54 protein-coding genes and 1 pseudogene (2 of these 55 running past the window's edge) are annotated in these 55,656 nt (G+C 71.0%); 30 read left to right on the forward strand and 25 right to left on the reverse strand.

Going from position 1 to position 55,656, the window contains the following annotated elements; genetic code table 11:
- The 4 genes from EW117_RS18160 to EW117_RS18175 form a co-directional block, all read right to left on the reverse strand.
- A protein-coding gene (locus EW117_RS18160; RefSeq protein ID WP_129788121.1) for a phosphotransferase family protein crosses the window boundary here: on the reverse strand, positions 1-346 show its beginning. Its footprint begins 605 nt before the window's first position; the window shows 346 of its 951 coding nt (coding positions 1-346); the start codon lies at positions 344-346; the stop codon falls past the left edge of the window.
- Positions 347-472: 126 nt separating this feature from the next.
- A complete protein-coding gene (locus EW117_RS18165; RefSeq protein WP_129788122.1) occupies positions 473-1,357 on the reverse strand; it encodes a PhzF family phenazine biosynthesis protein in 885 nt (294 codons plus the stop codon).
- A gap of 51 nt (positions 1,358-1,408) precedes the next feature.
- The gene (locus EW117_RS18170) at positions 1,409-2,074 is read right to left on the reverse strand and encodes a nitroreductase (RefSeq protein WP_129788123.1); all 666 of its coding nucleotides are present in this window, start codon (positions 2,072-2,074) and stop codon (positions 1,409-1,411) included.
- Between the two features lie 119 nt (positions 2,075-2,193).
- Positions 2,194-2,679, reverse strand: a complete 486-nt coding sequence (locus EW117_RS18175) for a MarR family winged helix-turn-helix transcriptional regulator (protein ID WP_129788124.1) — start codon at positions 2,677-2,679, stop codon at positions 2,194-2,196.
- 110 nt (positions 2,680-2,789) lie between these two features.
- On the opposite strand from EW117_RS18175, the gene EW117_RS30250 reads away from it, so the two are divergent.
- The 5 genes from EW117_RS30250 to EW117_RS18200 all read left to right on the forward strand — a co-directional run bounded on the left by EW117_RS30250 (position 2,790) and on the right by EW117_RS18200 (position 7,146).
- Entirely contained in the window at positions 2,790-3,968 is a 1,179-nt protein-coding gene (locus EW117_RS30250; protein ID WP_242504361.1) for an NUDIX hydrolase, read from the forward strand.
- A gap of 148 nt (positions 3,969-4,116) precedes the next feature.
- Positions 4,117-5,667, forward strand: a complete 1,551-nt coding sequence (locus EW117_RS18185; RefSeq protein ID WP_129788125.1) for an alanine/glycine:cation symporter family protein — start codon at positions 4,117-4,119, stop codon at positions 5,665-5,667.
- 175 nt (positions 5,668-5,842) lie between these two features.
- A complete protein-coding gene (locus EW117_RS18190) occupies positions 5,843-6,352 on the forward strand; it encodes a mycothiol transferase (RefSeq protein WP_129788126.1) in 510 nt (169 codons plus the stop codon).
- 69 nt (positions 6,353-6,421) lie between these two features.
- Positions 6,422-6,736: a dihydrofolate reductase family protein gene (locus tag EW117_RS18195; protein ID WP_207211921.1), complete on the forward strand. Its 315-nt coding sequence runs from the start codon at positions 6,422-6,424 to the stop codon at positions 6,734-6,736.
- Positions 6,733-7,146: a VOC family protein gene (locus EW117_RS18200; protein WP_129788127.1), complete on the forward strand. Its 414-nt coding sequence runs from the start codon at positions 6,733-6,735 to the stop codon at positions 7,144-7,146. The genes EW117_RS18195 and EW117_RS18200 overlap by 4 nt, the downstream gene beginning before the upstream one ends.
- Positions 7,147-7,410: 264 nt before the next feature.
- On the opposite strand, the gene EW117_RS18205 is transcribed toward EW117_RS18200, so the two are convergent.
- Complete coding sequence (locus EW117_RS18205; protein WP_165362760.1) at positions 7,411-7,620, reverse strand: tautomerase family protein; 210 nt, start codon at positions 7,618-7,620, stop codon at positions 7,411-7,413.
- A 52-nt stretch (positions 7,621-7,672) separates the two neighbouring features.
- On the reverse strand, positions 7,673-9,073 hold the full coding sequence (locus EW117_RS18210; RefSeq protein WP_129788129.1) for an erythromycin esterase family protein: 1,401 nt from the start codon (positions 9,071-9,073) through the stop codon (positions 7,673-7,675).
- 179 nt (positions 9,074-9,252) lie between these two features.
- On the opposite strand from EW117_RS18210, the gene EW117_RS18215 reads away from it, so the two are divergent.
- A complete protein-coding gene (locus tag EW117_RS18215; protein WP_129788130.1) occupies positions 9,253-9,960 on the forward strand; it encodes a hypothetical protein in 708 nt (235 codons plus the stop codon).
- Positions 9,961-9,971: 11 nt separating this feature from the next.
- Here the strand turns inward: EW117_RS18215 and EW117_RS18220 are convergent, their stop codons facing one another.
- On the reverse strand, positions 9,972-10,556 hold the full coding sequence (locus EW117_RS18220) for a TetR/AcrR family transcriptional regulator (RefSeq protein ID WP_129788131.1): 585 nt from the start codon (positions 10,554-10,556) through the stop codon (positions 9,972-9,974).
- 124 nt (positions 10,557-10,680) lie between these two features.
- Between EW117_RS18220 and EW117_RS18225 the strand changes: the two genes are divergently transcribed.
- Entirely contained in the window at positions 10,681-12,861 is a 2,181-nt protein-coding gene (locus EW117_RS18225) for an MMPL family transporter (RefSeq protein ID WP_129788132.1), read from the forward strand.
- Positions 12,858-13,700, forward strand: coding sequence for an SDR family oxidoreductase (locus EW117_RS18230; RefSeq protein WP_129788133.1), 843 nt, complete (start codon positions 12,858-12,860; stop codon positions 13,698-13,700). The genes EW117_RS18225 and EW117_RS18230 overlap by 4 nt, the downstream gene beginning before the upstream one ends.
- A gap of 6 nt (positions 13,701-13,706) precedes the next feature.
- Here EW117_RS18230 and EW117_RS18235 read toward each other — a convergent pair whose 3' ends face one another.
- The 5 genes from EW117_RS18235 to EW117_RS18255 form a co-directional block, all read right to left on the reverse strand.
- Entirely contained in the window at positions 13,707-14,141 is a 435-nt protein-coding gene (locus tag EW117_RS18235; protein ID WP_129788134.1) for an SRPBCC family protein, read from the reverse strand.
- 80 nt (positions 14,142-14,221) lie between these two features.
- The gene (locus EW117_RS18240; protein ID WP_129788135.1) at positions 14,222-15,085 is read right to left on the reverse strand and encodes a metal ABC transporter permease; all 864 of its coding nucleotides are present in this window, start codon (positions 15,083-15,085) and stop codon (positions 14,222-14,224) included.
- A complete protein-coding gene (locus EW117_RS18245; RefSeq protein ID WP_129788136.1) occupies positions 15,082-15,954 on the reverse strand; it encodes a metal ABC transporter ATP-binding protein in 873 nt (290 codons plus the stop codon). The genes EW117_RS18240 and EW117_RS18245 overlap by 4 nt, the downstream gene beginning before the upstream one ends.
- Positions 15,951-16,877 (reverse strand): metal ABC transporter substrate-binding protein, encoded by a 927-nt coding sequence (locus EW117_RS18250; RefSeq protein ID WP_129788137.1) that lies wholly within the window; start codon positions 16,875-16,877, stop codon positions 15,951-15,953. The genes EW117_RS18245 and EW117_RS18250 overlap by 4 nt, the downstream gene beginning before the upstream one ends.
- 128 nt (positions 16,878-17,005) lie before the next feature.
- Positions 17,006-18,013 (reverse strand): LacI family DNA-binding transcriptional regulator, encoded by a 1,008-nt coding sequence (locus tag EW117_RS18255; protein ID WP_129788138.1) that lies wholly within the window; start codon positions 18,011-18,013, stop codon positions 17,006-17,008.
- Between the two features lie 175 nt (positions 18,014-18,188).
- Here EW117_RS18255 and EW117_RS18260 point away from each other — a divergent pair, with 175 nt between their 5' ends.
- The 8 genes from EW117_RS18260 to EW117_RS18295 all read left to right on the forward strand — a co-directional run bounded on the left by EW117_RS18260 (position 18,189) and on the right by EW117_RS18295 (position 28,825).
- Positions 18,189-18,734 (forward strand): TRAP transporter small permease, encoded by a 546-nt coding sequence (locus EW117_RS18260; RefSeq protein ID WP_165362762.1) that lies wholly within the window; start codon positions 18,189-18,191, stop codon positions 18,732-18,734.
- Positions 18,731-20,005, forward strand: coding sequence for a TRAP transporter large permease (locus EW117_RS18265; RefSeq protein ID WP_129788140.1), 1,275 nt, complete (start codon positions 18,731-18,733; stop codon positions 20,003-20,005). Before EW117_RS18260 ends, EW117_RS18265 begins: the two co-directional genes overlap by 4 nt.
- Positions 20,006-20,050: 45 nt before the next feature.
- Positions 20,051-21,115: a DctP family TRAP transporter solute-binding subunit gene (locus EW117_RS18270; protein WP_129788141.1), complete on the forward strand. Its 1,065-nt coding sequence runs from the start codon at positions 20,051-20,053 to the stop codon at positions 21,113-21,115.
- Positions 21,112-22,200: a phosphotriesterase family protein gene (locus EW117_RS18275; protein ID WP_207211922.1), complete on the forward strand. Its 1,089-nt coding sequence runs from the start codon at positions 21,112-21,114 to the stop codon at positions 22,198-22,200. Before EW117_RS18270 ends, EW117_RS18275 begins: the two co-directional genes overlap by 4 nt.
- Positions 22,197-23,090, forward strand: coding sequence for a shikimate dehydrogenase (locus EW117_RS18280; RefSeq protein ID WP_129788142.1), 894 nt, complete (start codon positions 22,197-22,199; stop codon positions 23,088-23,090). Before EW117_RS18275 ends, EW117_RS18280 begins: the two co-directional genes overlap by 4 nt.
- A gap of 1 nt (position 23,091) precedes the next feature.
- Positions 23,092-24,972, forward strand: a complete 1,881-nt coding sequence (locus tag EW117_RS18285) for a bifunctional sugar phosphate isomerase/epimerase/4-hydroxyphenylpyruvate dioxygenase family protein (protein WP_129788143.1) — start codon at positions 23,092-23,094, stop codon at positions 24,970-24,972.
- A 179-nt stretch (positions 24,973-25,151) separates the two neighbouring features.
- Positions 25,152-27,047, forward strand: a complete 1,896-nt coding sequence (gene ggt, locus EW117_RS18290; RefSeq protein WP_129788144.1) for a gamma-glutamyltransferase — start codon at positions 25,152-25,154, stop codon at positions 27,045-27,047.
- 182 nt (positions 27,048-27,229) lie between these two features.
- Positions 27,230-28,825: an ATP-binding protein gene (locus EW117_RS18295; RefSeq protein ID WP_129788145.1), complete on the forward strand. Its 1,596-nt coding sequence runs from the start codon at positions 27,230-27,232 to the stop codon at positions 28,823-28,825.
- On the opposite strand, the gene EW117_RS18300 is transcribed toward EW117_RS18295, so the two are convergent.
- Both EW117_RS18300 and EW117_RS18305 read right to left on the reverse strand, forming a co-directional pair.
- Positions 28,734-29,936 carry an acyltransferase family protein gene (locus tag EW117_RS18300; protein ID WP_165362763.1) on the reverse strand — a complete coding sequence of 401 codons (1,203 nt, stop codon included), beginning with the start codon at positions 29,934-29,936 and terminating at the stop codon, positions 28,734-28,736. The two genes, EW117_RS18295 and EW117_RS18300, sit on opposite strands and share 92 nt — an antisense overlap.
- Positions 29,933-31,015, reverse strand: a complete 1,083-nt coding sequence (locus EW117_RS18305) for a D-alanine--D-alanine ligase family protein (RefSeq protein ID WP_129788147.1) — start codon at positions 31,013-31,015, stop codon at positions 29,933-29,935. Before EW117_RS18305 ends, EW117_RS18300 begins: the two co-directional genes overlap by 4 nt.
- 340 nt (positions 31,016-31,355) lie before the next feature.
- On the opposite strand from EW117_RS18305, the gene alr reads away from it, so the two are divergent.
- The 4 genes from alr to EW117_RS18325 all read left to right on the forward strand — a co-directional run bounded on the left by alr (position 31,356) and on the right by EW117_RS18325 (position 35,449).
- Complete coding sequence (alr, locus tag EW117_RS18310; RefSeq protein WP_207211923.1) at positions 31,356-32,495, forward strand: alanine racemase; 1,140 nt, start codon at positions 31,356-31,358, stop codon at positions 32,493-32,495.
- Between the two features lie 35 nt (positions 32,496-32,530).
- Positions 32,531-33,562, forward strand: coding sequence for a hypothetical protein (locus EW117_RS18315; RefSeq protein ID WP_129788148.1), 1,032 nt, complete (start codon positions 32,531-32,533; stop codon positions 33,560-33,562).
- Positions 33,559-34,671, forward strand: a complete 1,113-nt coding sequence (locus EW117_RS18320) for a CapA family protein (protein ID WP_129788149.1) — start codon at positions 33,559-33,561, stop codon at positions 34,669-34,671. Before EW117_RS18315 ends, EW117_RS18320 begins: the two co-directional genes overlap by 4 nt.
- Before the next feature lie 73 nt (positions 34,672-34,744).
- Entirely contained in the window at positions 34,745-35,449 is a 705-nt protein-coding gene (locus tag EW117_RS18325) for a M15 family metallopeptidase (RefSeq protein ID WP_129788150.1), read from the forward strand.
- A gap of 162 nt (positions 35,450-35,611) precedes the next feature.
- On the opposite strand, the gene EW117_RS18330 is transcribed toward EW117_RS18325, so the two are convergent.
- Positions 35,612-36,874, reverse strand: coding sequence for a trypsin-like peptidase domain-containing protein (locus EW117_RS18330; protein ID WP_129788151.1), 1,263 nt, complete (start codon positions 36,872-36,874; stop codon positions 35,612-35,614).
- A gap of 290 nt (positions 36,875-37,164) precedes the next feature.
- On the opposite strand from EW117_RS18330, the gene EW117_RS18335 reads away from it, so the two are divergent.
- The 3 genes from EW117_RS18335 to EW117_RS18345 all read left to right on the forward strand — a co-directional run bounded on the left by EW117_RS18335 (position 37,165) and on the right by EW117_RS18345 (position 39,662).
- Entirely contained in the window at positions 37,165-37,980 is an 816-nt protein-coding gene (locus tag EW117_RS18335; protein WP_165362764.1) for an oxidoreductase, read from the forward strand.
- Between the two features lie 64 nt (positions 37,981-38,044).
- On the forward strand, positions 38,045-38,635 hold the full coding sequence (locus EW117_RS18340; RefSeq protein WP_129788153.1) for a TetR/AcrR family transcriptional regulator: 591 nt from the start codon (positions 38,045-38,047) through the stop codon (positions 38,633-38,635).
- Positions 38,636-38,696: 61 nt separating this feature from the next.
- Entirely contained in the window at positions 38,697-39,662 is a 966-nt protein-coding gene (locus tag EW117_RS18345; protein WP_129788154.1) for an alpha/beta hydrolase, read from the forward strand.
- Here the strand turns inward: EW117_RS18345 and EW117_RS30825 are convergent.
- A complete protein-coding gene (locus tag EW117_RS30825; RefSeq protein WP_129788155.1) occupies positions 39,628-40,143 on the reverse strand; it encodes a phosphotransferase in 516 nt (171 codons plus the stop codon). The two genes, EW117_RS18345 and EW117_RS30825, sit on opposite strands and share 35 nt — an antisense overlap.
- An 88-nt stretch (positions 40,144-40,231) precedes the next feature.
- Positions 40,232-40,573: pseudogene (locus EW117_RS30830) on the reverse strand (phosphotransferase); the annotation flags it as partial.
- A 72-nt stretch (positions 40,574-40,645) separates the two neighbouring features.
- Between EW117_RS30830 and EW117_RS30260 the strand changes: the two are divergent.
- The 4 genes from EW117_RS30260 (at position 40,646) to EW117_RS18375 (ending at position 44,138) form a co-directional block, all read left to right on the forward strand.
- Positions 40,646-41,044, forward strand: coding sequence for a VOC family protein (locus EW117_RS30260; protein ID WP_129788156.1), 399 nt, complete (start codon positions 40,646-40,648; stop codon positions 41,042-41,044).
- Between the two features lie 180 nt (positions 41,045-41,224).
- Positions 41,225-42,274 carry an ABC transporter substrate-binding protein gene (locus tag EW117_RS18365; protein ID WP_129788157.1) on the forward strand — a complete coding sequence of 350 codons (1,050 nt, stop codon included), beginning with the start codon at positions 41,225-41,227 and terminating at the stop codon, positions 42,272-42,274.
- Positions 42,247-43,353 carry a FecCD family ABC transporter permease gene (locus EW117_RS18370; protein WP_422891162.1) on the forward strand — a complete coding sequence of 369 codons (1,107 nt, stop codon included), beginning with the start codon at positions 42,247-42,249 and terminating at the stop codon, positions 43,351-43,353. The genes EW117_RS18365 and EW117_RS18370 overlap by 28 nt, the downstream gene beginning before the upstream one ends.
- Positions 43,350-44,138: an ABC transporter ATP-binding protein gene (locus EW117_RS18375; RefSeq protein WP_129788158.1), complete on the forward strand. Its 789-nt coding sequence runs from the start codon at positions 43,350-43,352 to the stop codon at positions 44,136-44,138. The genes EW117_RS18370 and EW117_RS18375 overlap by 4 nt, the downstream gene beginning before the upstream one ends.
- Before the next feature lie 52 nt (positions 44,139-44,190).
- On the opposite strand, the gene EW117_RS18380 is transcribed toward EW117_RS18375, so the two are convergent.
- The 7 genes from EW117_RS18380 to EW117_RS18410 all read right to left on the reverse strand — a co-directional run bounded on the left by EW117_RS18380 (position 44,191) and on the right by EW117_RS18410 (position 51,626).
- Entirely contained in the window at positions 44,191-44,814 is a 624-nt protein-coding gene (locus EW117_RS18380) for an antibiotic biosynthesis monooxygenase (RefSeq protein ID WP_129788159.1), read from the reverse strand.
- Positions 44,815-44,935: 121 nt separating this feature from the next.
- A complete protein-coding gene (locus EW117_RS18385) occupies positions 44,936-46,618 on the reverse strand; it encodes a PHP domain-containing protein (RefSeq protein ID WP_129788160.1) in 1,683 nt (560 codons plus the stop codon).
- 327 nt (positions 46,619-46,945) lie between these two features.
- A complete protein-coding gene (locus EW117_RS18390) occupies positions 46,946-47,371 on the reverse strand; it encodes a hypothetical protein (protein WP_129788161.1) in 426 nt (141 codons plus the stop codon).
- Complete coding sequence (locus EW117_RS18395; RefSeq protein ID WP_165362765.1) at positions 47,368-48,252, reverse strand: carbohydrate ABC transporter permease; 885 nt, start codon at positions 48,250-48,252, stop codon at positions 47,368-47,370. Before EW117_RS18395 ends, EW117_RS18390 begins: the two co-directional genes overlap by 4 nt.
- Positions 48,252-49,205, reverse strand: a complete 954-nt coding sequence (locus EW117_RS18400; protein WP_242504363.1) for a carbohydrate ABC transporter permease — start codon at positions 49,203-49,205, stop codon at positions 48,252-48,254. The genes EW117_RS18395 and EW117_RS18400 overlap by 1 nt, the downstream gene beginning before the upstream one ends.
- A complete protein-coding gene (locus EW117_RS18405; RefSeq protein WP_165362766.1) occupies positions 49,202-50,575 on the reverse strand; it encodes an ABC transporter substrate-binding protein in 1,374 nt (457 codons plus the stop codon). The genes EW117_RS18400 and EW117_RS18405 overlap by 4 nt, the downstream gene beginning before the upstream one ends.
- A gap of 55 nt (positions 50,576-50,630) precedes the next feature.
- The gene (locus EW117_RS18410; protein WP_165362767.1) at positions 50,631-51,626 is read right to left on the reverse strand and encodes a LacI family DNA-binding transcriptional regulator; all 996 of its coding nucleotides are present in this window, start codon (positions 51,624-51,626) and stop codon (positions 50,631-50,633) included.
- Positions 51,627-51,792: 166 nt separating this feature from the next.
- Between EW117_RS18410 and EW117_RS18415 the strand changes: the two genes are divergently transcribed.
- Together EW117_RS18415 and EW117_RS18420 are read left to right on the forward strand one after the other, a co-directional pair.
- Positions 51,793-52,836 carry an ADP-ribosylglycohydrolase family protein gene (locus tag EW117_RS18415; RefSeq protein WP_129788165.1) on the forward strand — a complete coding sequence of 348 codons (1,044 nt, stop codon included), beginning with the start codon at positions 51,793-51,795 and terminating at the stop codon, positions 52,834-52,836.
- Positions 52,833-53,858 carry an ADP-ribosylglycohydrolase family protein gene (locus tag EW117_RS18420; RefSeq protein WP_129788166.1) on the forward strand — a complete coding sequence of 342 codons (1,026 nt, stop codon included), beginning with the start codon at positions 52,833-52,835 and terminating at the stop codon, positions 53,856-53,858. The genes EW117_RS18415 and EW117_RS18420 overlap by 4 nt, the downstream gene beginning before the upstream one ends.
- A gap of 26 nt (positions 53,859-53,884) precedes the next feature.
- Here the strand turns inward: EW117_RS18420 and EW117_RS18425 are convergent, their stop codons facing one another.
- Positions 53,885-54,769, reverse strand: coding sequence for an EamA family transporter (locus tag EW117_RS18425; RefSeq protein WP_129788167.1), 885 nt, complete (start codon positions 54,767-54,769; stop codon positions 53,885-53,887).
- Between the two features lie 90 nt (positions 54,770-54,859).
- On the opposite strand from EW117_RS18425, the gene EW117_RS18430 reads away from it, so the two are divergent.
- On the forward strand, positions 54,860-55,656 hold the 5' portion of the coding sequence (locus EW117_RS18430; RefSeq protein ID WP_129788168.1) for a LysR family transcriptional regulator. The gene runs 103 nt beyond the window's last position; 797 of the gene's 900 nt are visible here — the first part of the coding sequence; it begins with the start codon at positions 54,860-54,862; its stop codon lies beyond the right edge, outside the window.

The following is a 55,656-nucleotide window of genomic DNA, read 5'->3' on the forward strand; positions in this document are numbered from 1 at the left end:
GGGACGGGGTCAGCTCTGGCACGGGAGCCGCGTCCACGAAGTCCATCAGATGCCAAACGTGAGTGGCTGTGGCCCCCACCCCGAGCCAGGCCGGTGTGGGATAGCCGCGCCTACGCATGTGCTCGACCACTCTCTGGGCGCGCAGCGTCTCGTCCAGGTGGTCGGGGTGTGCCAGGGGCACTGCCTTGAGCACCGCATTTGCTCTTCCGGCCAGCTGGACGCGCGTGGCACCTCCATTGACGCCTCCGGACAGGCGACTGAGAAGAGTGACCTCTGCCCCGACCACGCCGGCCACGTCGTCCAGGATCTCGGTCGACAGCTCTTCTGGATGGGTGCTCTCGTTCATCGGCTCTCCCGGTGGGTCGGCTCGTAGGTGTGCCGTGCGCTGGAGCACGTCACTTCGTTGTCGGCAACTGGGGGAGTACAGCGCATGCACTGCACCATACGGCCGCCACGATCATCGGTCCCGCTCTCATAGGTGAAGCACACCCTCGGCGGCAACGACCCCCGTACCGGTGATCGTGACGAGGGCCCCGTCGACGCTCAGCCCGATCCGGCTAGGCCGCCCGAGCCGCCGACCCTGCTCGACAACGATCCGCCCGTGGTCGCGAACGAGCCCGTCGCGAACCAGGAGAGCAGCAAGCGGACCCGCGGCCGTACCCGTAGCAGGGTCCTCGACGATCCCCACGGTCGGATTGAAGAACCGCGCGTAGGCGCTGACGCCCGCCGCGGGATCGACGTCGACCGTGTAGAGATAGCAGCCCTCGGCGCCGGCTCCAGCCAGCAGCTTCCGCAGTGCGGCGGTGTCCGGCTGGGCGGCGTCGACCGCCTCGATGTTCCGCGCGGGCACGAGCAGGTGCTCCGCCCCGGTGGACGCCACCTCGGCCGCGCGATCACCGACGAGGTCCGAGGAGTCGAGACCGAGAACCACGGCCAGCGCCACCCGGTCTTCGACGCGGCCCAGGAACCGCGGAGCGGACTGCTCCATCGACACCTCGACGCCGGTCGAGGACAACCGGGAGACCCGCACCTTCAGCAGGTCCTCCCCGATCTGCTGCACGAACGTGTCCCTGCCCGCATCCAGACGGCCGGCCAGGGCCAGCCAGATCCACGCGCCCATCGCGTTGTGTCCCGCGCCGAAGACCTCGACGCCCGCGGGCGTGAACGAGCGCAGCCGGTGGTCGGCTCCGGGCCGGTCAGGACGGACCAGGAACGTCGTTTCGGACTGGTTGAACTCCCGCGCGATCGCCCCCATCGTCTCGACCGGTAGCGCGTCGGCGTCGGGGACAAGAGCAAGCGGGTTCCCCGCCAGCGCTGCGGTCGCGAAGACGTCGACCCAGTAGAACGGCACGTCCATGACTCGGCTCCTCGCTGTCCGTCGACTCAGTGTTTCATCGACGCTTGCGAACTAACCGTCGATGAACGTGACCGTCTCCTCCAGCGGTGCCCGGCCCGTACGGGCGTGCCCCTCCGTGAGGTCTTCGTACCCGATCGACATGCCGCAGAAGAGGATGAGGTCGTCCGGAGGCGAGACGACCTGCGCCACGGTCTCGTGATACTTCGCCCATGCCATCTGCGGGCAGCTGTGCAGCCCTTCGTCGCGGAGCAGCAGCATGATGGTCTGCAGGTGCATGCCGACGTCGGACCACTGGGGCAGGCCCATGTCGCGGTCGATGTAGCAGAACAGGGCGGCGGGTGCACCGAAGCAGTCCCAGTTCGCGGCCGCGGCCCGGTGGCGGGCTTCGAGGTCCTCGCGCGGAATGCCGAGCGCGCCGTAGCGCTGCTCACCGAAGGCGGATCGACGATCGCTGTACGGAGCCTTCAGTGCGGGTGGGTACTGTTCGTACTCAGGCTCGTCCCAGGGGTCGCCGACGGCGATGCGCGCGCCGGCGAGCTTCTTGAGCTCAGCCAGCGGCGCGCCGGTCAGCACGTAGTCGCACCACGGCTGGACGTTCGATGCCGACGGCGCCCAGGCCGCGGCGCGCAGCACGCGCTCCAGCACCTCCTTCGGCACCGGCCGGTCGGTGAATCCGCGCACCGCCCGCCTGCTGGTTACGGCCTCGTAGACGTCCATGTCCCTACCCCCTGCTCGACACAAGCCAACATTTCACCCTGCTGGTATCAATCGATACCATATCGAATGTGACTAAGTCGAACGTAGGATCGGTCCTGGTCGTCACCGTCGCGCGGGCGCTACGTCCCGCCGTCGCCGGGATAGGCGAGCTTGGTCAGCAGGGCCGTCAGCTGCTCGGGTTCCCCAGGCTCCAGCCCGGCAACCAGGCGTTCGGCCAGCGGCTCGGCCGCGACGTGGGCCGCTTCGAAGAGCTCCATGCCCTGAGGCGTGATCTCCACCGCCCGTGCCCGCCGGTCACCCGGGACGGTGTTGCGCACAGCGAGCCCCTTGCGTTCCAGGTCGTCGACGACCCGCATGATTCCTGCCTTGTCCGACCCTGTCGCCGTCGCCAGGTCCCGCTGCACCGTGGGCCCATGGTTGACCAGCTCGATCAACACGGCCAGGTGTCGCAGCTCGATGCCGTGCGGCCGAACCGCCTCCGACATCACCGAGGCCGCGCGCCAGTGTGCCTGGCGCAGGAGCAGGCCGAGCGCGAAAGGCGAGGCGTCTCCGGGGCGGCCCGTCGCACCCGCAGCGACGGTCTTGTGAGGAACGTCGGCGGTCATGACCGCAGGATACAAGCCGCTATTCAGCTCGATACGGTATCGCGTGAAACCAAGCGCGACTTCACGAAAACGGATGGGTCGGTCGGATGGTTTACGCAAGGATGACGGGCGTGGACCCCATCGCCGACGCCGCCGCCCTGGTCGCCGACCGTTACCCCGAGGCGAGATGGGCACTGCTGGCCGGCAGCGTGCTCGATCCGGGATCCCGGACGGCAGGTTCGGACCTCGACATCGTGGTGTGCGTTCCCGACGACGCCGTCGGGCATCGTGACGCGCTCCGGTGGCGCGGCTGGCCGGTCGAGCTGTTCGTGAACACCGAGGCCGGCCACCGCTGGTTCATCTCCAAGGAGACGGCGCGGAGAAAGCCGACGCTGGCCCGGATGATCGCCACGGGTGTGCCGTTAACGGGGGAGACCCACGTCGTCGGGCTGAAGGCCGAGTGCCAGGCGCTGGTCGACGCGGGCCCGGGACCGGCGTCGGACAGCGCTCTCGAGGATGCCCGGTACGGCGTGACCGATCTGCTGGACGACCTCGCGTACGCGCGCGACGGCGGCGAGGCGGACGTCGTGCGGTCGGTGCTGTGGGAGCGGGTCGGGCACCTCGCCCTGGCGGCGGCCGGGCGGTGGGACGGTGGCGGCAAGTGGCTGCTGCGCGAGCTGCGCGCCTGGGACCGCGGGTACGCCGCCCGCTGGGTGGCTGCCCGGCACGACGACCAGGCCATGGTCGACGTCGCCCGCGCGACGCTCGACGCCGCGGGTGGGCCGCTGTTCGAGGGGTACCTGCGCCAGGCGCCGATCGTCGACGAGATCGTCGAGACCGCGACCACGCCGCCGGTGGTGGTGCGGCGCGCGTCCCGCGCGATCCTGCTGGACGACGACGGCCGCCTCGTCCTGATCAAGCGGACGGTCCCGGGGCGCGCGCCGTACTGGGTGACGCCGGGCGGCGGCATCGAGCCCGAGGACGGCTCGGTCGAGGACGGGCTGCACCGGGAGCTGTCGGAGGAGCTCGGCGGGACGGCGAAGATCGTCCGCCAGGTGTTCCTGGCCTCGCGGCCCAAGGACGCCGGGATCGCGGTGAACCACTACTTCCTCGCGCGGGTCGTCTCGATGGACCTGGCGCTGCGGTCCGGGCCGGAGTTCCAGGAGCCGATCCGCGGGACGTACGACGTCGAGCACGTGGACCTGCGCGACGACGCCGCACTGGCCGCCGTCAATCTGGTGCCCGCCGCCCTGAAGGCGTTCATCCGGACCAACCGGGACGCGCTGCTCGCGGAGGCCGAGGTCGGCTGATCACCGCACGTCGTGCCGCCCAGCGTTCCCGGATGGTTCGGATCGTGTTACAGCACGGTGATCGGCGTGCGGAAATTAGCCCTCATGCAGGGGTAACCCGTTAGTGTGCGCCGGTGCGCGTGTCCGATTATTTCACCCAGGAGTCACTATGAGCTTCGACGATCGCATCGTCGCCACGAACGAGCTGATCTGGTCGATCCCGCTGATCGCCCTCTGTCTTCTCGCCGGTCTGTACTTCTCCCTCCGGACCGGCTTCCTCCAGGTCCGGCACATCCCCGACATGCTCAGCCAACTCAGGCAGGGTAAGGAGTCGGAGGAGGGCACCTCCTCCTTCCAGTCGCTGATGATGTCGCTCGCCGGTCGCGTGGGCATGGGCAACATCGGCGGCGTCGCGACGGCGATCGCCTTCGGCGGCCCCGGTGCCGTGTTCTGGATGTGGACCTCCGCCTTCCTCGGCGCCGCGACCTCGTTCATCGAGTCGACCCTCGGCCAGATCTACAAGGAGAAGGACCCGGACACCGGTGAGTACCGCGGCGGCCCGGCCTACTACTTCGAGAAGGCGTACAAGCACAAGGCGCGTGGCCTGTCGCTGACCTACGGAATCATCTTCGCGGTCGTCACCATCTTCGCGATGAGCTTCTTCCTGCCGGGCGTGCAGGCCAACGGCATGGCCTCGGCGTTCGACAGTGCCTGGGGCGTCCCCACCTGGGTCACCGCCGTCGGCCTCGTGATCCTGCTGGCCTTCATCGTGATCGGTGGCGTCAAGCGCATCGCGCACTTCGCGGTGATCGCGGTACCCACGATGGCCCTGTTCTACATCCTCATCGCGATCGTCGTGTTCTTCGTGAACTTCACGGAGATCCCGCGTGTGTTCGAGCTGATCTTCGGCAGCGCCTTGGGCGTCCAGCCCGTGTTCGGAGCGATCCTCGGCCTCGCCGTGAAGTGGGGCGTGCAGCGTGGCATCTACTCCAACGAGGCCGGCCAGGGCACCGGGCCGCACGCCGCTGCCGCCGCCGAGGTCTCGCACCCGGCCAAGCAGGGCTTCGCGCAGTCCTTCGCGGTGTACGTCGACACACTGTTCGTCTGCTCCGCGACCGCGTTCATCATCATCTCGACCGGCATGTTCAACAGCTTCTCCGGGGAGACCTGGCCGAGTGATGTCATCTACGAGGGTCACGGCGGTCTGAGCACCGACGTCGAGCCCGGCCCCGGCTTCGTGCAGCAGGGCCTGGACTCGGTGTTCCCGGGTGCCGGCCCGACGTTCATCGCCATCGCCCTCGCGTTCTTCGTGTTCACGACGATCGTGGCGTATTACTACATGGCCGAGACCAACCTGACCTACCTCACCCGCAAGATGAAGAACCGTCTCGTGGCGCGGGGCATGCGTCGGGTGCTGCAGGCGCTGGTGCTGGTCTCGGTGGCCTACGGCGCGGTGACCACTGCCGGCGCGGCCTGGGGTCTCGGCGACATCGGTGTGGGCTCGATGGCCTGGCTGAATATCGTCGGCGTCCTGTTCCTCCAGGGCCCCGCTCTGAAGGCGCTCAAGGACTACCGCCAGCAGAAGCGGCAGGGCCTGGACCCGCAGTTCGACCCGCGGCAGCTCGGCATCGAGAACGCGACGTTCTGGGAGAACCGTGTCGACGAGCAGCTCCAGGGCGCGGCCGAGGGCGGGTCCGAGAAGCAGCTCGATCGGGACTGACCCGCACTGCGGACGACGGCGAAGCAGAGCGCCTGTCCGACGATCCCTGGCACACCTCAGGGGAGTCGGACAGGCGCTCTACTTCGCCGTCTCCGCGGTGCCGGTCCTTCGTTCCTGGGCGAGCGGTGGCCTCAGCCCGGAGCCCCATAACCTTGAGGGCGACGGGAGGCACCACATGGCATCCGACACGCTCTCACAGCTCGACTTCGACCGGTGGGACGAACCGCAACCGGAACCTGACCTGCGCGCAAGCCTCGTTGGCTGGCTCGGGTTCCAGAGGCACGAGTTCCAGCGGAAATGGCGTGACCTCACGCCCGAGCAGCTGGCCGAGTGGTCGGTCCCGCCGCTCGAGCTCTCGGTCGTCGGACTCATCCGCCATATGCAGCAGATGGAGCACGCCTATCTGAGCTGGGGCCTTGGCGGTGGTGAACTGGTCGAGGCCTACGGCGACGACGACTACGCGGGTGGGTCGGCCGACACCGTCGAGGACGACCTCCGTCTGTATCTCGACGAGATCGTGAGGGCGGACGCCGCGATCGCCGAGCTTCCGACGCTCGACAGTCCGGGGCTCGGTCATGGCAACCCGCTCGGCCACACGCTGATCAAGATGGTCGACGAGTACGCGCTGCACAGCGGTCAGGCGCACATGCTGCGATTCGCGGCACTCGGGCGTGTGCTGCGCTGAGCGGGCCGATGAGTTCGCGGGTTGCCTGAAGTCTTCCTCGTGACATCCCCGCCCGAGATGGAGACCAGGATGGACGATCCGATTCGGCTGTACATGTCGATGTCGCTCGACGGCTACGTCGCCGGCCCGGACGATCAGCCAGGGCAGGAGCTCGGTCGCGGTGGTGGCCGGCTCTTCAACTGGCTCGACGACCGGAAGTCGGACGGTCCCAGCGGACAGGTCTATCGCGAGGCGCTGGCGACCGGTGCGGTGATATCCGGTCGCCGGACCTTCGAGCTCGCCGGGCGCTGGCAGGGCGACCACCACGACGGCGTTCCGATCTTCGTCCTCACCCACGAGGTGGACGACGGCGACCGGGTGCGCCGACCCGAGGAGGCCGCGTGAGGACACTCTTCGTCGGCTACCGGGTCACCGACCTGGACACCTCGCTCGGTTTCTACACCGCCTTGGGCTACGTGGTGCTGGGCAGGGTCGAACCCGGCGACGGGGCGCGCCTCGCGATCCTCAAGTTCCCCGAGGAATCGGGGGCCTCGCTCGAACTGGTCTACCGGCCCGGCGAAGGGCCGGTGGACGTGGGGAGCGGTTTCGACCATCTCGCGATCCAGGTGGACGAGCTGGCCGCCACACTGGATCGGCTGACCGACGCCGGCCTGGGGCCTGAACCCATCCAGTACCCGGGCGGGACCCACGGCCCGAAAACGTCGTGGCTCACGGACCCGGATGGCTACCGGATCGAGCTGGTGGAGTGGCCGCCCGGACATCCTGACAACCTCACCGAGGCCGACTTCGCCTGATGCTCTTGTGGCCTTCCAGCGCGCAGCGCGCGGGACACAGCGAACACGACGAACAGACCACCGGCGACGATCCGCACCCACGCGGCGGCCCAACCGCCGAGCGGCTCGGTCGAGCACGTGCCCGTGGCGCCACTTCCGCATCCTCCGGCCTGGAAGATCAGCGACAGGCCGACCACGAGCACCAGCAGAACCGCAGCAACTATCCAGCCCCATCGGACTCTCGACCGCTCCATCTGCCGAAGATAGCGGGACACGCGCGGCAGGTCAGCCAGGCAGACTCTCGTCCTGACCGGAGTCAGCGAGGGTCACTCCGCCCACTCCCCAGTTCTCCCGGGGCAGCTCCTGGATGATCACCCGGATCGTGTCCGGCTTCATGTGCATCACGCGGGCATAGGTCTCGGTGAGCTCCGCGATGAGCTGTCGCTTCGTCTCGTCGTCGCGCGGTGACGCGTTCAGGACCTGGATCAAGGGCATGACCCACATCCCACCACGGCCCGTGGCCGAGTTCGGTCCCTTGCGTCAGCCCTCATCCCCCCACCACGTCGGGGTCAGATGCGTTGATCGCGTGTGAGGTCGAACGTGCTGTCGGGGTGAAATGAGGACGGCGGTCGTGGGCGCTGAGCGGCGTAGCCGGCGAGACCACCTGGCGGTGGACGATCACGTCGAACCACTGCCCGGGAGTGCCCCCACTCATGGTCGACTCCGGGCCGGACTCCGGATCGCCCCGGGTGACCAGGGGCCGGCCTAGCCACTCCCGAACTGCCGGTGTCGCGCGCCGGCGCACGTCATACAAGAACTGCTCCTTCCCGACACAGCCCAGCGGATGCTCGAACCACGCCTCTGGCGGGGGCAACAGCTCGACGGACTCGCCGCCGGCGTTCATCGCTCCATGATCGAACGTGAAGCCGACGGACACGTACCGGTCGCCGTACCAGGAGCGGAGGAAGGAACCGGCGCTCGCGAACGTGACCTGCCCCTGCGGGGGAAACGAGATCGTCAGCTCGGGCACGTCCGCGGTATGCGCCGACGCCGCCCAGTAGATCGTCCTGCCGCCCTGGTTCTCCTGCCACCACCGGAGGTTCTCGGCGGCTCGCGCGTCGCGGAAGGCGAAGTAGTTCGCGACCGTGAACGCCGTGTAGAAGGACCGGATCTGTCGCGCTCCGTGCTCGGCGAGGACGTAGGCGTCATCCTTCGGATCGTGCTCGATCGCCTCGACGAGGTCGTACAGCCGCTCGGCGTGCCGCACGTACGGCTCCTTGTCGTCGACGTCGTAGCGGAACCAGTCCACGTACGCACCCATGTCGTCGGTGGTCGGCTTGATCGCCTCCAGGTGCTCGCGGGCCTGCTCCAGCTGGTGCGGGGCGGCCTCGGCGACGTACGCCTCGATGTCGTCGTAGACGAAGGGACGGGTCGCGAAGTACTCCACCCCGAGGAACCGCACCTTCTTGTCGTGGGTCTCGTTGTAGTCGCGGAGCCAGTCGATGACGGCGGCGACCTCCTGCGTGCGCCATGCGGTGCTCATCTGCCCGATGAGCGCGTCCCGGTCGTCCCGGCGGCCCTGGATGTAGTCGTCGATCTGGGTTCCCAGGCTCCAGTCGTCCTCCCACGCGATTGACCGGAATCCGAGCCGCTCGACGAGGTAGCGAACCGTGCGGTGCTTCAACGTCGTGACCTCGGCCAGGCCGTGCGAGGCCTCGCCGAGTCCGACGATCTGCGCTCCGTCGACAGCCCGTGCCAGTGGCTCGAGGTCGGCGTCAGGCGCGGTCGGATCAGTGCTGCCGATCGTCGCGGCGCGCCGCTCTATCCCGCGGGCGACGGCGTTGTCGGACTGCCGGGTTGATCCTGGGGCGGCGCCCACCAGCAGCGATGCCGCCAGGACGGTGACCATTGCTGCGCCTGCCAGGGCCTTGCGTACGTGGGTTCTCATCAGGGTCTCCTCTCCCACGGACACCCTCCCGTCGGGGCGCGGCCCGCGGATCAGACGCCGGACGACACTTCGGGTACGCAGCCTGACGTAGAACGCGCCGCGGAGATCATCCGGGTGAAGTCGAGCATGTCGGCCCGCGCGACGACGGCGCGCGGAGTCAGGGGCTCTACTGTTTGCACGTGCAGCATGTGTGGGTTGCTCCCCATCCGGGCCACTTTCTCGCCTTCGCCTGGTTCATCGAGAACGTGACGTCGCCGGTGTTCATGGCGCTCAGCATGGCGGTTGGCACGGTATCGGCGACCGATCGCTGGGTGTTCGTCGTCGATCCCGCAGCGTCGTCGGAAGTCCTCGCCGGGGCGCAGGAGACCTTCCGCAGTGTCGGACGCCGGGCTCGTCGTCGCTACCTGTTGGCTCGCATATCGATCGGGTTTCTCTACGCCTGGCCTCTGGTGCTCCTCGCTCTTGGTCTCCCGGTCAGCGCCGCTGTGGGCGGAAGCGCCGGAGCAGGGCTCGAGGCCGCAACGCCGGCGACCATCGCCTACATACTTGCGGGCGGTGCTGCCGCATTGGTGACCAGCTGGCTAGCCCGCCGGTCTGCTCGCGAGGTGAGAGAACTGAATATTGAGGGCGTTGTGCGTAGCGGCGTCCTGGGTAGGAACCGCGAAGTGCTGCGCGTCATCTCTCGGACCGACCAACTTGGCCTTGTCGAGCAGCGACGGTTCCTGGACCACCTTTGGCGGGTTGCGATGGCAGACCAAGCGCGCTCTCATTACCTCGAAGTCGGCGCGGAGTTCGACGAGGACGATTTCGCCGCCCTTCGCCGCAACATCGAAACGGCGGAGGCCGCGCTGCAGCACTGGACGACGGCAGTACGGGTTCTGTCCTGAGCGAGTTTGTTTCAGCCCTGATCTTCGGCGGGTGAGACGCCGTCCGCCGACGCCGAGGCCTGCAGGTGCCGCAGGAGGTCGTCGACGAGGCCGTCCGGTGCCGTGTTCCACTTGCCTCCGACGGCCAGGTGCCCGTCCAGGGCGAGCTCGACGGAGCCGTGGACGACCGACTGCAGCAGCACGGTCAGGCGATCGGCGTCCCCCTGGGGCAGCTCGCCCGCACGCTGGGCCGTCTCGACGTGCTGCCTCAGCGTGTCGCGGGCGGCGCCCGCGGCGTCGGACAGCGCGTCGAACGGGGTGGTCCAGGGGCCGAACACGAGCCGGAAGCGGGCGGGGTGGGCCAGCGCCCACGCCACGTACGCCTTCAGCACCTCGCGCAGGTCTCGTAAGCCGGCGGCAGCGTGCGTGAGCTGCGCGAGCTCCCGTGTTGCGACGTCAGCCAGGAGCGCCTCCTTGCTGGCGAAGTGCTTGTACGGGGCGTTGTGCGAGACCCCGGCCAGGCGGCCGACCTCCCGGAGGGTGACGGCTCGAGGGCCGCCCGCGTCGAGCAGGTCGATGGCGGCACTGATCATCAGCTCGCGGGTTCCCGGTGGCACCTCCCGACTATATCCGCACCGTGATCCGCCGTATGCAGGGCCACGACATGGGGTTGACGTTGTCCACCTTGCTGGCTAGGTTGACGTTGACAACCCGAGGTGCCGACAGATCGGACGGGCTCTGATGTTCACGTGGCTGGGTCGCTTCATGTACGTACGGCGGCGCGCCGTCCTGGCTGCCGCCGGACTGTTCGCCGTGCTCGCCGGAGTCTGGGGGAGCGGGCTCTTCGGATCGATGAGCACCGCCGTGCTGAGCGCTCCGGACTCGGAGTCACAACGCGCGATCGACCTGCTCCAGGAGAGTTTCGGGCACCCGCCGGGCGAGGTGGACACGGTGGCGATCTTCACCGACCCCACCGGTGACCTGACCGTCGACGACCGGGGCTTCGAGCAAGCGGTGACGGCGGCGCTCGGCAGGCTGCCGGAGTCCGAGGTCACCTTCTGGAGCAGCTACTGGAGCCCGGGCCTCACCCCGGCAGAGCGTGCTGGGTACGTCTCGCAGGACCGGTCCGCGGTGCTCGCGGTCATCACGCTGCGCGGCGAGGGTCAGGAGGAACGGCTCCAGGCCTACGGCGCGATCGAGGGCCTCGTCCGGGCCGACGACGGACGCCTGGAGACCTACCTCGCCGGCGGCTCCACCAGCCGGTTCCATCTCGAAGCACAGGCTCAGGAGAGCCTGGCCAGGGCGCAGCTGATCTCCCTGCCGATCCTGCTGGTGCTCCTCCTGGTCGCGTTCCGCGGCCTGGTGGCCGCCACGGTTCCCCTCGCCCTGGGGGTGTTCGCGATCGTCGGCTCCCTGGGCCTGCTGCGCGTCCTGACCTACCTCACTGACGTCTCGATCTACGCCGTGGAGATCACTACGTTGCTCGGTCTGGGCCTCGCCATCGACTACGGCCTGTTCCTGGTCACCCGGTTCAGACGAGACCTGGACGCGCACGACGGCGACGTCGCCCAGGCGCTGGTCGGGACCATGCGTACCGCTGGGCGCACCGTCGCCCTCTCCGGCCTCGTGGTCATCATCGGCCTCTGCGGGCTCCTGTTCTTTCCCCAGCCGATCTCGCACTCCCTGGCCTGGGGCGGCATCACCGTCGTGCTGTTCAACCTCATCGCCGCACTCCTGGTCCTGCCCGCCACCCTGGCCGTTCTCGGCCAGCGGATCAACGCGCTCAGCCCGCCGTGGCTGCGGCGGCGCTCCGGTGTCTCCACCCGGGAGGACCGGGCCTGGGCCGCTCTGGCCCGGTCCGTCACCCGGCGCCCCGTGCCGTGGCTGGCGGGCGGGCTGGCGGTGCTGGCTCTGGCTGCCGCTCCGCTGCTCTCGCTGCAACCCGGTGCGACCAACCATCGCTACCTGCCCGAGGACAACGAGGGCCAGGTGGTTCCGCAGATGGTTGCCGAGGACTTTCCCGCCGGCGGACCATCCGAGTCCCGGGTGGACATCGCCGTCGTCGGCCGGGTGGGCGAAGCGGCGATGCGGGACTATCTGAGCGCGATCGACCGGCTCGACGGCGCCTACGAGCCCGTCGTCAACCATGCCGAGGGCGACGTGACCTGGGCGACCGTCGGCATCCGCGGCGAGACTGACGATGCCGTCAACCTTCAGCTGATCCGCGACATCCGGTCGCTCACCGCACCGGAGGGCGCGGACGAGGTTCTGGTCGGCAACGACGGCAGCCCGGCGATGACCTTCGACAACACCGAGGCGACGACCGCCGCGTTGCCCTGGGCGCTCGGCTTCGTCGGGCTGACGACCCTGGCGCTGCTGTTCCTCGCCTTCCGCTCGGTGCTCGTGCCGCTCAAGGCCGTGATCGTCGCCCTCCTCTCGCTCGGCGCGTCCCTCGGTCTGATCGTCTGGGGGTTCCAGCAAGGCAACTTCCAGGGGCTGCTGGACTTCTACCTCGTCGGGACGACGGACGTGTGGACCCTGGCGATCATCATCACCATCGCATTCGGCCTGGTCACCGACTACGAGATGTTCCTGGTGCACCGCGTCTACGAGGAGTTCCGCGCCACCGGCGACAACACCCGGGCCATCCGTACGGGGCTGCAAGAAACCGGATCCGTCATCACGCGGGCGGGCCTGCTCATGGTCGTGGTGCTCGCCTCGATGGGCTTCAGTGCCAGCTCGCTGTTCATCATGACGCTCGGCATCGGGCTGACCCTGTGCGTCGTGATCGACGCCACCGTCGTCCGCTCGATCGTCGTCCCCGCTGCGATGCAGCTTCTCGGCCGCGCGAACTGGTGGCCTGCTCAGCCCGTTCCGGACCGGCACCGGATCCGGCCGTCACTCTCGAAGGAGCCATCATGAAGTCCGTCCTCGTCACCGGGGCATCGACCGGGATCGGCGCGGCCGTCACCGCCGAGCTCGCCCGGTCCGGCTTTCACGTCTGGGCCACCGTCCGCCGAGCAGAAGATGCGGAGCGACTGCGCGCCCAGCACGGCAGCCAGGTCGAGCCCCTGCAGCTCGACATCACCGACGAAGCCGCCGTGTCCGCCGCTGGGGAGCGGGTGCAGGCCGCCGGGCCGCTCCATGGCCTGGTGAACAACGCCGGCGTAGCCCTGCCCGGCCCGCTGGAGCTCGTCCCGCTCGACTCCGCCCGGCGCCAGCTCGAGGTGAACCTGGTCGCTCAGCTCGCGGTCACGCAGGCGATGCTGCCCGCATTACGCAAGGCCCGGGCCGCGAACGAGGATGCCCGCATCGTCATGATCGGATCCGTCGGCGGCCGGATGGCCGGTCCCATGATCGGCACCTACCACGCCTCCAAGTTCGGCCTGGTCGGGCTCGCTGATGCCCTCAGGGCGGAGCTGGCGCCGTCGGGGATCAGGGTGATCATGATCGAGCCGGGCGCAATCGCCACGCCGATCTTCGCCAAGGCCGCCGGCAACGCGAACGAGCTCCTGACGACGCTCCCGCCGTCCGCCGACGAGCACTACGCCGCGCAGTACGAGGTCGCGCTGGCCATGGGTAGGCGCAACGCCGAGCAGGGGCTACCTCCGGAGCATGCGGCTCGGGTCGTCGTCAGAGCACTGACCGCGCGGAACCCGCGCCCTCGTCAAGGGATCGGCAAGGACTCGAAGACGGCGGGCGTGCTCGCTCGGCTACTGCCGCACCGTGTCATCTACCGGCTGGCGGCCGCACGCGCCTGACGCGTCTCAGGAGTCGCGGCTGGGGTCGGAGGGGCGGGCCTCTCCCCTGATCCGGGCCTGGAGCCGGCCGAGCCGGAGCCCGGCGACCCCCTGGTAGGCCCGGCGCAGCATCGCGGCCAGCGGGCCGGTGTGCGTGAAGTCGTGCCGGACGAGCGTGTGCTCGGCCTCCTCCCCGAGCCGCCAGTCGCCGGTCTCCGCAAACCCGGGCACCTGCCACACCATCCGGACGAGGCCCGGATCCATGGCCTGGTACGCGAACGTGCCCTTCAGTCCCGGCCGGACGGTGATCCGGTACTCCGCGTCGAGCGTGGCGGCTGCGGGTCCGGTCAGGCTGAGGAAGGCGGAGTTCCATGCGGGCAGGGCGAGTGCGTCGAGCAAGACCTCGCGCACTCGCTCCCGGGGTGCGTCGATGAGCAGTGTCGCGCTGCCGGTGGCGGTCATGCGGCCATCCTGCACCTCCATCAGCGCCAGCGGAACGCCATGTATGTGATCGAGGCGAGCAGTACCAGCTCGACGCCGCTTCAGACCGCCGCCACCGACCGCCGTCGGACCATCAGGTTCCGGATCAGCCCGTGCCGCGGGCTGAACAGGTAGACCAGCAGGAAGGCCCCGCCCTGCACCACCACGACCAGCCCACCGGAGGCGGCGTCCAGCCAGTAGCTCAGGTAGATCCCCACCACCGAGCACGCCGCCGAAAGCACCGGGGCGATCACCAGCATGCGCCCGAACCGGTCCGTGAGCAGGTATGCCGTCGCGCCCGGGATGATCAGCATCGCCACGACCAGGATCACCCCGACCACCTGGAGGGCGACGACCGAGGTCAGCGCGAGTGTCCCGAGCAGCAGCGCCCCGAGGAACCGCGGCGAGAGCCCGATCGCGTGGGCGTGCAGGGGGTCGAACGCGTACAGGGTCAGGTCGCGGCGCTTGAGCACCAGCACCGCGAAGGCGACGGCGGCCAGCACGGCGATCTGCACGAGGTCGGCCTGGGAGACGCCGAGGATGTTGCCGAAGATGATGTGGTTCAGGTCGGTCTGGCTCGGCGTGACGGAGATGAGCACGAGGCCGAGGGCGAACAGAGTGGTGAACACGATCCCGATCGCGGCGTCCTCCTTGACGCGGCTCGTGCCGCGGATGGCGCCGATCAGGGCGACGGCGAGGAACCCGAACACGAGGGCGCCCAGCGCGAACGGCGCACCGAGGACGTAGGCGATCACGACGCCGGGCAGGACGGCGTGGGAGACGGCGTCGCCCATCAGTGACCAGCCCACCAGGACGAGCCAGCAGGACAGCAGCGCGCACACGACGGCGGCGATGACCGTGGTCGCGAGCGCGCGGACCATGAAGTCGTACTGCAGCGGCTCCAGCAGCAGATCGAGCGGGCTCATGCGGCACCTCCACCCGAACTGGCTCTACCCGAACCGGCTCTACCCGAATTGGCTCTACCCGAATTGGCTCTACCCGAATTGGCTCTACCCGAATTGGCGTGGCCGAGTACGTCGGCGTCGTCCAGCCCGAACGCGCGGGCGAGGTTATCCGGCCGCAGCGCCTCCGACACGTCGCCGTGGAACAGGATCCGGTGCAGCAGGAGCACCGCCTCGTCGGCCAGGTGCGGCAGCGCGTGCAGGTCGTGGGTGGAGACCAGGACGGTCCGGCCGTCGTCGGCGAGCTCCTTCAGCAGGCGGACGATGGTGGCCTCCGAGCGCTTGTCGACGCCGGCGAACGGCTCGTCGAGCAGCAGGATCCGCGCGTCCTGGGCGATGCCGCGGGCGACGAAGGCGCGCTTGCGCTGGCCGCCGGAGAGCTGCCCGATCTGCCGGTCGGCGTAGGGGCTGAGCTCGACGCGGTCCAGGGCCTCGGCGACGGCGGCGTGGTCGGCCGGCCGGGCCCGCCGGGTCAGGCCCTGGCGGCCGTAGCGGCCCATCATGACGACGTCGCGCACCGAGACCGGGAAGGCCCAGTCGACGTCCTCGCTCTGCGGGACGTACCCGAGCAGGCCCCGCCTGCGTGCCGGCACCGGATCGGCGCCGTCGATCCGGACGCTCCCGCGGTCGGGGCGGACGATGCCCATGATCGTCTTGAACAGGGTCGACTTGCCGGACCCGTTCATCCCGATCAGCCCGGTCACCTTTCCCGGTCCGACGCTCAGAGAGACGCCGTCGAGAGCCAGCACCTCGCCGTAGCGGACGACGACGTCGTCCACCTGGATGACGGCGTGCCGGGCCGAGGCGGTGGCGGGCCGGGTCGTGGCGCTCATGAGCTGCTCCCGGAGAGGGCGTCGATGATCGTCGTCGTGTCGTAGCGGATCAGGTCGAGATAGGTCGGCACCGGCCCGTCGGCCTCGGACAGGGAGTCGACGTAGAGCGTGCCGCCGAACTCGGCGCCGGTCGCCTCGACCACCTGCTGCATCGGCTTGTCCGAGACGGTGGACTCGCAGAACACGGCCGGCACGTCGTTGTCCTCGACGAACTCGATGGCCGACGCGATCTGCTGCGGCGTGGCCTGCTGCTCGGCGTTCACCGGCCAGATGTACTGCTCGGCCAGCCCCGCGTCGCGCGCCAGGTAGGAGAACGCGCCCTCGCAGGTCACGAGCGCCCGCTCGTTCTCGGGCAGCGCCGACAGCCCGTCGACGAGCTCGTCCTGCACCTCCTGCAGCTCTGCCTGGTACGCCTTGCCGTTGGCCTCGAAGTCGGCGGCGTGCGCCGGGTCGAGCTCGCTGAACGCGTCGACCATGTTGTCGACGTAGACCTGCACGTTCACGGGGCTCATCCACGCGTGCGGGTTGGGTTTGCCGGCGTAGGCGTCCTCGGTGATGTCGACCACCTCGACGCCGTCCGACACGACCACGTGCGGCACGTCCACGGACTCGACGAACTGGCCGAACCACGCCTCGAGGTTCAGCCCGTTGTCGAGGATCAGGTCCGCCTCGGACGCCGTGGCGACGTCGCGCGGCGTCGGCTCGTACCCGTGGATCTCCGCGCCGGCCTTCGTGATCGACTTCACCCGGAGGTGATCGCCGGCCACGTTCTGCGCGACGTCGGCGAGGACGGTGAACGTCGTCAGCACCACGGGGCGGTCGTCCGTCGCGCGCGCCAGGACCGACGAGGAGCAGGCCGAGAGCCCTCCCGCGATCAGCGCGAGCGGGAGGAGCAGGGGGACGGCGCGGCGGGTGCGGTGCATACCTCGACCCTAAAAGTTCGGACACCCGAACACAAGTACGCGATGGTTCGAACTCGGGCGAATCGCCAACTCGCTGAGTGTTGGATATTTGTCGTCCCCGGGCCGTCTGAAGCGCAAATAGCCAGCACTCAGCGGACGACGGCGGGGGCCGGGGCCGGGGCCGGGCCTGAGGATTCCCTCAGGACCAGTTCTGTCGGGAGCCTGAGCTGTTCGGGCTCCGGCGGCGTGCGGCCCGCGAACTGGTCGATCAGCAGCTCCACCGCGAGGCGGCCGGCGTGCGCGCCCGGTCCGCCGAGCGTCGTCAGGGACGGGTGGACGAAGTCCGCGGCGAAGATGTCGTCGAACCCGACCACGCTGACGTCGTCGGGCACCCGGACACCGCGCCGGGTCAGCCGGCGGATGACGCCGAACGCCAGCAGGTCGTTGTGCGCCACGATCGCCGTCGTGCCGGTGCGCAGCGCGCCGTCGGCAGCGACGCCGCCGTTCGCGACGTTCGGGGTGTACGGGCCGACGCGGTGCGCCGTCAGGCCGTGCTCCTCCGCACCACCGCTCAGCGCCGCCCAGCGCACCGCGCCCATCCACGAGCCCGGCGGGCCGGCGCAGTACGTGAAGCTCCGGTGCCCGAGCGACGCCAGGTGCTCCAGGATCTGCTGGCAGCCCGCCCCGACCGCCAGCGCGACGCTGGTCAGGCCCGGCAGCTCGCGGTTGAGCAGGACCACGCGGTGCCGCTCGGCCAGGGCGAGCAGGTCGTCGTCGGAGAGCCGGCTCGCGGCGAGGACGAACCCGTCGACAGTGGGGGACAGGTCGCGGACCTGGTTCTCCTCGACGCGCTGCGACTCCTCGGCGTTGACGATGACCAGCGTGACGTCGGAGGTGCGAGCGCGCTGCTCCGCGCCGCGGATGAGCTCGAAGAAGTGCGGGTTGGTGATGTCGGACAGGACCATCGCGATGGTGCGGTGCCGTCCGCCGGGCAGCGCCCGGTTCTGCGGGCTGTGCTCGTACCCGAGCTCGGCCGCGGCGGCGAGGACCCGCTGCCGGGTCGCCTCGTTGACCCGGCCGGGCTTGTTGAAGGTGCGCGAGACCGTCGAGGCGGCCACGCCCGCCGCCTTCGCGACGTCGTAGATCGTGGGCTGCACCTGGGCATCTAGCCACACCATTGGCAACTTTGGCAACTGCTTGCGCAAGTTGTCGGGCGGTTTCTACTGTCGCGGCAGTGACGACGCCACACGCCGACGTGTGGTGATGACCGCACGACACACGGAGGTGTCGTGCCGGACGGAAGGGGACCGTCACGATGCACGTGAACCACGCATGACACGCCCAGCCATCAAGCGCCTCGTACGGCTGCTCACGGCCGTGGAGCTCACCATCGCCTGCGTCGCCATGGTGATGATCTTCGTGCTGATCCTGTTCCAGGCGGTGCAGCGCTACCTGCCCGTGCCGCAGATCGTCTGGACCGGCGAGCTGTCGCAGTTCGCGCTGATCTGGCTGACGTTCGCCGCCGCCGGCGTGCTCGTCACCCGCAACGGCCACATCGCCCTCCAGATCGTCGACAACCTGCCCAGCCCCGTCCTGGTGCGGGTGGTGCAGGCGCTCGCGATGGCGCTGGTCACCGTGATCGCCGCACTGTTCACCTGGGCGTGCTGGGAGCTCGTGTACGTGGCGGGCTTCCTGACGTCGCCGGCGCTCGGCCTGCCGATGTCCTGGGTCTACGCGATCGCGCTGGTCGGGCTGGCCAGCACGACGCTCCGGGCCGCGGTCGACGCGGTACAGGTCGCCCGGTTCGGCGCGCCCGCGTCCGAGGGTTCGGCCGCGGGTCCTGCGGAGGGTCCGGCCGAGGGCGAGGCCGCACGATGACGGTGCTGCTCCTGCTGGTCGCGATCCTGGTGCTGCTGGCGATCCGGGTGCCGGTCGCGTTCGCGTTCCTGGGCCCCGGCCTGGCCTACCTGCTCGTCGAGGGCCAGTCGCTCGGCCTGCCGATGCGGCTCGTCGCCGACGCGACCAGCAACTTCGTGCTGCTGGCGGTGCCGCTGTTCGTCCTGCTCGGCGTGGTCGCCAACCACGCCGGCATCGCGGACCGCCTGTTCGACTTCGCGCTCGCGCTGTTCGGCCGGGTCCGCGGCGGGCTCGGCTACGTGAGCGTCGGCGTCAGCCTCGGCTTCTCCTGGATGAGCGGCTCCGCCGTGGCCGACGCCGCGGCGCTCAGCAAGGTCGAGGTCCCGCCGATGCTGCGCGCCGGCTACTCCCGGAGGTTCGGCCTCGGCGTCGTGGGGGCGTCCGCGCTCATCGCGCCGGTCATGCCGCCGAGCATCCCGGCGGTGATCTTCGCCGGGCAGGCGTCGGTGTCGACCGGCGCGCTGTTCGCGGCTTCCGTCGTGCCGGCGCTGCTGATGGTGGTCGGGTTGTGCGTCGTGGTGTTCGTGCTGGTGCGCCGCCAGCCCGACATCCGGCACATCGGCTTCTCCTGGTCGCGCGTCGCCGAGACCGGCAAGCGGGTGGTCCTGCCGCTGGGGGCGCCGGTGGTCATCCTCGGTGGCATCCTCGGCGGGCTCTTCACGCCGACGGAGGCCGCCGCCGTCGGCGCGGCGTACATGCTGGTTCTCGGCTTCGGCTACCGCCGGCTGAACGTCCGGGACCTGCCGAAGATCCTCGTCGAGACCGTGCTGACGACGGCGTCGATCATGCTGATCGTCGCCTCTGCCGCGCTGCTCGGCTACGTGCTCGCCAAGGAGCGGGTGCCGCAGGCGCTGACCCAGCTGGTGCTCGGCATCACCGACGACGGCACGGTCTTCCTGCTGCTGGTCATGCTCCTGATGCTCGTGCTCGGCACGGTGATCGACGCGACGGCGACCCTGGTGCTGGTCGTGCCGATCCTGATGCCGATCGCCATGAGCCTCGGCGTCGACCCGATCCTGCTCGGCGTCGTGATGATCCTGTCCCTGATGATCGGGCTGCTGACGCCGCCGGTCGGCACCGTGCTCTATGTCCTCAGCTCCACGCAGCGGGTCCCGGTCGGCGAGGTGTTCCGGGGCGTGCTCCCGTTCCTCGTGCCGCTGCTCGCGTGCTGCCTGCTGATCATCTTCGTCCCCGGCATCGCCACCTGGCTGCCGGCACTGCTCGGCCTGTAACCGACAGCCGACGACGACGTCGGCGTGAACCGAGAGGACCCCGTCATGAACCGCCAGCTGAACATCCGACCGAACGCCCACCCGAACCGTCGCCGGGCCACCGCCGCGAGCGCCGCCGTGCTCCTGCCCCTGGTGCTGCTGACCGCGTGCGGCGGCGGCTCCGGCGACGGCAACGGGGGCGCCGCCGGGGGCAGCGAGGTCGAGCTGACGCTCGCCCACAGCTACACCGAGGACCAGCCGCAGCACACCTGCGGCGCGCAGGTCATCAAGGAGGAGGCCGAGGCCGCCGACGTCGGGATCACCGTGGAGGTGTTCCCGAACAGCCAGCTCGGCGGGGACGCCGACCGGATCGCGTCGGTGCAGTCGGACGACGTCGACATCGACATCCAGGGCGCGTCCGCGCTGGCCGCCGTCTACGAGCCCGCCGGCGTCGTGGACGCCGCGTACGCCTTCGACGACGCCGCCCACCTCGACCGGTTCTTCGCCGACGGCTCCGCCGACCAGCTCAAGGAGGACTTCAAGGGGGCATCCGGGGGTGTGTCGATCCTCGGTGCGTGGTCGGCCGGCGCCCGGCAGTTCACCGCGAACGAACCCATCCGCGAGCCCGCCGACCTCGAGGGCCTGCGGATGCGCTTCCCGGGCTCGGGGCAGTACCTGCTCAACGCGCAGGCGCTCGGCGCCCAGGCCACCGAGGTCGCCTACGAGGAGCTCTACCTCGCCCTGCAGCAGGGTGTGGTGGACGGCCAGGAGAACCCGCTGACCAACATCGACGCGAGCAACCTGGTCGAGGTGCAGGACTACGTGAGCATGTCCGAGCACCAGCAGAACTCCAACCTGATCGTGGTGGCGCCGTCCTTCGACAGCGAGCTGAGCGACGAGCAGCGGACGGCGCTGGAGGACGCCGTCGCGTCCGCCGTCGAGCAGATGCCCGGCTGCGTCGAGGAGGCCGAGCAGGAGATCCTCGACGCGTGGGAGCAGGAGGGCTCCGTGGAGATCGTCGACGACGTCGACCAGGAGGCCTTCGCGCAGCAGACCGACGCGTGGTTCCGCGAGAACCTGAGCGGGGACTCGCTGGCGGTCTACGAGGCGATCCGGGACTCCGCAGAGTGACGCCCGCACCGCCCGTCTCGGCCACGGGTCCGGCGCCCGGTCCGGCGCCCGGTCCGGCGCCCGGTTCGGCCGGCCCGCCCGACGGTGTCGTGCCGACCTACCGGGGGCCGGTTCGCGGCGCCGACCTGGGCTGGACGCTGACGCACGAGCACCTCTTCGTGCTCGCCCCGGAGCTCGATCGCGACTACCCGCACCCCGAGTGGGACGAGGACGCGGCGGTGGAGACCGCCGTCCGCGGGCTGGAGGAGCTGTACGGGCTGGGCGTGCGGACCGTCGTCGACCTGACCGTGCCGGGCCTGGGGCGGGACGTGGCCCTGGTGCGGCGGGTCGCCGAGCGGACGCCGGTCAACCTGGTGGCCGCCACCGGCTGGTACACCGACGACGTCCTGCCGCCGTACTTCCGCACCCACGGTCCCGGGCGGCTCGTGGGCGGCCCGGATCCGCTGGTCGAGATGTTCCGCGGGGACGTGACGGAGGGCATCGGCGGCACGGGCATCGGCGGCAGCGGGGTCAGGGCAGGGGTGCTCAAGGTGGTCACGGGCGCGCCCGGCCTGGCCCCCGACGTCACGCGGGTCATGGCGGCGGCCGCCCAGGTGCACCACGAGACCGGCGTGCCGATCAGCACGCACAGCGACCCCGCCCGTCGCACCGGCCTCGACCAGGCGCGATTCTTCGCGGAGCGCGGAGTGGACCCGGCGCGTGTCGTCATCGGGCACAGCGGGGACGGCGAGGACGTCGACCACCTCCTCGCCCTGCTCGACACCGGGGTCACACTCGGGATGGACCGGTTCGGGATGGCCCACACGGGCGACGACGAGAAGCGGATGGGCGTGGTCCTCGCGCTCCTCGCCCGGGGATACGCGGACCAGCTCGTGCTGTCCCAGGACTGCGCGTACTTCAGCCGGGTCACGCCGCCGTCGTGGCGCCGCGAGCACACGCCGTCCTGGACGCACGACCACCTCAGCAGGAGGATCGTCCCGCGGCTCGTCGAGGCGGGCGCCGACCCGCGCGACATCGAGCGGATGATGGTGGACAACCCGCGCCGCCTCCTGGCCGGCCCTTCAGCGGGCGGGGTCGGCACATGAGCGACCGGTACCGGGTGGCCCTGCTCGGCAACGGCATCGGGCAGTCGCTGTCGCCCGCGCTGCACATGCGGGAGGCGCGGCACCTCGGCCTGGACTACGAGTACCGGACGGTCGACCTCATCGACCGCCCGGACGTGGACCTGGGCGCGGAGCTGCGCCGCCTGGAGGACGCCGGCTTCGACGCCGCCAACGTGACCTACCCCTTCAAGCAGTCGGTTCTGGAGCACGTGGACGGCCTGAGCCCGACCGTCCGCCGGCTCGGCTCCGCCAACCTGGTGCTGCTCAGGGACGGCCACCGCACCGCGCACAACACCGACTGCACGGGGTTCCGTGCCGCGCTGGAGGACTTCCTCGCCGGGCGACTACCTCGCCAGGCGACTACCTCGCCGGGTGACCACCTCGGCAGCGTGCTGCAGATCGGGGCCGGCGGGGCCGGGCTCGCCACGGCGTCGGCGTTGATCGACATGGGATTCGACCCGATCATCGTGCACGACGTCGTTCCCGAGGCGGTCGAGGCGCTGCTGCGGCGCTTCTCGAGCCCGGACCGCCTGCGGAGCAGCGGCGGCTCCCTCGACGCCTGGCTGCCGCAGGTCGACGGCGTCGTCCACGTCACCCCCGTCGGCATGGCCGAGCACCCGGGCGTCGCGTTCGACGTCGGCCGCCTCGGCCCGGACGCCTGGGTCGCCGAGGTCGTCTACCGGCCGCTGGAGACCGAGCTGGTGCGCCGCGCCCGCGCGCGCGGCCTGGCCACGCTCGACGGCGGCGGGATGGCCGTGGGCCAGGCCGTCGAGAGCTTGCGCCTGATCACCGGCCTCGAACCCGACGTCGCCCGGATGCACGCGCACTTCAACCAGCTCGTCACCGGCGGGCCCACCACAGGAGAGGGCTGAGATGCGCAAGTCGATAGCGACCGTCTGCCTCAGCGGCAGCCTGGAGGACAAGCTCTACGCCTGCGCCGACGCCGGGTTCGACGGCGTCGAGATCTTCGAGCCCGACCTCGTCGTCAACGACCGCAGCCCCGAGGAGATCCGGGCGCTCGCGGACCGGATCGGCCTGCGCCTCGACCTCTACCAGCCGTTCCGCGACTTCGAGGGGGTCACCCCCGACCTGCTCGAGGAGAACCTACGGCGGGCGCGGGCGCGGTTCGAGACCATGCGCCGCCTCGGCATCGACACGGTTCTGGTCTGCAGCAACGTGGCCACCGCGACGGTCGGCTCCGATCAGGTCGCGGCCGAGCAGCTGCGGCGCCTGGGCGACCTCGCGGCGACCTACGGGGTGCGGGTGGCGTACGAGGCGCTGGCCTGGGGCCGGTTCGTGGACGACTACCGGCGCTCCTGGCGCATCGCGCAGCTGGCCGACCACGAGGCGGTCGGCGTCTGCCTCGACAGCTTCCACATCCTCTCGCGCGGCCACGACCCGGCGGCGATCGAGGACATCCCGGGCGAGAAGATCTTCTTCGTCCAGCTCGCCGACGCGCCCGACCTCACCATGGACGTGCTCTCGTGGAGCCGGCACCACCGCCTCTTCCCCGGCGAGGGCGTGTGGGACCTCGGCCGCTTCGTGACCCACCTGACCGCAGCGGGCTACCCGGGCCCGCTGTCTCTGGAGGTGTTCAACGACGTCTTCCGGCAGACCGACACCCGGCGGACCGCCGAGCACGCCCTGCGCTCCCTGGTCTGGCTGGAGGACCGGGCGGGCCGCCTGCTGGACGACGCAGGCGGCGCGGGGGAGGACGACGCCGGCCGGGCGAGCCTCGACCGGATCGCCGACGTCGACGTGCCGACCGGCTACGACTACGTGGAGATCAAGGCCGAGGACACGAGCGAGGTCGAAGTGCTGCTCGACCAGCTCGGCCTGAGCCTCCGGGGCCAGCACCGCACCAAGCCGGTGCGCCTCTGGGCGTCGGGCGAGGCGCGGATAGTCCTCAACGAGCAGCACGCGCGCGACCTGGAACCGCACCTGGCCGGCATCGGCCTGGCGGTGGCGGACGCCGCGACGGCGAGCGAGCGGGCCCGCGCCCTGGCGGTGCGGCCGGCTCCCCGCAGGACCCAGGCGGGCGAGCTCGACCTGGCCGGGTTCGTAGCACCCAGCGGGCTCGAAGTGTTCCTCAACGACCAACGCGTCAGGAGCAGCGACGGGACCGCGGCCGGCGACGAGCCCGCCTGGGCCGCGGAGTTCGACCGCGGCCGGCCCGGCAGCGCCCGGGAGATCATCGGCATCGACCACGTCAACGTGTCCCACGGCTGGGACGCCCACGACGAGGCGGTGCTCTTCTACACCAGCGTGCTGGGCCTGGAGAAGCCGACCGTGACCGAGGCCGCCGGGCCGCAGGGCCTGGTCCGCAGCCAGGTGATGCGCACGGCCAGCGGCGCGGTCCGCATCTCGCTGAACGTCGCGCCCGTCGGGGTGTCGCATCCTGAGCACATCGCCCTGGCCTGCACCGACGTCGTCGCGGTCGCCCGCCGGGCGCGGGAGCGAGGGCTGGCGCCGGTACCCGTGCCGGACAACTACTACGACGACCTGCGCGCCCGGTTCGGGCTGGACGACGCGACGCTGAAGGTGCTGCGGGAGTACCAGCTCATGTACGACCGCTCCGAGACCGGCGAGTTCTGGCACTTCTACACTCCGCGTATCGGCCGCGTCTGCTTCGAGGTGGTCCAGCGGATCGGCGGGTACGACGTCTACGCGACCGACAACACCCCCGTCCTCCTGGCGGCCCAGGACCGGCTCGACCGAAGGACGACGTCGAACGGGAGGCCCGGAACACGATGACCACGCCTGGCGCTCGTTGAGTGCTGGATATTTGCCCTTCTGAACGGCCGGAAGGAGCGAATATCCAGCACTCAGCGGACTGGCGGCGCCACGCGGGGCCGATATGCACCTTCTTGGTGGTTTCGCGCGGCATACTTCCTGGCATCGCACAGCGGACGCACAGCCGGGGGGACGTGCCCATGTACAGCAGACTCGTCGTTCGTTCAGCAGCGGTCACCGGTGCGCTCGCCCTGGCGCTGACCGGCGCCATCGCATCGAGCCCGGCGATCGCGTCCAGCCCGGCGATCGCGTCCAGCCCGGCAATAGCGTCCAGCCCTGCCAACGCGTCCAGCCCCGCCGACGCAGCGCGCCCCGCTCCCGCGCAGGAGCCGCCCCGGGTGCCGACGTCGGTCGGGTACGGGGGCGCCGTCAGCTCCCTCGATCCCGTCGTCTCCGAGGTGGGCCTGACCGTGCTGCGACGTGGCGGCAACGCAACAGACGCCGCGGTCGCCATGGCGGCGGCGATCGGCGTGACCGACCCGTACAGCGCCGGGATCGGCGGCGGCGGGTTCTTCGTGCACTACGACGCCGCGACAGGCCGTGTCGAGACGATCGACGGCCGCGAGACGGCGCCGTCGGCGATGGAGCACGACGCGTTCGTCGACCCAGCGACCGGCGAGCCGTACCCGTTCTACCCGGACCTGGTCACGAGTGGTGTGAGCGTCGGCGTCCCGGGAACGCCCGCCACGTGGGAGCGTGCGCTGGAGCGGTGGGGTACGACGTCGCTGCGCCAGGCCCTGCGCCCGGCGACCGCCGTGGCGGAGGAGGGCTTCGTCGTCGACCAGCTGTTCCACGACCAGACCGTGGCGAACCAGGCGCGGTTCGAGGCGCTCACCCCCACGACCGAGCTGTTCCTGCCGGACGGCGCGGCGCCCGAGGTCGGGTCGGTGTTCCGCAACCCTGACCTCGCGGCGACGTACCGGATGCTCGCCCGCGGGGGAGTGGACGCGTTCTACGAGGGGCCGCTCGCGCAGGAGATCGCGGACGCCGTGCAGGCGCCGCCGGTCGCCGATGAGATCGAGCTCCCGGTGCCGGCCGGGTCGCTGACCGCCGAGGACCTCGCCTCGTACGAGGCCGTGGACCGGGACCCGACGGTCGTCTCGTACCGCGGGTACGAGGTCTACGGGATGGCGCCGCCGGGGTCGGGCGGGACCACCGTGGGTGAGGCGCTGAACATCCTGGAGCAGTTCGACCTGGCGTCGCTGGACGATCCTGCCGCGCTGCACCACTACATCGAGGCGAGCGCCCTGGCTTTCGCCGACCGGGCGGCCTACCTCGGCGACGGCGACTTCGTGGACGTGCCCGTGGACGGCCTGCTGGACGACACGTTCGCGCGGGAGCGGGCCTGCCTGCTCGACCCGGCGGGCGCCGCGCCCAAGCCCGTGGCGGCAGGCGATGCCAGGTCGTACGACGGCGAGTGCGGCGAGCCCGCCGTGCCGGGCGTCAGCCCCGAGGACACCGAGAGCACGTCGACCACCAACCTGACCGCGGTCGACCGGTGGGGCGACGTGGTCGAGTACACACTGACCATCGAGCAGATCGGCGGGTCGGGGATCGTCGTGCCCGGCCGCGGGTTCCTGCTGAACAACGAGCTCACGGACTTCAGCATCCGGTACGACGCCGACGACCCGAACCGGATCGAGGCCGGCAAGCGCCCGCGCTCGTCCATGTCGCCGACGATCGTGCTGGCCGACGGGCGGCCGGTGCTCGCGCTCGGGTCGCCGGGCGGGTCGCGGATCATTACGACGGTCCTGCAGATGCTGATCAACCGGATCGACCTGGGCATGACGATCGAGCAGGCGATCGCCGCGCCGCGCGCGACACCGCAGAACTCGGCGACCACGCCGGCGGAACAGGGGTTCGTCGACGCCTACGGCGCGGCGCTGACGGGCTACGGGCACAGGTTCGCGCCGACGCCGACGATCGGGGCGGCGACCGCGATCGAGATCGGCCCGGGCGGCCTGCTCACCGCCGTCGCGGAGCCGACGCGGCTCGGCGGCGGCTCGGCCCGCGTGGTGTGGCCGGCGGGGAGCTGATCCGCTCGTCGCCGGGCGGTCGTTTTCCACCCACGGGATGATGCTCTGCGGGACGGTGTGTGTGACAGTCGACTTACGTCGACCCGCGCGTGCGCCGCCCGCTACATTCTTGCGGGCGTGTTCCGCACCATCCCGCGGCGACCCGCACACCCGGCCCCAGAGCAGCCCCAGAGAAGGAGCCCGTGACGACACCGCCATCGTCCCGGAACGAGACCAGTCCCGTTCCGTCGGTCCAGTCCGTTCCGTACGTCCAGCCAGCTCCGTTCGTCGCGCCGGTCCAGCGCCGCGGATCGGAGGTGCGCCGACGCCGCGTCGCCTGCCCCGACGGCGTCGTCCAGACGCCGTCGATGCCGGCCCGCCGGTCACCGGCCACCGCTCTGGGGCACCGGCTCGACCTCGCCCGCGAGCGGGCCTTCGTGGGCCGCGGCGAGCAGACCGCCGCGTTCCGGACGGCAATGGCCCACGAACGGGCCTCCACCGTGCTGTTCCTGCACGGCGCGGGCGGGACCGGCAAGACGACGCTGCTGCGCCGGTTCGCGCACGAGGCCGAGGACGCCGGACGCCGGGTGGTCCGCACCGGACGCTTCGACCCGGCGCGGTCCACGGCGCTGCTCGTCACCGAGCTCTCCCGGGTCACCGGCCCGTCGTCCGACGCCGCGCCGGCCCCGGTCCTGCTGATCGACGACTTCGACGACTGGCGTCCGGCCGAGTCCTGGCTGCGCGAGGCATTCCTGCCCACGCTGCCGCTCGGGACGGTCGTGGTGCTGGCCGGTCGCACGCCACCCGCGCTGGAGTGGACCACCGACCCGGGCTGGCAGGAGCTGCTGAGCGTGCACGAGCTGCGGGACCTGTCGCCCGAGGAGGCGCGCCTGCTGCTCGACCGCCGCGCGGTGCCCCGGGACGAGCAGGCCGGCCTCCTCGCGATCACCGACGGCAACCCGCTCGCGCTGCTCGTCGCGATCGACGCGCACAACGCCGGCAGGTCCGACGACGAGGTGCGGCTCGCCGTCGCGCACGTCGTCCTGCAGCGTGTCGTCGGGCCGTTGCCCACCCCCGCGCACCGCCGGGCGCTGGAGGCGTGTGCCACCAGCGAGCCGACGACGGAGGCCTCCCTCGGGGTGGCCGACAACGCCGCCGACGATGCCGCCGAGCTGTTCCAGTGGCTGCGGTCGCTGTCGTTCGTCGACCCCGGGCCGCAGGGGCTGTACCTGCGGCCCTTCGTCCGCGAGGCGGTGACGACGGAGCGGCGATGGCGTAACCCACAGGACCCCGAGCCGGGCCGCCGCTCCACCACCCGGCGGACTACCCGGCGGCGTCTCACGACCGGCGACCCGGCCCGCCGCACGGGGTCGGACCGGGACACCACCGAGGACGCGCCGCACGCCGATCCCTCGGCGGCCGGCCCGGACGGGCTGTCCCGCGGGGCCTTCGAGAGCGAGGTCCGGGAAGCCCTGCGGTCGTGGCGGCGTCCCGACCTGCTCGCGACGAACCCGCTGACCCGCAGCCGGCTGGTCGCGCGGCACGCCGAGACCGACCCGGTCGCCGCGCTGCGCGCGGTCCTGCAGGGCGCGCTGGACGAGCTGGGCCAGGACCCCCGGGAGAGCAAGAGCCATCGCGCCCTGCTGGCCACCTACCTCGGCGGCGCCCCCACGCAGGAGGCGGCCGCCGAGCGGCTGGGGCTCCCGTTCAGTACGTACCGTCGGCACCTGGCGCAGGGCCTGGCTGTGCTGGGGAGCCTGCTGTGGTGGCAGGAGACCCGCGACGAGCAGCCCGGCTGAACGTCGGCAGGTCGAACAGCCACGTCGCACCGGCGTTCAGCAACCAGGTGTGGAGCGTGAGGCACACCGAGACCAGCAGCGTCACGAGCACTATCGGCAGCAGCACGGCGACCACCAGCTGCGGCCCGGTGCCCAGCTGGGAGAACGGGCCCACCAGGACCGCGGTGAGCAGGGCGAGCAGCGGCATGTGTATCACGTAGATCGGCAGGGTCTGCCGTCCGAGCCGGGCGAGCAGCGCGGCGCCCGCACGCCAGCGCTCGAGCTGGACGGCGCCGGCGATGCCGACCACCACCGCGACGATGCAGACCGCCGGCCACACGCCGTACACGTCCTGCGCGTTCAGCACCTGGACGCCGACCATGAGCCCGAGGTACAGCGCACCACCGACCAGGAAGCGGGGCAGGGTCGCGGCCTTCGCCCAGCGCTCGATCAGCGGTCGGAAACGTAGGCCGACCAGGAAGAAGAACAGGTTCTGATAGAGCTGACCGCGGTTGCCCGGCGCGGCCAGCAGGTCGGCCGAGGCGATCACCGACAGCGCCAGGGCGGGCACGAGCACCGCCCAGGTAGGCAGCCGGCGGGTCAGCTTGGCGACGACGAAGTACAGCGCCAGCGCCACCAGGTACCAGAGGTTGGTCGGGGTGATCGTGAGCTGTTCCAGCACGTCCAGGGCGCTGCGTGCGGCCAGGGTGTCGAAGTCGGGGACCATCGACAGCACCAGCGTGTGCACCGTGAACCACACCAGGTAGAGGTAGTAGAACCGCGCGATCCGGCTGCGCGCCACCGTCGACCAGGAACGCTGCACCGCGGCGAACGCGAACATGCCGGAGATCGTGAAGAAGACCGGCATCCGCAGCGGCAGCAGCATGTCGCCGAAAGCGCCCCAGAGACCGGGCAGCGGCACCGGCAGGTGCCAGTCGATCGTCAGGTACATCTTCATGATCACGTGCCACAGCACGACGAGCAGGATGCACACGCCCTTGGCGACGTCGGCCCACTCCGCCCGGGGCTTCGCGGGTGCGGCGGACGCCGTTGCCGGCTCGGCCGGGGTCGTTACGGTCGGCTGCGCGGCGCCGGTCCGGGCCTGCGCGCTCACGAAAGGCTCTGCGCTCACGACAGGACGGCCGGCTGGGGGCCTCGCGCCCGCGCCGTCGCGATCATGATGTCCAGCAGCTCCGGGTACGGCGTGCCGGCGGCCTGCCACATCCGCGGGAACTGCGACATGGACGTCAGGCCGGGGATCGTGTTGACCTCGTTGACCGTCGGGACCAGCTTGCCGTCCACCTCGGGCAGGAAGAAGTCGACCCGCAGCAGTCCCGCGCAGCCCAGCTCCTGGAACACGTCGAGCGCGATCGTCGAGAGCTGCTCGGTGATCTGCGGGTCGAGGTCGGCGGGCACGACGAAGTCGGTGATGCCAGCCTCGTACTTGGCGTCGTAGTCGAACCAGCCGTGCTCCTCGCCCACCTTGATCTCCAGCGGTGGACTGGTCAGCAGGCGGCCGTCCTCGAGCTCGAGCACGCCCATGTCGATCTCCCGGCCGGGCACCCCGGCCTCGACCAGCGTCTTGGTGTCGCTCTCGCGGGCGAGCTCCAGCGCCGCGGGCAGCTGCGCCCAGTCGTCGACGCGCGTGACCCCGACGCTGGACCCGCCACGCGACGGCTTGACGAAGACCGGCAGGCCGAGCTTCTCCTTGTCGTCCTCGCCGAGCTCGTCCGCCGGCGTCCGCAGGACGACGCCGGGCGCCACCGGGATGCCCCGCGCGCCCAGGACACGCTTGGTGAAGTCCTTGTCCATGCTGGTCGCGCTCGCCAGGACGCCGCTGCCCAGATAGGGGACGCCCGCCAGCTCGAGCACGCTCTGGACGGTCCCGTCCTCACCGAACGGCCCGTGCAGCACTGGCAGGACGACGTCGGCGCCGCGCATCGCCTCGACCGCGCGGGCGAGGGTCTCCAGCACGCTGAGCTGGGCGTCCACCGGTTCCGGGGTCATCTCGCGCAGGGCGACGTCGGTCACGACCGACTGCTCGGTGTCGGTGCCCACCACCCAGTGCCCCGTCGAGGTGATGCGGATCGGCACCACCTCGTAACGGCTGCGGTCGAGGTGCTGCACGACGCTCGCCGCGGAACGGCAGGAGACGTCGTGCTCGGTGTTGCGCCCGCCGAAGAGCACAACCGCCCGGATTCTGGTCGGCATCGAGATTTTCACTCCAAGATCGGTCCTGCGACGCCGTCCTGTAACCGGCCGCGCACGACGAAGCGCCCCCGGGCGCTCCGGGCTTGCATCCTGGTGCAAGTGTCCGCTCGACCTGAAGGCCACTTGGTGCTCGGTTCGTCGCTCACCAGGGTGGCCATTCCCGCGCGTCATCCTGCTCGTCACCTGCTCGTCTGCCGCTCGTCGACGGCGGTCGCCGCCTCCGGACGTGTCGTATATAACATGCCTGGTCAGGGAGGTGAGCATCGAACGGACTGGAGAGTGAGCAGAAGTGTCCGCGAAGGTAGCCTCCGTGTTTGTTCCAACTTCCCGCGCTCGGCCGATGGCCACGATGGCGGAGGCGGTAGTCGATCTGGACGCCATCACCCACAATGCCAAGGTCTTCGCCGACCGTACCGGTACCGGCGTCATGGCGATGGTGAAGGCGAACGGGTTCGGCCACGGCGCTACCCAGGCGGCCCGCGCCGCGCTGGCGGGAGGGGCAACCTGGCTGGGCGCGTCGAACGCCGCGGAGGCACTCGCCCTGCGGGCGGACGGCATCACCGCACCGATCCTGATCTGGCTCTACCCGCCGTCGGAGACCTTCGAGAAGCTGCTGCTCGCCGGGATCGACGTGTCGGTGGGTTCGGTGGAGTCCCTGGACGCCGTCGCCGACGCCGCCCGGGCCACCCTCCACGTGGCGAACGTGCACCTCAAGGTCGATACCGGCATGTCGAGGGGCGGCGTCCCCGCCGCGGAGTGGAACCCGTTCTTCGACCGCGCGAGCGCCCTGCACGACGAGGGTGTGCTGCGGGTCCGCGGCATCTGGTCCCACCTGGCCAACGCCGAGGAGCCCGAGATGCCCGGGATCCACGACCAGCTCGCCGCGTTCGACCGCGCGCGCCGGCAGTCGGCGGACGCCGGGCTCGACCCGGAGTTCGTCCACCTCGCGAACTCGGCCGCCGCGCTGCGGGTGCCCGAGACCCGGTTCGACCTGCTGCGGATCGGCATCGGCCTGTACGGCGTCGAGCCGGTGCCGGACATGACCCACGGCCTGAAGCCGGCGATGACCGTGCAGGCCCAGGTGCTGCTCACCAAGCGCGTCCCGGCCGGCACGGGCGTCGGTTACGGCCACGACTACGTCACCGAGCACGAGACCACGCTCGCCCTGGTCCCGCTGGGATTCGCCGACGGCGTCCCGCGCCAGGCGGGCGGCGTGGCCGCCTTCCAGGTCGGCGGTGAGCGCTGCCCGGTCGCGGGGCGCGTCGCCATGGACCAGGTAGTGCTCGACGTCGGCGACCTCCCGGTGCAGCCGGGTGACGTCGCCGTGATGTTCGGCCCCGGGACCGACGGCGAGCCGACGGCCCGCGAGTGGGCGGAATGGGCGGACACCAACCCGAACGACATCCTGACGGGGATCGGGGCCAGGGTGCCGCGTCGTTATGAGCACGGCTCCGAGCACGGCCGTTACGAGCGAGCCTGATGTCGCACGCTCGTCCCATAGCGCAGAATCACCCGATGATGCAGTCCAGAAGCGCGGTGGCCGGGGTGGTCGCCGTCGTCACCGCCTACGTCGTCGCGCGCCACTACCTGCAGGTCGAGTGGGTCATCGACGCGCCCGTGCCGGTCGTGTGGTGGGTCCTCGGCGCGATGCTCGGCGTGCTCGGCATGCCCCTGCTGCTCACCGCGATCGGCCGCGACGTCGTCCGCCTGGCCGAGCCGGAGGGCCGGTCCTGGGGGCGCCTGCTGCTGCGCTGGGTGCTGCCCCTGCTCGTGGCGCACGTCGCGTGGCTGGGCCTGACGCTCGCCGTGCTGCGCCGGTTCAACCCCGGGCTCACCGGGATCCCGGCCCGCACCATCCCCGAGATCGGGTCCCTGGTGCTGCTGCCCCCGCCTGAGCTGTCGCTGCTCTGGTCGCTCGCGCTCGTCCCCGTGGTGGCGCGGCTGACCCGGCGGCTGCCGGCGGGGGTCGTCGTCGTGGCGCTCGCGGCGCTGACCCTGCTGACGCCCGCGCCGACGTTCCTGGTCTTCCTCCTGGTCGGCATGCGGTTCGTCGCGGCGATCGACCAGGTGGGGGAGACCGCCTCCTGGCGGGACCTGGCGCCGTACGGCGCCGTGGCGCTCGTGGGTGCCGCGGTCCTGGCGGTGCCCCGTTTTCCCGACACGCTCGCCGTGACCGTCGCGGGGCTCGCGGTGCTCCCGTTCGCCCTGCTCCTGGTGGCGAAGCTCGGCGGCGCCCGGTCCGGATCCCGAGGGTTCGTGCGGGTGGGCAACGCCGCCGTCGCGATCTTCCTGGTGCAGATCCCGTTCCTGGCGCTCTTCGACAAGGTGGTGCTGGAGCGGCTCGGGAAGGCGGGGCCCGGCCTGCAGTACCCGGCCGCCGTGGTCGAGCCGCTGGTCATCGTGGCGGCGATCGTCGTCTGCGGTGTGGTGGCGACGGGTCTGGTGCGGCTGGGGCAGTTGCTCGTGGGCCGACGGCGGCACCGCGGCGCGAACCAGGCGCCGCCCGCCCTGGACCGATCTCCCGTTCTCGCAGAGGTGGACCGATGACACGCCGACGGACCCTCGTGAGCCGGGCGGGATCGTCCACGTCGTTCGGTGCCCCCTTCAGCGCCCGGCCTGCCGTGGCCGCGTTCGTCGCGACGGCGGCGCTCGTCGTGGCGGGCTGCGCCTCGGGGACGGCGGGCACCGGGTCGGCGAGCGCCGAGCCGTCCGCCGCGCCCGAGATCACCCTGACGTTCGCCGGTGACGTGCACTTCGAGGACCGCGTGGCGGAGCTGCTCGACGACCCGGCCACTGCGTTCGGGCCGGTCGCCGAGGAGCTGACCGACGGCGACCTCACGATGGTCAACCTGGAGACGCCGATCACGTCGCGCGGCACGCCGGAGGACAAGAACTACGTGTTCCGGGCGCCGGACGCGTCGGTGCCCGCCATGACGGCAGCCGGTATCGACGTCGTCAGCCTGGCGAACAACCACACCATGGACTACGGCCGCGAGGGCCTGGCGGACACCATCGCCAAGGCGGAGGCCGGCGGGCTGGGCACGGTCGGCGCGGGAGCCGATATCGATGAGGCGTTCACGCCGCTGCGACGCACGGTCGAGGGCGTGGACATCGCGATCTTCGCGTTCAGCCAGGTCGACGACCTGGCCGAGGAGTGGGCGGCGACGCCGGACCGGTCCGGCATGGCCATGGCTTTCGACACCGAGCGCGCCTACGCGGCGGTGCGTGCCGCCCGGGCCGACAGCGACCTCGTCGTCGTCCTGCCGCACTGGGGCGGCGAGGGCGACCAGTGCCCGACGACCCGGCAGCAGGAGTTCGCCGCCGGCCTGATCGATGCGGGAGCCGACGTCATTGTGGGGGCGCACTCTCACGTCCTGCAGGGCGCGGGCCGCGAGGGTGACGCCTACGTCGCCTACGGCCTGGGGAACTTCCTCTGGTACAGCGAGGGGCTCGAGCAGCCGTTCAGCGCCCGGGCCGGTGTGCTCCGCCTCACGGTCCAGGGACGGGAGGTCGCCCGGTCGGGCTTCGTCCCGACGGTGATGACACCTACGGGCCAGTCGGAGGCGCTGACCGGCTGGCGCGCGGACCTGGCCCGGCACAACTTCGACGAGCTGCGCACGTGCGCCGACCTGGATCCCGTCCTGAGCGACGGGTAGCCCCGGACGACGGCGCCTGAGCCGTCACCCCGGAGAGCTCGGAGCCCGTACCGACCCCTGTCAGGAGAGCATCATGACCAGCCAGCACGTCGTCCCGCCGGAGGAGCGGTCCGCCGAGGTCCCGGCGGAGGGTCTCGCGACGACGTCCGGTCCGGGTGGCCGCGAGATCGTCCTCCTCTCCGATCCGCGGGTCGGGCGGATCCCGGTGGCGGAGTGCGGCGAGCCGCTGGTCGAGCTCGACGAGACGTTCGGCGCGGCGCGCGCTCCGGTTCGCGTGGGGCTCGCGCAACGGCTGCGCCGGGCCCAGGACGACCTCCTGGCCGAGGGACTGCGGCTGGAGGTGGTCGAGGGGCACCGGGACCCGGCCGAGCAGCAGCGGATCATCGACAGGTACTCCGGCGAGGTGCTCGCCGAGCATCCCGGCGTCGATCTGCGGGAGCTCGAGGTCCTGACGAGCCGGTTCGTGGCCCCCATCGCCGTCGCGCCGCACGTGGCGGGGGCCGCGGTCGACCTGACGCTGGCCGACACCGACGGCCCGCTCGACATGGGTACCGCGATCGATGCGACGCCGGAGATGTCCGGCGGACGCTGCTACTTCGACGCCCCTGACATCGCACCGGAGGCCCGCGCGCTGCGCGGCGTCCTGGCGCAGGCCCTCGGCTCGGCCGGCCTGGTCAACTACCCCACGGAGTGGTGGCACTGGTCCTACGGTGACCGCTACTGGGCGCTGGCATCCGGCGCCCGGGCGGCCCTCTACGGCCCGGCGGCCTCGCGCTGATCGCCTCGTGGGCTGACTTGCGTTCAGCAGGCTCGGGCAGAGTCATAGCTCGCCCGATAACGGCCGCCCCGCGCCTGCTGAATCAAGGTCGGCCTCGGCTGAGCGGGGCTGCACACCTCGGCCTCGGCAGCACCTCCGCCGAGCACCAGGGTGGCTTGGAGCTCAGGAACCGCGGACGATGCCCAGGGCCGCGTCGCGAGCGACGTCGACCGGGACCGCCACGCTGCCCGTCGTCGTTCCGGTTGTTGCGGTGAGCACGCCGAGCACGGCGCCGTCCTCGTTGACGAGCGGCCCGCCCAGGCTCGTCGTGGGCACGACCGCGTCGATTCCGAGAACGTCCAGCCGGTCGCCGCCGGCCCCGGTCGCGGACTGGTCCGGCGCCTGGAGCGAACCGCTGGTCACCTCACCCTCGGCTCCGACGGCGAACACCCGGTCCCCGATGCTCGCCTCCGCCAGCCCGGAAGCCGAGTGCAACGGTGGCAGGCCGGAGTCGTCGTCCACGCGCAGCGCGGCGATGTCAACGCTCTCCTCGCGGCCCAGCACCTGGGCGGTAGGCCTGCCGCCGTCCGGCTGGATGACGGTGACCTCGTCGAAACCCGCCACCAGCTGCGCGCTGGTCACCAGGATGCCGGGTACGGCGACACGGAACGCCGATCCGCCGCGCGGCCCCGCCAGGCCGACCACGCTGTCCGGCACCTGCGCCGCGCCCTCGCCCAGCGCGTTCGGGCCGCTCGCGCCGGTGCCGAGCTCCGCCCAGTCGCCCGGTTCGAGGCGGTCCACCAGCGTGAACCCGTCTCCGCTCCTCGCATAGAGGGCCGCCTCGCCCTCGCCGATCGCTACCGGCGGTGAGAGCACGCTCGGGTACACGCCGTGGCCGGCGATGATCAGGTTCGGCTCACCCGCGCGCGGCGACTCCTGCTGGATGCGCTGGTTCAGCTGCCGGTCGGCTTCCTCGTCGCGCTCGGGGTACAGCCGTTCCAGGCCGTCCACGACGTCGAACCGGCCGAAGGCCAGCTCAGCAGTGTCCCTGCTCCGGCAGTAGGGGCTGGCCCACACCGCTCCGATCGGGATATCGAGCTGTTGGACGGCGGTGCCGATCGACCGCGCGTCCGATCGGCCGGCGCCCGACAGATTGCGCTGAGTCGCGCAGTCGTCCAGGTTGACGGTGGGCTCGTCCGGCCGGGACTGGTCGGTCGCCGCGTGCCGGACGACAATCGTGAAGCCGCCCTCCTGGAGCCGAGAGAGCAGGTCGTCTCCGCGTGCCGGCTGTGGCGACGTGGAGGTTTCTGCGCTGGCTTCGGCGCCAGTGGCAGGACTGTCGCCGGTGCACGCGGCCGTCGTGAGCAGCAGGGCCGTGGCGAGCAGGGCCGCACCGAACGGGGCTACGGGCTTGGGTGCGATCTCGGCGCTGGGCTGCTCGTCCATGCCTCCAGTGCAGCATCGGCGGCATTCCCCGCGGAAAGACCATCTCGATCCACGCCTATACCGCGCTGGTATGAATGGCGGCCGGCGGTGCCCCTGTCGGGCCGGTCCTGGCGGAGACCATCGTGGCGATGGGGGCGCCGCCGAGCTCGAGGCCTCGAGAAGCTCGGTGTCCTCGGGCAGCAGCGGTCTTTGAGATGATGATCATCATCCAATCTTCTCGAAAGCCTTGCGCGCGGCACCCCTGCGACCGTATGGTCGTACGAACGTAATACAAACCCGAGGAGTCCGTGATGACAGCAGCTCAGCAGGTCGCGCTCGTAACCGGCGCCACTTCCGGTATCGGCAAGGCGGCAGCGATCGCACTGGCCGCGAAGGGTTTCCAGGTGATCGGAACCGGCCGCGACACCGCGCGGGTCACCGCGCCCGCTGGGGTCACCTACCTCGACCTGGACGTGACCAGCGACGAGTCGGTCGCCTCGGCGGTCAAGCAGGTGATCGACCGGTTCGGGCAGATCGACGTCCTGGTCAACAACGCCGGCGTCGGCTCGACGGGCGCGGCCGAGGAGTTCTCGACCACCCAGACGCAGGGCATCTTCGACATCAACGTCCACGGCGTCATGAGGATGACCAAGGCCGTCCTGCCGCACATGCGGGCGCAGCGGCAGGGACGCATCATCAACGTCTCCTCCCTCAGCGGCTTCGTCCCCAGCCCGTTCATGACCGTCTATGTCGCGACCAAGCACGCGGTCGAGGGCTACTCCCAGTCGCTGGACCACGAGGTCCGCGAGTACGGCATCCGGGTCCTGCTCGTCGAGCCAGGCCCGATCAACACCCCGTTCGCGGGCCACAGCGTGGAGGCCGACACCCCCATGCCGCTCTACGCGGCCGGACGGCGCAACTACGACCAGCTGCTGGAGAAGAACCTCACCGGCGGCGACGACCCCGCCGTCGTCGCCAAGGTGATCGTCAGGGCTGCCACCGACCGGAACCCGAAGCTGCGGCGCACCGCCGGCAGGACCGCCCGGACCGTCAACGCGGTGCAGCGCATCGCCCCGGCCCGGGTCTTCGACCGCGTCATCCGCAGGTTCAACGAGATGCCCAGCTGACGCTCTGACCTGCGAAGGTGGTACCCGAAGCGGAAGCCCGGGCAGAGCTGGAGGAGCGGAACACATGGTGCGGTACACGAAGGAACACAAGCAGGAGACGAGGCAGCGGATCATTGCGACGGCCGGCCGGCGGATCAAGCGCGACGGCATCGACGGCTCCGGAGTCGCAACGCTCATGAAGGACGCGGGCCTGACCAACGGCGCCTTCTACGCCCACTTCTCGTCCAAGGACGACCTCGTCGACACGGCGATCGCCAACGAGCTGGAGACGCTGCACATGAAGGTCGTCGAGCAGGCGGCGCCCGGCGCGGTCGGCTTGGAACAGATCGTGCGCTGGTACCTGTCGCCCGGCCACCGGGACGACCGCGACGACGGCTGCCCCAACGCCGCCCTGCTCGACGAGATCGCGCGCAGCGGCGACACGACCAGGCAGGCGTACACCGACGGCGTGCTGGTCCTCATCGACGGACTCGCCGCACGCATGACACCCGAGGACCCGCTCGCGTCACGCGTCAAGGCGCTCAGCCTCCTCGGCCTGATGGCCGGGACGCTGCAGCTCTCCCGCGCCCTGACCGACCGCCAGCTCTCCGACGACCTCCTGGAGCAGGGCCTCGTCAACGCCCTGGCCCTGGTGGACACCGAACGCCGAACGTGACCGACACCTCCGCTGACGAGCCGGAACCCCCGGCGACGTCGCCCTCCCGTCAGGAAGAACGATGACCGAGCACTCCTTCAACCCGCAGCTGCGCGCCGCGCGGTTCCTTCCCCGCACCATCATCAACGCCCGGACGCTTCCTGCGCTCCGGTTCCTCACCAAGCTCACCGGGAGAACCCGGCGGCCGGACGCGCAGGTCGTCGCCGTGGACGCCGACGTGTCGGTACACGTCTTCCGGCCGGCTTCGGTCCGGCCTCGGACGCCGGCGCTGCTGTGGATCCACGGCGGCGGGATGGTGCTCGGCGACGCTGCGCAGGACAGCGCCTTCTGCCGCCGGATGGCCGATGAGCTGGGCATCGTCGTGGTCTCCGTGGAGTACCGGCTCGCACCCCAGCACCCGTTCCCGGCGCCGCTGGAGGACTGCTACACCGCGCTGCAGTGGCTCGCCCGCCAGCCCGACGTCGACCCGGCACGGATCGCCGTCGGAGGCGAGAGCGCTGGCGGCGGTCTGGCCGCCGCGCTGACGCTGCTGGCGAAGGAGCGCGGCGAGATCCGTCCGGTCCTGCAGCTGCTGTCCTACCCGATGCTGGACGACCGGACCACGACCCGAACCGACGTCGACCCGCGGCGGCTTCGCATCTGGAGCCCGGCCAGCAACCGGTTCGGCTGGCGCGGCTACCTCGGCTCCGCCGCCTCAGACGGCGCCTCAGCTGGAGCCTCGGATGGCGCCTCAGCCGGCAACGTGCCCCCGCTCGCCGCGCCGGCCCGCTACGATGACCTCTCCGGCCTGCCGCCCGCATGGATCGGCGTCGGCACGAACGACCTGTTCCACGACGAGGACGTCACCTACGCCCGGCGGCTGCAAGAGGCCGGCGTCGCCACCACCCTGCACATCGTGCCCGGCGCGTACCACAACTTCGACTCCATCGAGGCGGGCGCAGCCGTCTCGCAGGCCTTCCTCCGGGCCCGGACCGCCGCCCTGGACGAGGCGCTCAACGGGGCCGCCCGGACGCATCCCGTGGGCTGAGGTGCGACCAGGCGAGCGCGTCAGTCGTCGGGCTCCCGCATGAACCCACCAGTCGCCGGCGACGTGCATGTAGGTCGTGGTGCCGAGCGGGCCCTCGACCGTGCCGTCCTGCGGGATCCCTTCGGGCCGGCCCCCTGCCTGGTCCGTGATCCGGTGGATGCCGGTACCGGTGCGCGCGAGCGCGGCCTTGATCCCGTCGAACTGTGCCTGCGCGATTGCGTCGAACGGGAAGAGGGCCGTAGCCCTCGTGGAACGCCTGGCGTGTCGACGGGTCGCCGTGGATGGCGTAGTAGTGGGTCTTGGCCAGGTCGATGAGGGAATCCGCGGCGACGGCGTTCTCGACGTCGATGATTCCGGTGAGTGCCCAGCCGTCGGGCTGCTTGGCCACGAGCACATTGCCTTCGTGGAAGACGTTGTGGCAGAGCACGGCGCCGAGGCAGTTCCGGACGAGGCCGGCCTGCTCGGCGAGACGGGACTTCATCGCTGTGTGCAGGGCGGGATCGCCGCCGAGCGCTGCGTACGTCGGCGTCCGAGAGGTCGCCCCTGACGGCGGACAGCGGCACCCCGTCGAGCATGGTCATGATCGTAAAGGCCTGCCCGATAGGGCTGTCTTCGCCTCGGCTGTCGAGAATGCGGGGCACCGGACCAATACCATGCTGCTCCAGCAGCCGGTAGACGTGGATCTCCTTCTCCTGCTTCCAGCGCCACTGCTCGGCGTAGACCTTGATGATGGTCGGCTCTGTTGGCGGTGCGCAGCGAATCTCGAAGACAGTACTGATCTCACCACTCGTGCGCTTGACGGCCTCAGTAACTGAACCGGTCAGGAACACGCGCCGTAAGAGCCCTTCGGGCACGTGCGGCGTCAAGCGTGCTGGTCTCGGGCATGCTCGGCGCCGTAGAGAGATCCGCACCCGGTGACGACCGATTTTGGCGTGATCGCTGACGTCGGGCCGGGTGTCAGTAGCCGTCTCTACGATCGCCTCATGACAGTACGCATCGGCCGCACCTCCCTTCTGGCCAACGACATCCGGGCGACCGCAGAGTTCTACCGCGAAGCCTTTGGCTTCCGGACGATCTACGAAGGGGACTTTCAGGGGTACCCGCTCCTGCACATCGGCCCCGGCGGCCTGACTGACGGTGGCCTCTGGCTGCATCCGGCGCGCGATGGCTCGCCTCTCGGCCGGCAGGCAGGCGACAGTCCGTTTCTCGTGCTGTATCTCAACGACGCCGCAGAGATGGATGCTGTGCTGGCCCGCTGTTCACGCCTAGGGGTGGAACCCCACTCGCCCCTGCGTGCCGACGACGCCACGGGCGATCTCTACGCGCACGTTCGCGACCCCGACGGAGCCGAGATCGTCTTGGCGGTGATCGCTACCGCCTAGTACTACAGCTGTGGCAATCGTGGAAAGCGCGGTCCGGTCATCGCCTCCGGAGCTCCGGAGTTGAAGTCCGCGCTCCTGCTCGCGCGCGGACGCTGTTCACCGTCACCCCAGAGTTAGGTTAACCTAACCTCATTGAACGTTCCGCGACCGCGGGGCACCGCAGCACCATCAGGAGACCCCGTGGGCATCCCCGTAGTACGTGCGCGCACCGCAGCGCTTTCCGTCGCCGTTTTGGTCGGCCTCACCGGATGCGGTGCGTCCGAGGTCGTGGAGCCGGAGCTCCCGGCATCCGCGGGCGAGGGCAGCACCGAGTACCCGCTCACGCTGGAGAACTGTGGCCAGGAAGTCACCGTCGAGGCGGCTCCTGCCCGGGTCGTGTCCCTCGACCAGAACTCCACCGAGATCCTCCTGTCGCTCGGCCTGGAGGACCGGCTCGTCGGCACAGCGTCGTGGACGGACCCCGTGCTCGACTCTCTGGCGGAGGCGAACGACGGCGTCCCGAGGCTCGCGGACAACGCGCCGACCTACGAGGTGCTCCTGGGGGCGGACCCCGACTTCGTCACGGCGTCGTTCGGGCGGCACTACGCCGAGGGCGGCGTCGTCTCCCGCGAGCGTCTCGGGGAGACCGGCATCGGCTCGTACCTCTCGCCGACGGACTGCGACAACGGCCGGAGCGTGAACGGCGGTGGCACCCGGACGGCGCCGCTGACCGTGGACGCGCTGTACCAGGAGATCCGGGAGCTGGCGGAGATCTTCGACGTCCCCGATCGTGGCGAGGAGCTGGTCGCCGAGCTGCAGGGGCGTGCCGCGGCCGCCACCGAGGGCGTCGACTTCGGCGGGCGGACCGTCATGTTCTGGTTCGCCGACACGAAGACCCCGTACGTCGCGGGCGGACTGGGCTCGGCGTCTTCTCTGGCGACGACGACCGGGATGGAGAACGTCTTCAAGGACACTCCGGACGACTGGCCCGCCGTGGGCTGGGAGAGCGTGGTCGAGGCGGACCCCGACATCCTCGTCCTGGGCGACCTGCAGCGGGACCGCTTCCCCGGAGACCTCCTCGACGACAAGGTCGAGTTCCTCACGCAGGACGAGCTGACCGGCACGCTCGACGCCGTCCAGCAGGAGCGGTTCATCGCGCTGCACGGCGCGGAGATGAACCCGTCCATCCGCTTCGTCGACGGTCTGGAGAAGATCCAGGCGTGGTGGTCGGCGAACGAGGACCAGTTCTGAGCGCCCTGACGGCCGCCGCTGATGTCGCGGCCGGTTCCTCGTACGAGCCCGGACGGCGGTGGTCACGTCACGCGATAGCCGCTGTCCTGGTCCTCGGCGGGGTCGTCGCCCTCGCCCTGTCGGTGGGTGTCGCGATCACCCTGGGGCCGGCCGACGTGTCGCTCGTGAACGTCCGGGACATCCTCCTGAACCACCTGGGCCTGGCCGAGATCCCGGTGCGGGTCTCCGAGGACGCCATCGTGTGGCAGGAACGGCTGCCCCGGGCACTCGTCGCCGCGGCCTGTGGCGCCGGGCTCGGCCTGTGCGGAGCGATCCTGCAGTCGCTCCTGCGGAACCCGCTGGCGGATCCGTTCGTGCTCGGGGTCTCGTCCGGGGCGTCCACGGGCGCCGTCGCGATCGGCGTGCTCGGCCTCGGCGGGAGCGCGCTCGGGCTGTCCGGCGGGGCGTTCGTCGGCGCGCTCGTCGCCTTCGGCCTCGTCCTGCTGCTCGCCCGCTTCGCGAGCGGCGGCACCTCCGGCGTTGTCCTCGCGGGAGTGGCGAGCACGCAGCTGTTCTCGGCGCTGACCTCGCTCGTCATGTTCGCGTTTGCGGACTCCGACGAGGCCCGCGGGGTGATGTTCTGGCTCCTCGGCTCCCTGGAGGGGATGCGCTGGGACGACGTCGCCCTCAGCACCACCGTCGTCGGCATCGGCGCCATCGTCTGCGTGGCCTCGGCCCGGACGCTGGACGCCTTCGCGTTCGGCGAGGACGTCGCGGCGTCGCTCGGCATCCCGGTCGCGCGGACCCGGATCTTGCTGCTGGTCCTTACGGCCCTGCTCACCGCGACGCTGGTGAGCATCGCCGGTGCCATCGGCTTCGTGGGGCTCGTCCTGCCGCACGCGGCACGGCTGCTGTTCGGGCAGCGGCACTCCCGGGTGATCCCGGCGACGATCGTGCTCGGCGCGCTGTTCATGGTCTGGGTGGACGCTGCCTCGCGGGTCGCGTTCGCGCCCACGCCGCTGCCGGTCGGCGTCGGGACCGCTCTGGTCGGCGTCCCGGTGTTCGTGCTGTTGCTGCTGCGCAGAAGGGGGCGCGCATGACTCTCGAGGCCCAACGCCTGTCGTGGCGGCGGGGCGGCACGCTCGTCGTCGACGGCGTGACGTTGCGACCCGAGCCCGGGTCGACCGTCGGGCTGCTCGGCCCCAACGGTTCGGGCAAGTCCTCGCTCCTGAGGCTGCTCCAGGGCATGTCCAGACCCGATTCGGGGACGGTCATGCTCGACGGCGTCGACCTCGCTCAGCTGCACCGCCGCGAGGTCGCGCGGGCCGTGGCGAGCGTGACCCAGCACGCCGACACCGACGTCGACATCGTGGTGCGCGACGTCGTCCGGCTCGGCCGGACGCCGCACCGTTCCGCCTTCGGCGGCGAGCTCGCGCGGGACGAACGCATCATCGCGGAGGCCCTCGAGCACGTCGGGCTCACCGCGAAGGCCGACCGCCTCTGGCACACGCTCTCGGGCGGGGAGCGCCAGCGCGTGCACATCGCCCGCGCCCTGGCCCAGGAGCCGCGCGAGCTCCTGCTCGACGAGCCGACGAACCACCTCGACATCCGCCACCAGCTCGAGCTGCTCGAGCTGGTGGCGGCGCTGCCGGTGACCGCCGTCGTCGCCCTGCACGACCTGAACCTGGCCGCGATGTTCTGCGACACGGTCGTGGTGCTCCGGCGGGGGCGGGTCGTCGCGGCGGGCACCCCGGCGGAGGTGCTCACCTCCGAGCTCATCGCCGAGGTCTACGGCGTCCGGGCGCACGTGACCTGCGACGACCACTCAGGACGCCCGACCGTGGTGTTCCGAACCGGACTGCCACAGCGCGTGGCCGCACGCTGACCCTCTTCGCACACTGATCCTCTCTGCACGCTCCCTTCACCGGTGCGTTCGTTCATGCCATCTCGGGCACGTGGAGGTGCGCGAACGCGATCTCCATCTCCTCGACGTCGGCCGTGGCGCCGAGCTCGCGGACGACGCCGGTGCGGATGCTCGCTGCGGCGCTACGAGTGGCTTCGAGGGTCTCGCGGCTCTCGAAAGCTGCCGTGCCGACGATCCGACCGGCCTGCCGGTCGACCATCAGGCTGGCGCTGCAGAATCCGTCCATGTCCTGGATCTTGGGCAGGACGACCATCCGGTAGAGGTCGATCGCGTGATCGACCATGCTCTGGTCTCCGCTCAGCCAGGTGAGGCGGGCGCAGGCCCCGTCGGGTGCGGCGTGGTCGCGGTGGACGACGGCCACCTCCCACTGGTGGACCTCGCTGCCGCCGGAGCTACCCAACGCCTGCTCCGCGCGGTCGCGCATCGGTCGCACGGCGTCGGCGGTCGCCAGCATCGCCTCCTCGGACTCCCACGCCGTGGTGGCGATACAGCGGCCGGTCTCGCGGTCGACCAGCAACGACATCCCGACGCAGCCGTCCATCTCGGTGACCGTCGGGAAGATCTCCTCGCGAACCATGCTGATCGTGTCGTCGATCCTTGTGGGATCTCCTCGGACTTCGCTGGTGCGTACATACATGTCGAGCTCCCTTGCTCGGGCAGTGTCCGGGCGGCACTGCCGTCCCACTCACGTTCCGCCGTTGAGCGACTCGCTGCAACTGGAGGGGCGTCGTCCGAGGCACTGTGAGCGCAAGCCCGTCTCACGGTCCCTGACGCTCACGGACCCTGACGAAGATCGGGTTGCTGTAGAACCAGAGGTCCTGCCAGGGGTCGACCCCGCCGAGGACGTCCTGCGCCGGCCCGGCCGGGTCGACGTCGGCGCCGAGGTAGCCCGGCTGGCTGCGCTTGCCGTCGGTGCCGCGCAGCCGGACGTAGCCGTCGTGCTCGGCCACGAAGCCGTAAGTCAGCGTGGCCTTCCCGGTCCTGCCGGTGGTGTTCCAGGAGTGGACCACCCTCGTGTCCGGGGCGTAGAGGGTGTCCGGGTCCGCGGCCGGGCCCGTCACGCGGCCCTGGATCAGGTCGACGCGGGCCAGCTCGGGCACGAGCCCGGCGTAGTTGACGCCGTCGGCCAGGTCGATCGTGACGACCAGCCGGACCTCCGTGCCGGCGTCGACCACGAGCTCCTCGCCGAGGGTGGCACGTCGCCGTCCGCCCCGGGACCGGGCCTCCAGGCGGACGTCCAGCCCGGTGATGAGATCGCCGAAGGAGACCCACATCCGGCCCGCACGCATCGCGTCCATGACGGCGCGGTGGCTGAAGTCCTCGGCCCCGACCCAGGTCTTGTTGTACGCACCGGGCGGGAAGGAGCTGTACTCGGCCACGGGCCGGCCGGTCCCGACCGGCGGCGGGTAGACGCCGGTGGTCTGGAAGGTGTCGCCGGCGTCGTTGTAGGGGATGTTGTCGTAGCCGGTCTGGTCCAGCGGGTCGACGGGGTTCTTGACCCAGTCGCCGCAGCCCTGGTGGCCGTCCGACGTCGTGGTGATCCACCACCGCCGGCCCTCCGACAGCAGGCTGTCCCACACACCGCCGACCGTGGCCGTCATCCAGTCGAACCCGCCCCAGGTCCGGTAGCTCTCCTCGGGATACCCGGGGAACGAGTACGTGCCGCGGCCGCCGTCGTACAGGCCGCGGCCGCGTGCCATGCCGGGCGCGGGCAGGCCGGCCGCCTGGTGGCCCGGCGCGCCCTCGAAGCCGATGACGATGCCCGGGGCCGCGTCCTGCCAGGCCCGCAGCTCGGCGGGGGAGTCGATGCCCTTGCGGGCCGGATGGTTGGGCAGCACGAGCGCGTCCGCGAGCCGGCCCGACCGCACGGTCGCGGCGATGTGCTTCAGCGCGGCGAGAGCCAGCGCCTCGTTCTCCGGGGTGCCGTCGCGGGCACCCACGACCAGCGCGTCGTACCTGTTCACCAGCTCCTGGAGCACCTCGGCCTCGCGCGACCCCGGCGCCATCATGAACGTGGTGTGCTCAGCGCCCGGGATGTTCCACTCCAGGCCGTTGAAGACCAGCAGGTCCTCGCGATGCCGCTCCCGGGCCGCGAGGATGTCCCGGCGCTGCGGGGCGATGCTGTGCGCCGCGAACGACGTGTTGCCGTGGTCGGTGATGACCATCCAGTCCAGCCCGCCGGCGACGGCGCGCGTGGCCTGGTCGTCGATGCGGTACATCGCGTCGTTGCTGTACTGGCTGTGCAGATGGTGGTCACCGGCGAGCCAGACGTAGCCGCCCCGGCGGGGGCGGATCGGGCTGGCGCTCGCGGACGTGGCCGTGGTCGTGGCGTCCACCCCGGTGGCCACCAGACCGGCCCCGACGGCGCCGGCGCCGAGCAGGAAGCCGCGCCGGGAGGCATGGGGCGGAGCCGTGGGCGCGGCGGAGGGGTGGTCGTTCACGGGGGTCTCCTCAGTTCATGGCGAAGGGCCCCGCCCGGGCGGAAGCGTCCGGGCAGACGTGTCCGGGCAGAGGCGTGGCCAACCCTGGCAACGGTCGATGGCCGCAACCTGAACCACACGTTGCTCCACGATGAAACCGGTGGGCGCCACACCGTGAGCAGGACATTCGCTGTTTACAATGAGAACTCCGTGCCGCCTGAGGAGATGGGCGTGCGCGCCCTGTATCTGCTCCCCCGGCTCGAATCTGCGGCCGGGCAGGTCAGGGGGTCAAGGTGATGATGCGGGTCATCAGCAATCGCGGGCCCGACCGAGGGCGAAGCTCCTGACTCAGCGCCAGTCCTCCTCGATGAGCAGCATCGCGTAGATGTCCCGGCCGGGTTCCCGGCGGACGAGCGGGGTCTCGGCGAGCCAGTCCCGCACCGCGGCCCGGGCGGTCTCCTCGTCGGTGGTGAACTCGGTCTCGCCGACCTTGCCGTCGACCGACGGCGTCCATGCCCACACGTGGGTCACGGGGCCGGCGCGGAGGTCCTCCATCATGAGGCGATGGTTGTCGTCGCTGGCGACGAGCATGGCGCCGACGGTGCGGTCGTAGTTGCGTACGGTGATCAGGTCCACGACACCCGACACGATCTCCTCAGTCGCGGTCGTGCTCAGAATTTCCTTCGCGGAAGTCATCGACACTCCTCGGGGCTCCTGGTGGGTGGTTTCGGTGATCGGGTCGGTGATCGGGTCGCTGGACGGGGGAGGGCTCATGCGGTGACTCCACGGGAGGCGTAGCCGTCGATGAACCGGCGTTGCATGGTCAGGAAGAGGACGACGACCGGCAGCGCCATGATCAGGCCCGCCGCGCCGACCAGGGACCAGTCGGTGGTGAATCCCTGCTGGAACGAGTAGAGGGACAGCGCTACCGGCTGGAAGTCGCGGTTCTGGATGAAGGTGACGGCCAGCATGAACTCGTTGTAGGCCTGCAGGCCGGCGACGAGGCCCGCGGTCAGGACCGTCGGCCAGATCATCGGCAGGACGATCCGGGTGAAGACCCGCAGCTCACCGGCGCCGTCCATGCGCGCCGCCTCCTCGTAGGCCTTCGTCAGGCTGAGCAGGGCGGACCGCACGAGCAGGGTGGCGAACGGGCTGTAGATGGCCAAGTAGATGATGACCAGGCCGATGGGCTGGTTGTAGAGGCCCAGGAGGGACCACCAGCTCACCAGCGGCACGAGGAAGAGCTGGATCGGCAGCGACGACGACACCAGCAGCCAGAGGATCCAGCCGCCCTGGCCCGGCAGGCCGAGCCGCGTCATGGCGTAGGCCGCGGTGGTGGCGATCACCGCTACGCCCAGGCCGGTGGCGACGGCGATCACGAGGCTGACCAGCAGGGCGGGGCCCATGTCGGCCCGCTCCCAGGCCTCGGCGAAGTTCGACCAGTTCCACGACTGCGGCAGGCCGAGCGGGTTGGCGTCGATCTCCTGGGTGGACTTCAGCGCGTTGCCGGCGAAGACCAGCAGCGGCGCTATCGCGTAGAGGCCGAGCAGGCCCAGGACGATCCAGGTGACGACCTGCGGCCGGCTGCCCCGGGGGGCCGCGCCGCCCTGCTCGGGCGCGGGCGCGGTCTGCACGGCGAGCGGTGCGGTGCTCATCAGATGTCCCATCGCAGCCGTCGGCGCAGCGCCAGGTACCCGAGGACGGCGGCCGCGCTGATGGCGGCCAGCAGCATCGCGACGGCGGAGGCGTACCCGTGGCGCTGGTTCTGGAAGGCCTCGCGGTACAGCACGGTGCTGAGCACGTCGGTGGAGCCGGCGGGGCCGCCCTGGGTCAGGACGTAGATGTAGTCGAAGACGAGGAAGGACCAGATCACCGTCATCAGCCCGAGGAAGATGAACGTGGGGCGGATCGAGGGCAAGGTGATGTGCCAGAACTCGCGGACGGGTCCGGCGCCGTCGAGCCGCGCCGCCTCGTAGAGGCTGGGCTCGACGGTGCGCATCGCGGCCAGGAAGATCACCAGCAGGAAGCCCCACCACTGCCAGTTGTTGACGAAGGCGACCGAGCCCAGGGCGAGGTCCGGGTTGCCGAGGAAGTTCACGTCCCGCAGGAACGGGACGACGGAGCCGATCCCGCTCTCCGGGTCGAGGATCTGCCGCCACACCGCCGCCGAGACGACGGTGGCCAGCACGTACGGGATGAAGTACAGGACGCGGAAGAACGCCTGGCCCCGGCGGAGGCGGGACAGCAGGAAGGCGCCGACCAGCCCCATCGACATCGGGACGACCAGGAAGAACAGGGTCCACAGGAGGTTGTGGCCCAGGGCGCCCAGCACGGCGCTCGACGTCAGCATCTCGGCGTAGTTCGCCAGACCGACGAACGCGGGCGTGCTGAGCCCGTCCCAGTCGGTGAACGAATAGAACACCGAGGCCAGGCCCGGTCCGGTGATCACCAGGAGGTTGACGATCAGGAGCGGCGCCACGAAGAGCCACGCGAGGAGCCGCCGCTGGGCGCGAGTGCCCAGCGGCCGACTCCGGCGCGCGCCCGGGCCGTCCCGGCGGGTGGGACCCACGAGCAGGACGGCTCCGGGAACGGTTGAATCGGAGGTCATTGACCAGCCCGGGATGACGGCGTGAACGGGACCAGCGTCGTACCGGCGTCGAACTCCTTGTCGAACGCGTCCTGCATGCCCGCCAGGTACTCCTCGGCGGTGGCGTCGCCCGTCACGACCTTGTCGAACTCGCTGATGAGGTAGGCGTTGGTCTTCGGCGGGAAGAACGTCCACGTCGCGTAGCCGACGTTCGTCGACTCGGGGATGTCGGTGTAGAGCTGGACGGTGCGCTCGTCGACGTCCTCGGGGAACTGGTCGGCGCTCATCTGCAGCGGCGGCGGGTTCTCGCCGGTGCGGGCCGTGTACGACAGCGCCCGGTCGACGTCGCCGGCCACGTAGTCGATGAACGACGCCGCGGCGGCGGGGTCGGCGGCGTCGGCGCTGACCGACAGCTGGGTGCCGATGGCCAGCGGGTACACGCCCGGCTCGACGGCGTCGCTCAGTGACGGCAGCGGCGCCCAGCCCCACTGCGACGGGTCGTCGAAGACCTCCCCGAGCGAGTTGAACGTCCAGGTGCCGGTCATGTACATCGCCGTGGTGCCGTTGGCGAGCCCCGTCACGTTCGCCGTGTCGTCGGTGGTGAAGTAGGACTCCGAGCCGCCGGCCAGCCAGCCCTTGTCGATCCAGCTCTGGATGAGCTCGATCGCCGAGACGAACTCGGGATCGGTGAACGACGCCTCACCGGTCAGCGCGTCGTAGAGCTTCTCGGGGCCGACCGCGGCGTTGAAGACCGAGGTGATGAGCCACTCGGACATGCCCTGGTAGCCCGCGTTGCCGCCGCCGATCGGCACCATGCCGGCCTCGTCCGCCTCCTTGGCGATGGTCTCGAACTCGGCCAGGGTGGTGGGCGGCGTCCAGCCGTGCTCCTTGAACACCTCGGTGTTGTAGAACAGGGCCATCGACCCGTAGCTGGCCGGCACCGACGAGACCTCGCCATCGACGGTGCTCAGCTCGTAGGCCCAGGGCAGGAACTTGTCCTCCCAGCCGTACTGCTCCGCGTACTCGCCCAGCGGGAGGGTCCGGTCCGCGCGGGCGAAGTCCGAGGCCGACGTCGGCCCGTCCGAGTAGACGATGTCCGGCGCCTGGCCGGCCGATACCGCCGTGTCGGTCAGCTGGCCGATGGTGGTCAGCTCCTTGACCTCCATGTCGACGCTCGCGTCGCTCTCGGCGTTGAACCCGTCGACGAAGATCTCCTGGAAGGCCTCCTCCGTGGTGGGCGCATAGAAAGCTCCCCAGTAGGTGACCTCGCCGGTTCCGCCGTCGCTGTTGTTGTTGTTGCTGCCGCCTCCGCTGCTGACACAGCCGGCCAGGGCTAGCGAGGCCGTGGCGACGAAGCTGACGGAAATCAGTGCGCGCTTCGTGATTCTCAAGGTGATGTCTCTCTCCGGGGAGTGGGATGGGCACGAGCGGGGAGTGCGGTGAAGCTCAGCTCGACTCGCGGATCACGAGCCGGTGTGGCAGGCCGATGGAGCGGGTCACCTCGGTGACCTCGCCGTCGAGCCGGTCCAGCAGCAGGCGGGCACAGGCCCGCCCGATCTCACGTGCGGGGTTCTCGACGGTCGTCAGCGGCGGGTTGACCAGCGATGCCGCGTCGATGTCGTCGTAGCCGGTCACCGCGAGGTCGTCCGGGACGCGCAGCGCACGGGCTCGTGCCGCGTCCAGGACGCCGATCGCTATCAGGTCGTTGGCCGCGACTATCGCGTCGGGGCGGTCGGCACCGTCGGCGCGGTCGAGCAGGGTCGCGGCGCCGTCTCGGCCGCCCTGGCGGGTAAACGTCTCGAACACCACGTGGTCGTCGCGGGCCGGGAGGCCCGCGGCTTTCAGTGCGGTCCGATACCCCTCGAGGCGTTCCTGGGTCGGGGGCGCCGACTCGTCCCCGCCGAGGAAGGCGATCCGGCGGCGGCCCCGCGAGATCAGGTGCTCCGTCAGCTCGCGGATGCCGCTGACGTCGTCGGTGTGGACGTAGTCGCCGCCGCCCGGCGGCTCCTGGCCCAGGGTGACGAACGGGATCTCGGCGTCGCGCACCTCGGCCAGAGCCGACTCGGCGAGGCCGAGCGGCGCGGCGAGCATGGCGTCCACGCGGCGGGACAGGAGCCGGTGGATGGTGGTCGCGGAACGGTCCGGGCCGCTGGCGTCGGTGACGGTCAGCAGGAGGTCCCGGGGCACGAGCACGTCCTGCATCCCGGCCGCGACCAACGGGTAGAAGGGGTTCTCCAGCGTCGGCACGACCAGGGCGATGGTCCCCGTGCGTCCGCCGCGCAGCTGCGCGGCGCCGGGGTGGGCGCGGTAGCCGAGGCGCTTGATCTCGGCCTCCACGCGGGCGCGGGTAGCGGCCGAGACCGGCCGCTTGCCGGTGACCACCTGCGAGACCGTGGACGCGCTGACGCCAGCGGCCTCGGCAACCTCGCGAATCCCAACCATCGAGTCCCCCTGTGGACCTCGTGTGCACTTCAGCCTTGCGCAAAAGGTTTTGCTCAAGCATCCTCTCGGAAAGTGAAGCGCGACGCAAGACACTCGCGCAAACTTTCGGATATTCGAACGTGCCCGTGACCAGGGCAAACGCAAATCGTTTCGAGAATCGAGGACCATGGACAACGATCGTGCGCGCGGCGCACTGCTCGGCCTCGCCATCGGCGACGCGATGGGCGCACCCACCGAGGGCATGACTCTTCCCGCCATCCGGGAGCGATGGGGGCGCGTGCGCGGGTTCCTCGACGACGAGGCCGCGGGCACCGACGACACCGAGTACGCGGTGCTGTGCGCCAAGGGTGTCCTCAAGGCCGGGTCCGGCCTGACCTCGCAGGACGTCGCCGACACGTGGCTGGAGGCCCTGAGCACCCAGCGCTCGGGGTTCAACCGGGCCGGGTTCAGCGAGATGATCGCGATCGCCAACCTGCACGACGGCATGCAGCCGCCCGCGAGCGGGCAGCGCAATGCCGAGACCTGGAGCGACGGCGCCGCCATGCGCGTCGCGCCGATCGGCGTCTACGCCGCGGGGGACCCGGCCCTCGCCCGGCGGATGGCGCTCGCCGACGCCCGGGTGAGCCACTCCCGCGACGGGATCTACTGCGCCCAGGCGATCGCCGCCGGCGTCGCCGTCGCGATGGTGGAGGACGCGCCGGACCCCGTGCTCGACGCGATGCTCGAGTCGCTGCCCGCCGACTCCTGGTCGTACCGCCTCGCCTGCCGGGCCCTCGACATCGCCTCCGATGTCGGAGGGCAGGGACCGTCGGTCGAGGAGATCGAGGAGCGGCTGTTCGAGGTCATACCGCTGCGGCACTACATGTGGGCGGACGTCGCGCCGGAAGCCCTCGCGCTGTGCATGGGCCTGCTGTGCGCCAACGACGTCACCCCGAGCGCCATCGAGTCGGCGGTCAACATCGGGCGCGACTCGGACACGATCGCGGCGATGGCGGGTGCCGTCGCCGGTGCCCTGCACGGCGCGAGCGCGTTCGACCCCGCCCACATCGAGCAGGTGCGGTCCGTGTCGGGGCAGTGCGTCGAGTCGACGGCGGGCACGGACCTGATCGGGCTGGCGGACGCGCTCGTCGAACGCGCGGCACGCGACAGGACGACGCACGACCGGCTGACCGGCGACGAGCTGACACACGACAGGACAGGACGAGCATGACCGACGAACGCACCAGCCGCGCGGTCGGCGCCGTCCACGGGCTCGCCCTGGGCGACGCCCTCGGCGCACCGGCCAGCGAGCACCGGACCGTCCGCGACCCGTGGGTCCGCGGGCAGCTCCGGCGCGGCGCGACCGACCTGGACGAGTCCCGCGTCCTGCGGCAGGTCGTGCCCTTCGTCCCCTCGGCGATCGGCTCGCCCGTGCTCGTCGCGACCGACGACGCCGAGTCGTTCGCCGTGACCGCGCGCGTCCTGCTCGACGCGCCCACCTGGGACGACGACGACCTCTTCGACGCCTGGCGCGCGCTGATGGACCGCCCCGAGACGTGGACCGGCCCGGCGCAGCGATCGGCGCTGCTCAACGCGGCGGCCGGGCTCCGCCCGCCCCACACCGGCACCGACAACCCGGCCTTCTACGACGACACGGCGCTGCCCGGCGCGCTCGCGATCGCCCTCGCGGTCGAGGACCCGGCCCGAGCGACCGGGCTCGCGCGCCGGTACGCGACCTTCACCCACGACGCCGTCGGGGTGCACGCCGCCGTCGTCTTCGCCGGGCTCGTCAGCCGGATGCTCGGCGGCGCACCGCTCCGCGAGGCCCTCGAGTCCGTGGCGGACGACGTCGCCGCCGACGACTGGCTCGCGGACGGCGTGCGCGATGCACTGGGCATCGTGGACCAGGCGGCGTCTCCTTTCGCGGCGGTCCCCGCGCTGGTGGGCCGGTTCGCCCCCCGCATGTACAGCCACCCGGGCACGGTCGCCGAGACCCTTCCGCTCGCCCTGGCGATCACCGCCGTGACCGACGGGGACCACGAGACCGCCCTGCCGCTCGCGTTCGCGATCACCCGGCACCAGGACAGCCTGCCCGCGCTCGTCGGCGCACTCTGCGGAGCCGGCGGGAGCGCCCCGGCCGCCGCTGGGTTCGATGTGCTGGGGCTCGACGTGCTCCAGGGCGTCACGATCCCGGCCGTGGCCGGGCAGTCGCTCGCCGGGCTGGCGCGGGCGCTCGTCCAGAGGCCGTCGTGAGGCGGGACCGGGGGTGAGCTGAGGCGTCAGGGGCGTACGCGGCGGCCGGTATGGGCCGCGACCGCTCCGGCCGACGCCGCCGTGATGAGGCCGATGGCCAGCCACTGCAGCGTGGAGAGCTGCTCGTGCAGGATCAGGAGGCCGGCCAGGCCCGCGGCGACGGGTTCGAGGCTCTGCAGGATGCCCACCACGCGGGCCGGGAGCCGGCGGAGCGCCGACAGCTCCAGTGAGTAGGGCAGTGCTGCGGACAGGACGGCGACCAGCAGACCCGTGGCCAGGGCGGAGGGCTGGAGCAGCCGGTCGCCGCTCTGTGCGAGGCCGAAGGGCAGTGTCAGCACCGCCGCCCACAGCACCGCGAGGGCCAGCGGCCCGCCGCCCGCCATACGAGCGCCGGTCCGCTGGCTGAGGAGCAGGTACGCGCCCATGGACACCGCGGACAGGACGGCGAAGACCAGGCCGGTCACCGACAGCGGGCCGGACGGGGACGAGCCGGGCAGCAGGAAGCATCCGATCCCGGCCGCCGCGAGCAGCCCCCACACCGCGTCCCGCACGCGGCGCGAGGTCACCAGGGACACCGCCAGCGGGCCGGTCAGCTGGATCGTCATCGCGACGCCCAGCGGCATGCGCTCCAGGGCCAGGTAGACGAGGTTCATCCCGGCGATCGCCGTACCGAGGCCGAGGACGAGCAGGCGGCTCTCCCGGCCGGCGGGCAGACTGCGCGGACGCCACAGCAGCAGGAGAAGCAGTGCGGCGAGCAGGAGCCGCAGCGCGACGGCGCCCAGCGGGCTCCCGACCGTTCCGATGAGCTGCTTGCCCAGCGCCTGGCCGGTCTGGACGCTGATCACGGCGCCCAGCACGAGGAGCGGGGCCGGGACGGGCGAGCGGTACCGGCGACCGTCGGGGGCAGCCATGGCTCCCAGTCTCGGCACTCCGCACCATGCAGGTCCATCGCAAGTTTCGGAACGGAATCGTGTTGTATAGCTGCATGGTTTTATGGCTGCATGGTTGATCTCGGCCTCCTGCAGACGTTCCGGGTGCTCGCGGAGCAGGGAACGGTGACGGCGGCGGCGCAGGCGCTGAACCTGTCGCCGTCCGCCGTCTCGCAGCAGCTGCGGCAGCTCTCCCGCCAGGCGGGTGCGGAGCTCCTCGAACCGGACGGGCGCCGCCTGCGGCTCACCGCGGCGGGGCGGGTGCTGCTCGGTCACGCGGACGTCATGTGTGCCCAGTGGGAGCAGGCCCGTGCCGATCTCGCGCAGCACGGCGCCTCGTCACGTCGCATGCTGCGCGTGGCGGGGTTCGCCACGAGCATCGCACCGCTCGTCGCGCCGGCCGCCGAGGACCTGCTGCGCGCCGACCCGCCCACCCGGGCCACCGTCACGGAGACGGACACGCGTGGCAGCTACCAGCAGCTCCTGGCGGGACGCATCGACATCGCCGTGCTGACCCCCTTGTCCGACAGCCCGCCGATCGACGACACCCGGTTCGACCAGGAGCACCTGCTCGACGACGTGCTGGACCTGGTCGTCCCCGAGCACCACCGGCTCGCCACGCACGACGCCGTCGACCTGCAGGCCGCGGAACGGGAGACGTGGATCCTGCCGCACCACGACCAGGGCCGGCTCATCAACGCCATGTGCCTGGCGGCCGGTTTCTCCCCGCGCACCGAACACCACGCCGACGACTGGCAGGCGGTGCTGGCCCTCGTCCGGCACGGCCTGGGGGTGTGCCTGGTGCCCCGGCTCGTTCCCCTGGACGCCCATCCCGGCCTCGTCCGGCTGCCGCTGACCGGCAGCCCGTC

The sequence above is a fragment of the Promicromonospora panici genome (genome assembly GCF_900608595.1).
Taxonomy (GTDB): domain Bacteria; phylum Actinomycetota; class Actinomycetes; order Actinomycetales; family Cellulomonadaceae; genus Promicromonospora; species Promicromonospora panici.

Excerpts from the sequence above, each read along its gene's own strand:
- alr (WP_207211923.1), top strand. The coding sequence starts at position 31,356 with ATGGCCACGATGGCGGAGGCGGTAGTCGATCTGGACGCCATCACCCAC.
- EW117_RS18250 (WP_129788137.1), bottom strand. The coding sequence starts at position 16,877 with ATGCACCGCACCCGCCGCGCCGTCCCCCTGCTCCTCCCGCTCGCGCTG.
- EW117_RS18425 (WP_129788167.1), bottom strand. The coding sequence starts at position 54,769 with ATGGCTGCCCCCGACGGTCGCCGGTACCGCTCGCCCGTCCCGGCCCCG.
- EW117_RS30825 (WP_129788155.1), bottom strand. The coding sequence starts at position 40,143 with ATGAAGTCCCGTCTCGCCGAGCAGGCCGGCCTCGTCCGGAACTGCCTC.
- EW117_RS18225 (WP_129788132.1), top strand. The coding sequence starts at position 10,681 with ATGTTCACGTGGCTGGGTCGCTTCATGTACGTACGGCGGCGCGCCGTC.
- EW117_RS18260 (WP_165362762.1), top strand. The coding sequence starts at position 18,189 with ATGACACGCCCAGCCATCAAGCGCCTCGTACGGCTGCTCACGGCCGTG.
- EW117_RS18375 (WP_129788158.1), top strand. The coding sequence starts at position 43,350 with ATGACTCTCGAGGCCCAACGCCTGTCGTGGCGGCGGGGCGGCACGCTC.
- EW117_RS18210 (WP_129788129.1), bottom strand. The coding sequence starts at position 9,073 with ATGAGAACCCACGTACGCAAGGCCCTGGCAGGCGCAGCAATGGTCACC.
- EW117_RS18340 (WP_129788153.1), top strand. The coding sequence starts at position 38,045 with ATGGTGCGGTACACGAAGGAACACAAGCAGGAGACGAGGCAGCGGATC.
- EW117_RS18230 (WP_129788133.1), top strand. The coding sequence starts at position 12,858 with ATGAAGTCCGTCCTCGTCACCGGGGCATCGACCGGGATCGGCGCGGCC.
- ggt (WP_129788144.1), top strand. The coding sequence starts at position 25,152 with ATGTACAGCAGACTCGTCGTTCGTTCAGCAGCGGTCACCGGTGCGCTC.
- EW117_RS18420 (WP_129788166.1), top strand. The coding sequence starts at position 52,833 with ATGACCGACGAACGCACCAGCCGCGCGGTCGGCGCCGTCCACGGGCTC.
- EW117_RS18335 (WP_165362764.1), top strand. The coding sequence starts at position 37,165 with ATGACAGCAGCTCAGCAGGTCGCGCTCGTAACCGGCGCCACTTCCGGT.
- EW117_RS18195 (WP_207211921.1), top strand. The coding sequence starts at position 6,422 with ATGGACGATCCGATTCGGCTGTACATGTCGATGTCGCTCGACGGCTAC.
- EW117_RS18325 (WP_129788150.1), top strand. The coding sequence starts at position 34,745 with ATGACCAGCCAGCACGTCGTCCCGCCGGAGGAGCGGTCCGCCGAGGTC.
- EW117_RS18330 (WP_129788151.1), bottom strand. The coding sequence starts at position 36,874 with ATGGACGAGCAGCCCAGCGCCGAGATCGCACCCAAGCCCGTAGCCCCG.
- EW117_RS18170 (WP_129788123.1), bottom strand. The coding sequence starts at position 2,074 with ATGGACGTCTACGAGGCCGTAACCAGCAGGCGGGCGGTGCGCGGATTC.
- EW117_RS30260 (WP_129788156.1), top strand. The coding sequence starts at position 40,646 with ATGACAGTACGCATCGGCCGCACCTCCCTTCTGGCCAACGACATCCGG.
- EW117_RS18380 (WP_129788159.1), bottom strand. The coding sequence starts at position 44,814 with ATGTATGTACGCACCAGCGAAGTCCGAGGAGATCCCACAAGGATCGAC.
- EW117_RS18305 (WP_129788147.1), bottom strand. The coding sequence starts at position 31,015 with ATGCCGACCAGAATCCGGGCGGTTGTGCTCTTCGGCGGGCGCAACACC.
- EW117_RS18395 (WP_165362765.1), bottom strand. The coding sequence starts at position 48,252 with ATGAGCACCGCACCGCTCGCCGTGCAGACCGCGCCCGCGCCCGAGCAG.
- EW117_RS18240 (WP_129788135.1), bottom strand. The coding sequence starts at position 15,085 with ATGAGCCCGCTCGATCTGCTGCTGGAGCCGCTGCAGTACGACTTCATG.
- EW117_RS18390 (WP_129788161.1), bottom strand. The coding sequence starts at position 47,371 with ATGAGCCCTCCCCCGTCCAGCGACCCGATCACCGACCCGATCACCGAA.
- EW117_RS18315 (WP_129788148.1), top strand. The coding sequence starts at position 32,531 with ATGATGCAGTCCAGAAGCGCGGTGGCCGGGGTGGTCGCCGTCGTCACC.
- EW117_RS18415 (WP_129788165.1), top strand. The coding sequence starts at position 51,793 with ATGGACAACGATCGTGCGCGCGGCGCACTGCTCGGCCTCGCCATCGGC.
- EW117_RS18175 (WP_129788124.1), bottom strand. The coding sequence starts at position 2,679 with ATGACCGCCGACGTTCCTCACAAGACCGTCGCTGCGGGTGCGACGGGC.
- EW117_RS18400 (WP_242504363.1), bottom strand. The coding sequence starts at position 49,205 with ATGACCTCCGATTCAACCGTTCCCGGAGCCGTCCTGCTCGTGGGTCCC.
- EW117_RS18320 (WP_129788149.1), top strand. The coding sequence starts at position 33,559 with ATGACACGCCGACGGACCCTCGTGAGCCGGGCGGGATCGTCCACGTCG.
- EW117_RS18190 (WP_129788126.1), top strand. The coding sequence starts at position 5,843 with ATGGCATCCGACACGCTCTCACAGCTCGACTTCGACCGGTGGGACGAA.
- EW117_RS18345 (WP_129788154.1), top strand. The coding sequence starts at position 38,697 with ATGACCGAGCACTCCTTCAACCCGCAGCTGCGCGCCGCGCGGTTCCTT.
- EW117_RS18235 (WP_129788134.1), bottom strand. The coding sequence starts at position 14,141 with ATGACCGCCACCGGCAGCGCGACACTGCTCATCGACGCACCCCGGGAG.
- EW117_RS18270 (WP_129788141.1), top strand. The coding sequence starts at position 20,051 with ATGAACCGCCAGCTGAACATCCGACCGAACGCCCACCCGAACCGTCGC.
- EW117_RS18265 (WP_129788140.1), top strand. The coding sequence starts at position 18,731 with ATGACGGTGCTGCTCCTGCTGGTCGCGATCCTGGTGCTGCTGGCGATC.
- EW117_RS18165 (WP_129788122.1), bottom strand. The coding sequence starts at position 1,357 with ATGGACGTGCCGTTCTACTGGGTCGACGTCTTCGCGACCGCAGCGCTG.
- EW117_RS18185 (WP_129788125.1), top strand. The coding sequence starts at position 4,117 with ATGAGCTTCGACGATCGCATCGTCGCCACGAACGAGCTGATCTGGTCG.
- EW117_RS18280 (WP_129788142.1), top strand. The coding sequence starts at position 22,197 with ATGAGCGACCGGTACCGGGTGGCCCTGCTCGGCAACGGCATCGGGCAG.
- EW117_RS18205 (WP_165362760.1), bottom strand. The coding sequence starts at position 7,620 with ATGCCCTTGATCCAGGTCCTGAACGCGTCACCGCGCGACGACGAGACG.
- EW117_RS18245 (WP_129788136.1), bottom strand. The coding sequence starts at position 15,954 with ATGAGCGCCACGACCCGGCCCGCCACCGCCTCGGCCCGGCACGCCGTC.
- EW117_RS18285 (WP_129788143.1), top strand. The coding sequence starts at position 23,092 with ATGCGCAAGTCGATAGCGACCGTCTGCCTCAGCGGCAGCCTGGAGGAC.
- EW117_RS18410 (WP_165362767.1), bottom strand. The coding sequence starts at position 51,626 with ATGGTTGGGATTCGCGAGGTTGCCGAGGCCGCTGGCGTCAGCGCGTCC.